The 50,860-nt window shown below is 43.4% G+C and carries 55 protein-coding genes, 6 pseudogenes and 2 riboswitches; of the genes and pseudogenes, 18 read left to right on the top strand and 43 right to left on the bottom strand.

What is annotated here, in order from left to right; all coding sequences use genetic code 11:
* Positions 1-145, top strand: a pseudogene (locus tag LH47_RS15060) (UPF0236 family protein); the annotation flags it as partial.
* A 226-nt stretch (positions 146-371) separates the two neighbouring features.
* Complete coding sequence (locus LH47_RS04830) at positions 372-1,523, top strand: aminotransferase A (protein ID WP_043965172.1); 1,152 nt, start codon at positions 372-374, stop codon at positions 1,521-1,523.
* Between the two features lie 9 nt (positions 1,524-1,532).
* On the opposite strand, the gene LH47_RS04825 is transcribed toward LH47_RS04830, so the two are convergent.
* The 9 genes from LH47_RS04825 to glcT all read right to left on the bottom strand — a co-directional run bounded on the left by LH47_RS04825 (position 1,533) and on the right by glcT (position 13,137).
* Positions 1,533-2,399, bottom strand: a complete 867-nt coding sequence (locus LH47_RS04825) for an NAD(P)-dependent oxidoreductase (protein ID WP_043965170.1) — start codon at positions 2,397-2,399, stop codon at positions 1,533-1,535.
* Between the two features lie 15 nt (positions 2,400-2,414).
* Positions 2,415-3,182 (bottom strand): SDR family oxidoreductase, encoded by a 768-nt coding sequence (locus tag LH47_RS04820; RefSeq protein WP_043965168.1) that lies wholly within the window; start codon positions 3,180-3,182, stop codon positions 2,415-2,417.
* A 25-nt stretch (positions 3,183-3,207) separates the two neighbouring features.
* Positions 3,208-4,476, bottom strand: a complete 1,269-nt coding sequence (locus LH47_RS04815; RefSeq protein WP_043965165.1) for a GGDEF domain-containing response regulator — start codon at positions 4,474-4,476, stop codon at positions 3,208-3,210.
* Positions 4,473-5,717 carry a GAF domain-containing sensor histidine kinase gene (locus tag LH47_RS04810; protein ID WP_043965162.1) on the bottom strand — a complete coding sequence of 415 codons (1,245 nt, stop codon included), beginning with the start codon at positions 5,715-5,717 and terminating at the stop codon, positions 4,473-4,475. Before LH47_RS04810 ends, LH47_RS04815 begins: the two co-directional genes overlap by 4 nt.
* Before the next feature lie 127 nt (positions 5,718-5,844).
* A complete protein-coding gene (locus LH47_RS04805; RefSeq protein ID WP_043965160.1) occupies positions 5,845-7,824 on the bottom strand; it encodes a methyl-accepting chemotaxis protein in 1,980 nt (659 codons plus the stop codon).
* A 139-nt stretch (positions 7,825-7,963) separates the two neighbouring features.
* A complete protein-coding gene (gene ptsP / locus LH47_RS04800) occupies positions 7,964-9,679 on the bottom strand; it encodes a phosphoenolpyruvate--protein phosphotransferase (RefSeq protein WP_043965157.1) in 1,716 nt (571 codons plus the stop codon).
* Positions 9,679-9,951, bottom strand: a complete 273-nt coding sequence (locus tag LH47_RS04795; protein ID WP_326938910.1) for a phosphocarrier protein HPr — start codon at positions 9,949-9,951, stop codon at positions 9,679-9,681. Before LH47_RS04795 ends, ptsP begins: the two co-directional genes overlap by 1 nt.
* A gap of 83 nt (positions 9,952-10,034) precedes the next feature.
* Positions 10,035-12,047 (bottom strand): glucose-specific PTS transporter subunit IIBC, encoded by a 2,013-nt coding sequence (gene ptsG / locus LH47_RS04790; RefSeq protein ID WP_043965154.1) that lies wholly within the window; start codon positions 12,045-12,047, stop codon positions 10,035-10,037.
* A 244-nt stretch (positions 12,048-12,291) separates the two neighbouring features.
* Positions 12,292-13,137, bottom strand: a complete 846-nt coding sequence (glcT, locus tag LH47_RS04785) for a glucose PTS transporter transcription antiterminator GlcT (protein ID WP_043965152.1) — start codon at positions 13,135-13,137, stop codon at positions 12,292-12,294.
* Positions 13,138-13,330: 193 nt separating this feature from the next.
* Here glcT and LH47_RS04780 point away from each other — a divergent pair, with 193 nt between their 5' ends.
* On the top strand, positions 13,331-14,134 hold the full coding sequence (locus LH47_RS04780) for a Cof-type HAD-IIB family hydrolase (RefSeq protein ID WP_043965150.1): 804 nt from the start codon (positions 13,331-13,333) through the stop codon (positions 14,132-14,134).
* 18 nt (positions 14,135-14,152) lie between these two features.
* On the opposite strand, the gene LH47_RS04775 is transcribed toward LH47_RS04780, so the two are convergent.
* A complete protein-coding gene (locus LH47_RS04775) occupies positions 14,153-15,160 on the bottom strand; it encodes a C40 family peptidase (protein WP_043965148.1) in 1,008 nt (335 codons plus the stop codon).
* Between the two features lie 174 nt (positions 15,161-15,334).
* Here LH47_RS04775 and LH47_RS04770 point away from each other — a divergent pair, with 174 nt between their 5' ends.
* Positions 15,335-16,099 (top strand): alpha/beta fold hydrolase, encoded by a 765-nt coding sequence (locus tag LH47_RS04770; RefSeq protein WP_043965146.1) that lies wholly within the window; start codon positions 15,335-15,337, stop codon positions 16,097-16,099.
* A 13-nt stretch (positions 16,100-16,112) separates the two neighbouring features.
* Here LH47_RS04770 and mnhG read toward each other — a convergent pair whose 3' ends face one another.
* From mnhG to LH47_RS04715, 13 genes and pseudogenes are all read right to left on the bottom strand, one after another.
* Positions 16,113-16,472 (bottom strand): monovalent cation/H(+) antiporter subunit G, encoded by a 360-nt coding sequence (gene mnhG / locus LH47_RS04765; protein WP_043965145.1) that lies wholly within the window; start codon positions 16,470-16,472, stop codon positions 16,113-16,115.
* Positions 16,444-16,719 (bottom strand): Na(+)/H(+) antiporter subunit F1, encoded by a 276-nt coding sequence (locus LH47_RS04760; protein ID WP_043965143.1) that lies wholly within the window; start codon positions 16,717-16,719, stop codon positions 16,444-16,446. The genes mnhG and LH47_RS04760 overlap by 29 nt, the downstream gene beginning before the upstream one ends.
* Positions 16,716-17,192: a Na+/H+ antiporter subunit E gene (locus LH47_RS04755; RefSeq protein WP_043965141.1), complete on the bottom strand. Its 477-nt coding sequence runs from the start codon at positions 17,190-17,192 to the stop codon at positions 16,716-16,718. Before LH47_RS04755 ends, LH47_RS04760 begins: the two co-directional genes overlap by 4 nt.
* Positions 17,193-17,198: 6 nt before the next feature.
* Positions 17,199-18,671 carry a Na+/H+ antiporter subunit D gene (locus LH47_RS04750; protein ID WP_043965139.1) on the bottom strand — a complete coding sequence of 491 codons (1,473 nt, stop codon included), beginning with the start codon at positions 18,669-18,671 and terminating at the stop codon, positions 17,199-17,201.
* A complete protein-coding gene (locus LH47_RS04745) occupies positions 18,664-18,996 on the bottom strand; it encodes a Na(+)/H(+) antiporter subunit C (RefSeq protein ID WP_043965138.1) in 333 nt (110 codons plus the stop codon). The genes LH47_RS04750 and LH47_RS04745 overlap by 8 nt, the downstream gene beginning before the upstream one ends.
* Positions 18,996-19,418, bottom strand: coding sequence for a Na(+)/H(+) antiporter subunit B (locus LH47_RS04740; RefSeq protein ID WP_043965136.1), 423 nt, complete (start codon positions 19,416-19,418; stop codon positions 18,996-18,998). The genes LH47_RS04745 and LH47_RS04740 overlap by 1 nt, the downstream gene beginning before the upstream one ends.
* Positions 19,415-21,799 (bottom strand): Na+/H+ antiporter subunit A, encoded by a 2,385-nt coding sequence (locus LH47_RS04735; RefSeq protein ID WP_200890848.1) that lies wholly within the window; start codon positions 21,797-21,799, stop codon positions 19,415-19,417. The genes LH47_RS04740 and LH47_RS04735 overlap by 4 nt, the downstream gene beginning before the upstream one ends.
* 268 nt (positions 21,800-22,067) lie before the next feature.
* Positions 22,068-22,589: pseudogene (locus LH47_RS17210) on the bottom strand (methyl-accepting chemotaxis protein); the annotation flags it as partial.
* A 237-nt stretch (positions 22,590-22,826) separates the two neighbouring features.
* Positions 22,827-23,306 (bottom strand): annotated as a pseudogene (locus LH47_RS17205) (protoglobin domain-containing protein); the annotation flags it as partial.
* A gap of 135 nt (positions 23,307-23,441) precedes the next feature.
* Positions 23,442-23,585, bottom strand: coding sequence for a YvrJ family protein (locus tag LH47_RS15055; RefSeq protein WP_009361115.1), 144 nt, complete (start codon positions 23,583-23,585; stop codon positions 23,442-23,444).
* A gap of 69 nt (positions 23,586-23,654) precedes the next feature.
* Positions 23,655-23,870: a DUF2922 domain-containing protein gene (locus tag LH47_RS04725; RefSeq protein WP_043965131.1), complete on the bottom strand. Its 216-nt coding sequence runs from the start codon at positions 23,868-23,870 to the stop codon at positions 23,655-23,657.
* 12 nt (positions 23,871-23,882) lie between these two features.
* Positions 23,883-24,086 carry a DUF1659 domain-containing protein gene (locus LH47_RS04720; RefSeq protein ID WP_004891408.1) on the bottom strand — a complete coding sequence of 68 codons (204 nt, stop codon included), beginning with the start codon at positions 24,084-24,086 and terminating at the stop codon, positions 23,883-23,885.
* Positions 24,087-24,142: 56 nt separating this feature from the next.
* Positions 24,143-24,451, bottom strand: a complete 309-nt coding sequence (locus LH47_RS04715; RefSeq protein ID WP_043965128.1) for a winged helix-turn-helix transcriptional regulator — start codon at positions 24,449-24,451, stop codon at positions 24,143-24,145.
* A 116-nt stretch (positions 24,452-24,567) separates the two neighbouring features.
* Here LH47_RS04715 and LH47_RS04710 point away from each other — a divergent pair, with 116 nt between their 5' ends.
* Complete coding sequence (locus LH47_RS04710) at positions 24,568-25,170, top strand: nitroreductase family protein (protein WP_021095647.1); 603 nt, start codon at positions 24,568-24,570, stop codon at positions 25,168-25,170.
* Between the two features lie 15 nt (positions 25,171-25,185).
* Here the strand turns inward: LH47_RS04710 and LH47_RS04705 are convergent, their stop codons facing one another.
* Both LH47_RS04705 and LH47_RS04700 read right to left on the bottom strand, forming a co-directional pair.
* Positions 25,186-26,442 (bottom strand): ATP-binding protein, encoded by a 1,257-nt coding sequence (locus LH47_RS04705; protein WP_043965126.1) that lies wholly within the window; start codon positions 26,440-26,442, stop codon positions 25,186-25,188.
* A gap of 18 nt (positions 26,443-26,460) precedes the next feature.
* Positions 26,461-26,712, bottom strand: a complete 252-nt coding sequence (locus LH47_RS04700; RefSeq protein ID WP_235341052.1) for a YueH family protein — start codon at positions 26,710-26,712, stop codon at positions 26,461-26,463.
* A gap of 244 nt (positions 26,713-26,956) precedes the next feature.
* On the opposite strand from LH47_RS04700, the gene LH47_RS04695 reads away from it, so the two are divergent.
* Positions 26,957-27,481 (top strand): sigma-70 family RNA polymerase sigma factor, encoded by a 525-nt coding sequence (locus LH47_RS04695; protein ID WP_043965122.1) that lies wholly within the window; start codon positions 26,957-26,959, stop codon positions 27,479-27,481.
* Here the strand turns inward: LH47_RS04695 and LH47_RS04690 are convergent.
* A complete protein-coding gene (locus tag LH47_RS04690; RefSeq protein ID WP_235341054.1) occupies positions 27,408-27,602 on the bottom strand; it encodes a hypothetical protein in 195 nt (64 codons plus the stop codon). The genes LH47_RS04695 and LH47_RS04690 overlap by 74 nt on opposite strands.
* A 147-nt stretch (positions 27,603-27,749) precedes the next feature.
* Between LH47_RS04690 and LH47_RS04685 the strand changes: the two genes are divergently transcribed.
* Complete coding sequence (locus tag LH47_RS04685; RefSeq protein ID WP_043965118.1) at positions 27,750-28,037, top strand: hypothetical protein; 288 nt, start codon at positions 27,750-27,752, stop codon at positions 28,035-28,037.
* Positions 28,038-28,125: 88 nt separating this feature from the next.
* A complete protein-coding gene (locus LH47_RS15050) occupies positions 28,126-28,302 on the top strand; it encodes a YkvS family protein (RefSeq protein ID WP_009362719.1) in 177 nt (58 codons plus the stop codon).
* A gap of 15 nt (positions 28,303-28,317) precedes the next feature.
* On the opposite strand, the gene LH47_RS04680 is transcribed toward LH47_RS15050, so the two are convergent.
* The 7 genes and pseudogenes from LH47_RS04680 to queC form a co-directional block, all read right to left on the bottom strand.
* Entirely contained in the window at positions 28,318-29,037 is a 720-nt protein-coding gene (locus tag LH47_RS04680) for an oxidoreductase (protein WP_043965116.1), read from the bottom strand.
* 86 nt (positions 29,038-29,123) lie between these two features.
* Positions 29,124-29,453 (bottom strand): annotated as a pseudogene (gene queF / locus LH47_RS04675) (preQ(1) synthase); the annotation flags it as partial.
* 131 nt (positions 29,454-29,584) lie between these two features.
* Entirely contained in the window at positions 29,585-30,487 is a 903-nt protein-coding gene (locus tag LH47_RS04670) for a hypothetical protein (RefSeq protein WP_043965114.1), read from the bottom strand.
* Positions 30,488-30,624: 137 nt separating this feature from the next.
* Positions 30,625-30,786, bottom strand: a pseudogene (locus LH47_RS15045) (preQ(1) synthase); the annotation flags it as partial.
* Between the two features lie 18 nt (positions 30,787-30,804).
* Entirely contained in the window at positions 30,805-31,527 is a 723-nt protein-coding gene (gene queE, locus LH47_RS04665; protein WP_043965112.1) for a 7-carboxy-7-deazaguanine synthase QueE, read from the bottom strand.
* The gene (queD, locus tag LH47_RS04660) at positions 31,527-31,964 is read right to left on the bottom strand and encodes a 6-carboxytetrahydropterin synthase QueD (protein WP_009362722.1); all 438 of its coding nucleotides are present in this window, start codon (positions 31,962-31,964) and stop codon (positions 31,527-31,529) included. The genes queE and queD overlap by 1 nt, the downstream gene beginning before the upstream one ends.
* Entirely contained in the window at positions 31,961-32,626 is a 666-nt protein-coding gene (gene queC / locus LH47_RS04655; RefSeq protein ID WP_021095658.1) for a 7-cyano-7-deazaguanine synthase QueC, read from the bottom strand. Before queC ends, queD begins: the two co-directional genes overlap by 4 nt.
* Positions 32,627-32,702: 76 nt before the next feature.
* Positions 32,703-32,747: riboswitch (PreQ1 riboswitch) on the bottom strand.
* Positions 32,748-32,885: 138 nt separating this feature from the next.
* Here queC and phoU point away from each other — a divergent pair.
* On the top strand, positions 32,886-33,545 hold the full coding sequence (gene phoU, locus LH47_RS04650; RefSeq protein ID WP_043965109.1) for a phosphate signaling complex protein PhoU: 660 nt from the start codon (positions 32,886-32,888) through the stop codon (positions 33,543-33,545).
* A 93-nt stretch (positions 33,546-33,638) separates the two neighbouring features.
* A complete protein-coding gene (locus LH47_RS04645; protein WP_043965107.1) occupies positions 33,639-34,217 on the top strand; it encodes a hypothetical protein in 579 nt (192 codons plus the stop codon).
* Between the two features lie 46 nt (positions 34,218-34,263).
* Here LH47_RS04645 and LH47_RS16645 read toward each other — a convergent pair whose 3' ends face one another.
* Positions 34,264-34,377 (bottom strand): DUF6254 family protein, encoded by a 114-nt coding sequence (locus LH47_RS16645; RefSeq protein ID WP_003396753.1) that lies wholly within the window; start codon positions 34,375-34,377, stop codon positions 34,264-34,266.
* A gap of 106 nt (positions 34,378-34,483) precedes the next feature.
* On the opposite strand from LH47_RS16645, the gene LH47_RS04640 reads away from it, so the two are divergent.
* Positions 34,484-36,097, top strand: a complete 1,614-nt coding sequence (locus tag LH47_RS04640; protein ID WP_043965104.1) for a methyl-accepting chemotaxis protein — start codon at positions 34,484-34,486, stop codon at positions 36,095-36,097.
* A 14-nt stretch (positions 36,098-36,111) separates the two neighbouring features.
* Here LH47_RS04640 and LH47_RS04635 read toward each other — a convergent pair whose 3' ends face one another.
* The 3 genes from LH47_RS04635 to LH47_RS04625 all read right to left on the bottom strand — a co-directional run bounded on the left by LH47_RS04635 (position 36,112) and on the right by LH47_RS04625 (position 38,046).
* Complete coding sequence (locus LH47_RS04635; RefSeq protein WP_043965102.1) at positions 36,112-36,564, bottom strand: hypothetical protein; 453 nt, start codon at positions 36,562-36,564, stop codon at positions 36,112-36,114.
* A 45-nt stretch (positions 36,565-36,609) separates the two neighbouring features.
* On the bottom strand, positions 36,610-37,605 hold the full coding sequence (locus LH47_RS04630) for a YkvI family membrane protein (RefSeq protein ID WP_043965100.1): 996 nt from the start codon (positions 37,603-37,605) through the stop codon (positions 36,610-36,612).
* Positions 37,606-37,671: 66 nt separating this feature from the next.
* Positions 37,672-38,046, bottom strand: coding sequence for a FixH family protein (locus LH47_RS04625; protein ID WP_043965097.1), 375 nt, complete (start codon positions 38,044-38,046; stop codon positions 37,672-37,674).
* Between the two features lie 82 nt (positions 38,047-38,128).
* Here LH47_RS04625 and LH47_RS04620 point away from each other — a divergent pair, with 82 nt between their 5' ends.
* From LH47_RS04620 to LH47_RS04600, 5 genes are all read left to right on the top strand, one after another.
* Positions 38,129-39,109, top strand: a complete 981-nt coding sequence (locus LH47_RS04620) for a YncE family protein (protein ID WP_235341050.1) — start codon at positions 38,129-38,131, stop codon at positions 39,107-39,109.
* A gap of 2 nt (positions 39,110-39,111) precedes the next feature.
* Positions 39,112-39,783 (top strand): response regulator transcription factor, encoded by a 672-nt coding sequence (locus tag LH47_RS04615; protein WP_084221245.1) that lies wholly within the window; start codon positions 39,112-39,114, stop codon positions 39,781-39,783.
* A complete protein-coding gene (locus LH47_RS04610) occupies positions 39,770-41,176 on the top strand; it encodes a sensor histidine kinase (RefSeq protein WP_043965093.1) in 1,407 nt (468 codons plus the stop codon). The genes LH47_RS04615 and LH47_RS04610 overlap by 14 nt, the downstream gene beginning before the upstream one ends.
* Positions 41,177-41,212: 36 nt before the next feature.
* A complete protein-coding gene (locus LH47_RS17150) occupies positions 41,213-42,067 on the top strand; it encodes a methyl-accepting chemotaxis protein (RefSeq protein ID WP_043965091.1) in 855 nt (284 codons plus the stop codon).
* A 141-nt stretch (positions 42,068-42,208) separates the two neighbouring features.
* The gene (locus LH47_RS04600; RefSeq protein WP_043965089.1) at positions 42,209-44,287 is read left to right on the top strand and encodes an ATP-dependent Clp protease ATP-binding subunit; all 2,079 of its coding nucleotides are present in this window, start codon (positions 42,209-42,211) and stop codon (positions 44,285-44,287) included.
* A gap of 287 nt (positions 44,288-44,574) precedes the next feature.
* Here the strand turns inward: LH47_RS04600 and LH47_RS04595 are convergent, their stop codons facing one another.
* The 3 genes from LH47_RS04595 to LH47_RS04585 are packed head-to-tail and all read right to left on the bottom strand — an operon-like array spanning position 44,575 to position 46,974.
* Positions 44,575-45,222: a TetR/AcrR family transcriptional regulator gene (locus tag LH47_RS04595; protein WP_043965087.1), complete on the bottom strand. Its 648-nt coding sequence runs from the start codon at positions 45,220-45,222 to the stop codon at positions 44,575-44,577.
* Positions 45,223-45,229: 7 nt separating this feature from the next.
* Complete coding sequence (locus LH47_RS04590; RefSeq protein ID WP_043965085.1) at positions 45,230-46,261, bottom strand: ABC transporter permease; 1,032 nt, start codon at positions 46,259-46,261, stop codon at positions 45,230-45,232.
* The gene (locus LH47_RS04585; protein WP_152619595.1) at positions 46,258-46,974 is read right to left on the bottom strand and encodes an ABC transporter ATP-binding protein; all 717 of its coding nucleotides are present in this window, start codon (positions 46,972-46,974) and stop codon (positions 46,258-46,260) included. The genes LH47_RS04590 and LH47_RS04585 overlap by 4 nt, the downstream gene beginning before the upstream one ends.
* A gap of 162 nt (positions 46,975-47,136) precedes the next feature.
* Positions 47,137-47,315: riboswitch (Lysine riboswitch) on the top strand.
* Positions 47,316-47,447: 132 nt separating this feature from the next.
* Between LH47_RS04585 and LH47_RS04580 the strand changes: the two genes are divergently transcribed.
* A complete protein-coding gene (locus LH47_RS04580; protein WP_043965081.1) occupies positions 47,448-48,869 on the top strand; it encodes an amino acid permease in 1,422 nt (473 codons plus the stop codon).
* 52 nt (positions 48,870-48,921) lie between these two features.
* On the opposite strand, the gene LH47_RS04575 is transcribed toward LH47_RS04580, so the two are convergent.
* Entirely contained in the window at positions 48,922-49,512 is a 591-nt protein-coding gene (locus LH47_RS04575; protein ID WP_043965080.1) for a membrane lipoprotein lipid attachment site-containing protein, read from the bottom strand.
* Between the two features lie 18 nt (positions 49,513-49,530).
* The gene (locus tag LH47_RS14920; protein WP_052585011.1) at positions 49,531-50,076 is read right to left on the bottom strand and encodes a matrixin family metalloprotease; all 546 of its coding nucleotides are present in this window, start codon (positions 50,074-50,076) and stop codon (positions 49,531-49,533) included.
* Positions 50,077-50,354: 278 nt separating this feature from the next.
* On the opposite strand from LH47_RS14920, the gene LH47_RS16630 reads away from it, so the two are divergent.
* Entirely contained in the window at positions 50,355-50,696 is a 342-nt protein-coding gene (locus tag LH47_RS16630; RefSeq protein ID WP_235341048.1) for a hypothetical protein, read from the top strand.
* A 20-nt stretch (positions 50,697-50,716) separates the two neighbouring features.
* Here the strand turns inward: LH47_RS16630 and LH47_RS15040 are convergent.
* Positions 50,717-50,860 (bottom strand): annotated as a pseudogene (locus LH47_RS15040) (UPF0236 family protein); the annotation flags it as partial.

Raw genomic sequence — 50,860 nt, 5'->3', positions numbered from 1 at the left:
GTCCAAGCGGGTTGAACAGGCCAAACGGAAGGCAGGACGGTTGTGGGCAGATGTGGTGCGTCAGAATCTACCGTGTCTGCAGCGGTCATCCGGGACGCCGATCCATCAAGCGTTGTCGGCGCTTCGGGATTTTGGTTGGGTGTAAAAAAATGGAATACAATATCATCACTTCAAGATGAGGGATGAGAGTCCAAAAGCGCTTACGATATCAATTCCTGAAAATGGTTCGCTAACTAGTGATTGACAACACCCGTAGTGAACCGAAAAAATGTTCTCCACAAAGTCTTGACTGACTCTTGACGCAAAAACACATTGCGAAACGTTCACCTTTTATTGTTTAATAGAAAGAAAATGAAGAAAGGTGAAAAACGATGATGCTTCCGATCAATGAACGTGTGCAACATATTCAACTATCTGGCATTCGCCAATTTTTTAATCTCGTTGCACAAGAAAAAGATATTATTTCGTTAACGATTGGACAGCCTGATTTTCCGACGCCGGAACATATTAAAGAAGCAACGAAGCGAGCGCTTGATGAGCAATTTACTTCTTATACGCATAATGCGGGATACTTGCCTTTACGGGAAGCGGCTTGCCGTTTTGTTGAAACGAAATATGGGCTACGCTATACAACCGATGAAGTCATCGTCACCGTCGGAGCAAGTCAAGCGCTTGATATTGCATTTCGCACCATTTTGACAGAAGGTTCGGAAGTCATTCTCCCTGCCCCGATTTATCCGGGATATGAGCCGATTATTCGTTTGTGCGGAGCCACACCTGTATATGTCGATACGCGCCAAACAAATTTTAAACTGTTAGCTGAACAAATCGAGCCGTTTATGACTGAGCGAACGCGCTGTATCGTGCTTCCATATCCGTCCAATCCGACAGGAATGACGTTAACGAGCGACGAATTGCAACAAATCGCTGAACTTGTGAAAAATAAGCCGATTTGGGTCATTTCGGATGAAATTTATAGCGAACTTGTGTTTACAGGCACGCATGAGTCGATTGCAAAATGGCTTCCTGATCAAACGATCGTCATTAACGGCGTCAGCAAATCGCATGCGATGACCGGATTTCGCATCGGTCTTTTATTTGCGCGGCAATGGGTCATTGAACATATATTAAAAGTGCATCAATATAACGTTTCATGCGCGACGTCCATTTCGCAAAAAGCAGCGCTTCAAGCGTTAACGGTCGGAATAAACGATGCACACGATATGAAAAAGCAATATGCTGAACGAATGGAATATGTGTACGACCGCCTTCGCACCATGGGCTTTCACGTACAAAAGCCGAACGGAGCGTTTTACATTTTTCCATCGATCGCAACGTTTCATCACTCCTCATTTGAGTTCGCCATAAAGCTTGCGAAAGAAGCAAAAGTAGCGGTCGTGCCGGGAAGTGCGTTTTCTACATACGGCGAAGGATATATTCGCTTGTCATACGCTTGTTCGATGGATGCGTTACAAAAAGGTCTCGATCGCATCGAGTCATATGTAAAAAAAGGTGCTCGCTAAAGCACCTTTTTACCATTCTTTATACCATTTATATAACACCTGTGTCCCGCTCTGTTCTTCTCCCCGTTCAGCAAGCGATTCATACAACTGTTTCGCAAGCTTTAGCCCCGGAAGCGACAAGCCGAGCGTTTCCGCTTCTGCGAGCGCAATGCCCATGTCTTTAATAAAATGTTTTACATAAAAGCCGGGAGCAAAATCGCCCGCAAGCATTCTTGGCGCTAAGTTGGAAAGCGACCAGCTGGATGCCGCCCCTTGTGAAATGCTTCTCAACACTCGTTCGGGATCTAATCCTGCTTTTTCCGCATAAACGAGCGCTTCGCATACGCCGATCATATTTGTCGCAATCGCAATTTGATTGCACATTTTCGTATGTTGCCCCGCCCCTGCTTCTCCTTGCCAAACGATATTTTTTCCTAAATGGGAGAGAAGCGGCATGCATGCCGAAAACGCTTCTTTATCGCCACCAACCATAATGGACAACGTGCCGTCGCGCGCGCCAATATCGCCTCCCGATACAGGCGCATCAAGAGCAAATATCCCTTTTTCTTTCGCCGCTTCGTGAATGCGTACAGCAAGCGATGGCTTAGACGTCGTAAAATCAATGACATACGTCCCGCGTTTTGCATTTGCAAGAATGCCGTCATCACCAAAGTATATGTGCTCGACATCTTGCGGCTCACCGACCATCGTCATGACGACGTCTGCCGCTTTAGCGACATCTTTCACCGTCTCTTTCCATACCGCTCCTTCTGCTAATATATCTTCTGCTTTTTGTTTTGTCCGCGTATATACGACGAGCGAATAACCTGCCCGAAGCAAATGTCGCGCCATGCTTTTTCCCATCACACCAAGCCCAATAAAACCGATCGTTTGCATATGTTTCACCTCATTTTAAATCGCTTTCACCATGCCGCCGTCCACTAAAAGCGACTGTCCTGTCATATACGTATTTTCATCGGACAATAAAAAGGCGACGACGTTCGCAAATTCTTCTGGCGTGCCGTAACGCCCGAGCGGAATCGTCGCTTTCATGCGCGCTTCTATTTCTTCTTTGCGAATGCCGAGCTTTTTCGCATGTTGTTCGTCTAAATAGGCGACACGCTCTGTCGCAATGCGTCCCGGTGCAACCGTATTAATTAAAATGCCATACGGGGCAAGCTCTTGTGCGAGCGTTTTCGTCAAGCCGACAACGCCGAGGCGAAACGTATTGGAAAGAAGCAGCCCCGGAATTGGCTCTTTAATGGACGATGAGGCGATATTGACAATTTTCCCCTTCGTCTTTTTCAAGTGCGGTAACGCCGCGCGAATAAGGCGCACGTAGCTTAGCACATTTAACTCAAACGCCCGTTGCCAATCATCGTCTGTTAACGTCGTAAACGTCCCTGTCGGCGGACCTCCGGAATTATTAACTAACAAATGGATGTCGCCAAACGTTTCTGCCGTTTTTTCTACTAACCGCTCGATCATTTCCGGATTCGTCACGTCTGTCACCGTATATGCCACCTTTCCTTTTCCGAGCGCATTTAACTGTTCGGCCACTTCGTGCAATTTCCGCTCATCGCGGCTCGCAAGCATAACATGGACGCCTTGCGAAACGAGTTTTGCCGCAATCGCTTTACCGAGCCCTTGGCTCGACGCAGCAACAATCGCTGTTTTCATTTCATCCGCCTCCTCTCACGGTATACTATTCGTTAACGACGACGCGATTCCTTCCTTCACGCTTTGCTTCATATAACGCTTCATCCGCCCGCTTTACCATTTGTTCTTTCGTCATTCCTTGTTCATATTCGCACACGCCAAAGCTGCATGTAATATGCCCGACTTTCGGAAAATGAACAGTTTCCACTAAATGACGCAACGATTCTGCTAAACGATAAGCGCCCGTTCGCGATGTCGCGGGAGCTAAAATAATAAATTCTTCCCCACCCCAACGCGCGAAAATGTCACAATCGCGCAAACGGTTCGAAATGGCTTCACACATGCGCACTAACACCGCATCACCAACGTCATGTCCGTACGTATCGTTCACTTTTTTAAAATGATCAATGTCAAATAAAATGATAGAAAATGTATGTTTGTATCGCTTCGCGCGCTGAATTTCGCGCGTAAAAAACTCATCAAACTTTAGCCGGTTAAACGTTTTCGTAAGCGGGTCTTTCGTCGCTAAAAACTCGTTTCGCTTACTTTCTTCTTCAAGTGCGGTAATGTCGGTAAAGACGACTAAATACGACTCTTGTTCATCTGGAAACGACGTCGCTTTCACTAAAAATACATGTTCTTCGCCGCGATTGCACATTAGTTTCACTTTTAAAAACGGTATGGTGCGGTCAATGAGCGGACGAATCCAACGCCTTTCCCCTTTCATATAAAAATAGCCGGGCTCATGAAGAAAATAATCGCATACGTGCGTCCGGCCGGCACGAAGCTGTTCCATTTGTTCTTTTCCGAAAAAACGTTGGAAAGATAAATTGCAATCTAACAATCGTTCTTCGTTTAAAATGCATATTAAATTTTCTTGAAAGTCGATAATGGTGCGCGTATATTGTTTTTGTTTTTCAAGCTCAAGTTCGAGCTGACGTTGATAAATGGAATGTTGCAGCGATTGCAAAAATTTTTCGTGGTCAATCGGCTTTAAAATAAAATGATTTACTCCATATTCAATGGCGCGAATGAAAAAATCGTTATCGTCATAGGCAGTCGTAATAATAATTTGCACATGCTCATCAATCGCTCGAATGTGGCGGATGAGTTCTAATCCATTCAAAAACGGCATTTTAATATCTGTGATGACGATATCAGGCCGAAACGCCATAAATAGTTCGAGCGCTTCTTGACCGTTTTTTGCTACTTTGACGTCGCGAATGCGCCGCTTTAATAAACGTGTCAACATATCACGTGCGCCCGGCTCATCTTCGACGTATAATACTTTTACATTTGTTTGTACCGCAATCATAATCCCCTTCCCCCTTTACTGCGCGGCATGCGAATCGTAAACGTCGCTCCTTTTTGCGATGATGAAACGAATAAATCCCCGTTCATTTTGGTGACAATCATTTTTGACATATATAGTCCGAGCCCTGTTCCGTCTTTTTTCGTCGTCACGTACGGTTCGAACATGCGCGCACGTATCGTTTCATCAATGCCTCCTGCATTATCTTTCACTTGAATGTAAATAAACGAGTCGTCTGCATATGTACGCACGCAAATGATTCGTCGTGCAATATCGCGCGCAACAAATTGTTCACATGCATTTGTCAACAAGTTAATCAACACTTGGCTCATTTCGTTCGGGAATCCGTACATATGCGCGCGCGTGCGATTTTCGACGTGTAAGTGAACTCCATAATGGTCTAAACTCGCTGAAATAATTTTTAGCGCTTGGCGAATGGCTTGAATGGGCCGAAAATGTGTCGCTTCTTTATGCGGTTTAAAAAAATTGCGAAAATCGTTAATTGTTCGCGACATATGTTGAATTTGGGTGAAACATTTTTGAATGGACGTGCGCAAATACGATTCATTCAGTTCCCCGTACGCATATGCTTCTTGCATATCTTGCAAAAGTAAGCCGAGCACATTTAACGGTTGGCGCCATTGATGCGCGATGTTTCTTAACATTTCCCCCATCGTCGCATAGCGCGATTGTTCGATGAGCATAAAATCTTTTTCGCGGTTTTTTCGCACTTCTTCTTCCACTTTTCGCTTCAGCATCGCGTTCATTTGTTCCATTTCTTGTTTCATCCGCTGCAATTCATGCAACGTTTGTTCTCGTTTCATCGACTCGCCAATCGTGCGGGCAATCGCCAAAAAAATGGCGCGTTCATGAGCGGGAAACGTTCTTTTTTGTTCACAATCGACGACGGTTAAAAATCCCCACCGTTCATCGTGAATAAAAATGGGAGCAATCATAAACGATTGAATGTCCCATTCTTCAAAAATGGTGCGCACATCACCTTCTAATTCATCTGTATGCCCAACGAACACATTTCCGTCATACAAATGCGCAAAACAACGGGCGTGTTCTGTGGCAAGCACGATATCATCATGCTTCAGAGGACGTGAAGAGGGTGTTTGTATATGATGAATGCGTTGTAACGTATACGTTTGGGCGGTTGTATGTAAGCGAAAAATGGCAACGCGCGTCACATGAAGCGCAATGCGCAAACTTTCTAACGCCGCCATAAGCGACTGATCCATTTCCCTCTCCTCCAAAAAAACAAATATAGGCCTTTTCTCCTAAATTTATCGTAATTCTCATGTAAAAAAAAATCAAGGAAAAAAATTGTTACAAACATAATAAAAAAGCTAGGCATCACACCTAGCTTTATACGTGGAAACGGTGAATGAGCTGTTGCAATGAGCGGCTCATATCGTTTAGCCGTTCTGCCGCTTCTGTCACCGTGCTTAACGCTTTTAATTGTTCTTCTGAGGAAGCGGATACTTCTTCAGCCGATGCAGCCGATTGTTCGGAAATGGCCGCTAAGTTTTGCAGCGCCGCAACGATTTGTTCTTTATTTTCGTTGACGTCGTGAATTTGCGTAAAAATATGTTCAATCGCTGACGTTAATTGTTCCATCATCGTTGCGATATGCATAAACGATTCGGCTGTTTCGTTGACCGCCTGTTGTTGCTGATCGTTCATTTGTTTTGTATGGTCAACCGCTTCGGTCGCCAGTGCGGCTTGTTGTTGGATGGACGTAATCGTTTGGCGAATTTGTTCGGTCGCTTGCGCCGATTGTTCTGCTAGTTTCCGCACTTCTTCGGCAACGACTGCAAACCCTTTTCCGTGCTCCCCTGCTCTTGCTGCTTCAATCGAAGCGTTTAACGCTAGCAAGTTCGTTTGCGCAGAAATATCAGTAATCGTTTGAATAATCGCACCAATTTGTTTCATTTTCGCACCTAAATCTGCAATGACCGTTTCTACTGAACGTAATTCGTTTTGCGACTCCGTCGATTTTGCTTGCAGCACATTTAGTTTTTCAATGCCCATATAGCTTGCTTCTTTTGTTTCATCAGAAAGTTGCTTCACTCGTTCAGCCGATTGCGTCACCGTACCCATTTTTTCCGATAAGTCGTTCATGCGGTCGTTCATCGCATCTAAATTGCTCGCTTGCTCGGATACGCCTTTGGCGATATCTGTTACCGCCGTTGTCACTTGCTCGCTCGTTGCCATCGTTTCTTCGGAGACAGCGCTTAAATGGTCTGCTGCGCTACCGAGTTCTGCAACGGAACGATCGACTTCGCCAATAAGTGAACGCATATGCGACACCATGTCGTTAAAGTGGCTTGTCAGCCGGGCAATTTCATCGTTCCCTTTCGGCTCGACATGCACCGTTAAATCGCCTGTCGCTACTTGTTGCACGCGCTCATTGAGCTGAATAATCGGTTTCACAATCGAACGCGATACGGCGTAAATAAGAAGCGAGGCAACGATTGTTGCGATTGCGACAACGATCCACGACGTTTTCCCGATAGTCGTTAACGTCGCTAATAAATCTTTTTCTTTATATACTGCCCCGACTTTCCAATTTAACTTTGGAATCGTCGCAAAATATAGCAATCGTTTTTCGCCATTCTCGTCGTATTCATAAGCTCCTTGTTCTTTTGCGAACATCGTTTTGACGACCGGATGGTCAGACATATCTTTTCCTTTATATTGTGGATGGACGATCGCAAATTTGTTTTGATCGAACAATATCGGATATCCGTTGTATCCGGCTTTCAACTGCTCGACTGTTTCGGCTAGCGTATTTAACGACACGTCTAAACCGATGACGCCAACGACTTGGCCGTTTTCAACAATCGCTTTAGCGATCGTGACGATATAATCATTCGTTACTGCATCGACGTACGACTCCGTCCAGATGACTTTATCTGGTGAAGCGACAGCCTCTTTATACCATGGGCGCGCCGTCGGGTCAAAATCTGGCGGCAAATCGACAGATGGCGTCGTGTACATGTTGCCGTTTGCCGTACCGATATAGGCGAGCTGCACTTTTTGATGAATGTTTAAAAATGTCGAAAATTGTTGATCAATCTCTTGCCAAAGTGGCGCATCTTCTGTTTTTGTAAACGTTTGAAAGACCTTCGTTTCGCTAAATTGCTTTAGCGCATCTTCCTGGCTGTCAAAGCTATGCTCGATATCGTCAACGAGCCCTGTCACAAGCTCCTCAGCGCGCGCTTTTGCATCATCTTTCATAACAGACGCCATTTGCACGTAGTTGACCGTTTGCGAAGCAACGAGTGCAATGACTAATAATAAGGCCATTAAACCGGTTAGTTTCATCGTTAATGAACGAAACAAAGTAGTCCCCCCTAGTAATGTCGAACGTTGTCGAAAAATTAATAAAGTTGTAGTTTTATTATAAAAGGTTTACGCCACGCTGTCTATGACCGTTCTATACCGATTTTTTCCATAAAAAAAGAACCGAAGTAATCGGTTCTTATACGTGAAACGTTTCTTTTACGAAACGAACGACTTCTTCTGCTGTCGAAAACGATAAAATATGATTTTTCACTTGTTCAGCTTCTTGTTTCGACAGTTTCTTTAATTGTGAGCGAACGCGTAAAATCGATGTGGCACTCATGCTAAATTCATCTAAACCAAATGCTAGTAAAATTGGCACAGCAAGTTGTTCCCCTGCCATTTCTCCACACATGCCAACCCATTTTCCTTCTTTATGCGCCGCTTCAATGACGTTATAAATGAGGCGCAAAATCGCTGGGTTGTACGGTTGGTATAAATATGAGACACGCTCGTTCATTCGGTCGGACGCCATCGTATATTGAATTAAGTCGTTTGTACCGATGCTGAAGAAATCGACTTCTTTTGCGAATTGATCCGCCAATACGGCAGCAGCTGGGATTTCGACCATCATGCCGACTTCAATCTCATCAGACACCGGAACGCCTTCTGCAACGAGCTTTTCTTTTTCTTCTAAAAGAATCGCTTTCGCTTGACGGAATTCGTCTAACGTCGCAATCATCGGGAACATCACTTTTAAGTTGCCGTATACGCTTGCGCGCAACAACGCGCGAAGTTGCGTACGGAACATCTCCTGCATATCTAAGCAAAGGCGAATGGCGCGGAAACCTAAAAACGGGTTCATTTCTTTTGGAAGGTCTAAATATGGCAATTCTTTGTCGCCGCCAATATCGAGCGTACGAACGACAACAGGTTTTCCTTCCATTTTTTCTAACACCGTTTTATATGCTTCAAACTGCTCTTCTTCTGTCGGCAACTCGCTTCGTCCCATGTATAAAAATTCGGTGCGGTATAAACCGATGCCTTCTGCTCCATTCGCAAGCACACCTTCGACGTCATTTGGCGTGCCGATGTTCGCCGCAAGCTCGACATGGTGACCGTCTTTCGTCATCGTTTGCTCGTGAACGAGCTTCGCCCATTCTGCTTTTTGTGCAGCAAATGCGGCACGTTTTTGTTCATATTGGGCAATGATTTCTTCTGTCGGATTCACGATCACTTCCCCGTCAAGTCCGTCAATAATGACGATGTCGCCGTTTTGAATCGTCGCTGTCGCTTCTTTCGTTCCGACGACGGCTGGAATTTCCATCGAACGTGCCATAATCGCTGAGTGGGATGTGCGACCGCCGATGTCAGTTGTAAAACCTTTCACATATTTTCGGTTTAATTGTGCTGTATCGGACGGCGTTAAGTCTTCGCCCACAATGATGACTTCTTCTGTAATCATGCTTGGGTTAGAGATCGTTACTCCTAACAAATGAGCAAGGACGCGTTTTGTGACATCGCGAATGTCCGCAGCCCGCTCTTTCATATATTCGTTATCCATCGCTTCAAACATCGCAATAAACATCGATGCGACATCATGAAGAGCAAATTCTGCATTGACGCGTTCTTGTTCAATTTTTTGTTCAACAGCTTGGACGAGTTCTGGGTCGCTTAGTACGAGTAAGTGGGCGGAGAAAATAGCCGCTTTATCTTCGCCAAGCTCTTTTAATGCGTGCGCTTGAATGGCTTTTAGCTCTTCTTTCGCTTTGGCGAGCGCTTGTTGGAAACGGCTTACTTGTTCAGCTGGGTTTTCAATCGTTTGTTTTTCAACCGTTAAATCGGGATGTTCTAAACGGTACGCTTTCGCAATGGCAATGCCATTCGATGCAGCAATCCCTTGCAGTTTTTTCATTATTGAGCTAATCCTTCTTTTGCTAGCGTTTCTGTTAATGCGTTCATCGCATCTGCTGCATCGCTACCTTCAGCTGAAATTGTAATTTGCGCACCTTGTGGAATACCTAATGACATGACACCCATAATCGATTTTAAGTTTACTTTTTTGCCGTTGTACTCTAATTGAATGTCGCTATCGAATTTGCTCGCTGTTTGCACTAACATTGTTGCTGGACGGGCATGAATGCCAGATTCTGCTGTTACTTGAAACGTTTTTTGCATATTGCTCATCTCCTCACTTTATATTTTGAAAACATAGAGGGCGAAAACCCTCTATGTTTTTTTACCGAAAAATGACGCATTTTGCAAGTAAATTATTTTTGAACGACGACAACGTCTTCGCCTTTTGTTACCGTTCCTTGTTTCGCGATTTGTACCGTTTCTCCTGCTTGCAAGTTTGTAAAAATAATTGGCGTGACGACAGAAGGAGCATGTTGTTTCACGTATGCAAGGTCAACTTTTAAAATTGGTTGTCCTTTTTTCACTGCTGCACCTTCTGATACGAGCGCTTCAAATCCTTGACCGTTTAATTTCACCGTATCAATCCCGAAGTGGATGAGCACTTCACGACCTGTGTTTGATTGAATGCCGATCGCATGTTTTGTCGGGAACACGTTCACGATCGTTCCGTCTACTGGCGATACGACTGTCCCGTCTGTCGGCTCAACCGCAAAACCGTCGCCCATCATTTTTGTTGAAAACACTTGATCTGGCACTTCAGAAAGTGGAACGACTTTTCCTGTTAACGGCGATGCGACTTGTTCAGTTTCTCCCGTCGCTTGCACCGCTGGTTTCGCCTTTTCTACTGCTTTTGTCGGCACGCGCCCTTCCATAATGTCTTTAATTTGTGTTTTTAAAATATCTGATTTCGGTCCGAAAATCGCTTGAATGTTGTTGCCGACTTCTAATACGCCTGCTGCCCCGAGCGATTTTAAACGATCTTTATCGACATGTTGAATGTCGTTGACAGATACACGCAAACGTGTGATGCACGCATCTAAATGGGCGATATTTTCCTTTCCGCCAAGCGCCGCTAAAATTTCGTGCGGAAGTTCGCCTGCGTCTGCTGAAGCTGTCGTTTCTGTCGTTTCTTTTTCACGACCTGGTGTTGCTAAATCCCATTTGCGAATCGCAAAACGGAAGCCGAAGTAGTAAATGACCGCAAACACAAGACCGACCGGAATGACGAGCCACCATGCTGTACGCCCCGGCAACACACCGAATAGTAAGTAGTCGATCACACCACCAGAGAACGTCATACCGATTTTGACGTTTAATATGTGCATAAGCATAAATGATAAACCAGCGAAAATCGTATGAATCGCAAACAATGCCGGCGCAACGAACAAGAATGAAAATTCAATTGGTTCTGTAATTCCTGTTAAAAACGATGTTAACGCGGCAGATGCCATAATCCCTGCAACAACTTTTTTGTTTTCTGGACGCGCTTCATGATAAATCGCAAGCGCCGCTGCTGGTAAACCGAACATCATGAACGGGAATTTTCCTGTCATAAACGTACCCGCTGTTAGTTCGGCACCGTCTTTAATTTGTTCGAAGAAAATGCGTTGGTCACCGCGTACGAGTTCGCCTGCTTTGTTTACGTATTGACCGAACTCAAACCAGAACGGTGAGTAGAAAATGTGGTGTAAACCGAACGGAATTAATGCACGCTCGATAACACCGAAAATAAATGCAGCTAACGTACGGTTTGCGTCAATCATATTGTGCGAAAATGCGTTTAAGCCGTGTTGAACAGGCGGCCATAGCCACGTCATCGCAATACCGAGAATTAACGCGGATGCAGCGGTTACAATTGGAACGAAACGCTTTCCTGCAAAGAAACCTAAATAAGATGGCAATTCAATGTTAAAGTATTTGTTGTACATATACGCGGCTAAAATACCGACGATAATCCCGCCGAATACCCCTGTTTGCAACGTCGGAATACCTAAGACGTTTGCAAACGATGGATCTGTGCCAATTTGATCGGATGTGACACCTAAAATGACGCTCATTGTTACATTCATGACTAAGTAGCCAATGATTGCTGCTAAACCAGCAACCCCTTCACCGCCAGCTAATCCGACGGCAACCCCAACCGCGAATAAAAGCGGCAAGTTCGCAAACACAATCCCACCGGATTGCTCCATCACTTTTGCAACCATTTCAACCCAGCCTGTTTCTAACGCTGGAATTTTTTCGATTAATGCTGGGTTTTGCAATGCGTTACCAAACGCAAGCAAAATACCTGCTGCCGGTAAAATCGCAACGGGAAGCATAAGCGCTTTACCGACTTTTTGTAACGTACCAAACGCTTTTTTCATATAAAACCCTCCTTCATCGTGTTAAGGTTTGCAACAAACGGCATATTCATGCATGAAAAGTAGATGAAGTGAAACGTTAGACGTCTAACAAATGTAAGCATTTGCAAATAAGGGAAAACAAAAAGGCATGAGCAAAGAATGACAGAAAAAGGGTATTATGTAACGAACGTTTCGTTACACCACTTTTCTTGCCTTCTTTACTCATGCCTGATCGAATCAGTAACACGTAAAGATAAGTGCCCATTTATTCACTTTTTCCAGTTAACCGCTGCAAATGCAACGTTAAATATACTGCTTCTGCTTCATCTACCGGAAGTTGCAACGTTTGCTGCATAATTTTTATGAGCTTCCACGACAAATTATAACATAGTGGGTACGTCTCTTTCAATATGTTTGATAATTTTTTTGGCTCTTCAATTTTTTCTCCTTTTTTTACTCGCTCAATCGCATAGCGCAAATGACGAACAAACCGTAAATAATGAATGCTTTCACGATCAATGCGAATGTCGAGCTGTTCTTCGACGACGGAAACGAGCCGAGAAATCAATTGCGAATGTTGATTCACCTCCGACAGTTGATGATTTGTTAACGCACTATGAATGTGTAACGCGATAAAACCAATTTCTCCTTCGGGGAGTTGAATGTGCAATCGGTCATTTAACATATTCACTACTTCGGTAGCGACGTCATATTCAAGCGGATATAAACTTTTCGTTTCAACTAAAAATGGATTTTTAATATCCATTCCTTGTTCTAATCGCTTGATTGCGAACAAAATATGGTCCGTTAAGGCGACGTGAATATGTTCATTTAACGGACTGTTCGTTCGTTTTCGGATATGATAAATGATGTCGTTCATTAAGCCGATAAATTCCTCATCGACATGTGGCAACAACTTTTTATATTGTTCTTGTTCACGCTCATTTTTTAAAATAAACCATTTTTCAACGCCGTTTTGTTCGATGACATCCCCCTTCTTTTTGCCAAAGCCGATGCCTTTGCCGATGAGTACGACTTCATCGTACATTCGATGCGAGGCAATGAGCACGTTGTTGTTTAATATTTTTTCAATGCGAAACGATTGTTCCACGTCTAGTTCGCTCCTTTAAAAACGTTTACATTACTTTCAATGTTACGAAACGAACGAAGCAACGTCAATGGAAATGCGATGTTTTTTGTCAAGACAGCTGTGAACGTTTTTTTACAATCAAGCATTTCAATTGCACAAATGCGTTTGTTCGATTAAACTTTTGTTCATGACGAAATGGAAAGGAGTTGCCATCATGATTCAACTCATCGTCACCGATTTAGACGGTACGTTGCTCGGTTACGACCGGCGCGTCAAAGAAGAAGATCGTGAGGCGGTCGTTCGCGCCATAACAAGCGGCATCCAGTTTGCCGTCGCTTCTGGGCGAATGGATAATGAAATTTTAGAAGTGTTAAAAGAAATCGGTCATGACGCGCATCGCATTAGCCAAAACGGCGCATTTGTGTACACAAGCGATCATCGTCTTCTTCATCAGCGCGCGTTCGATTCAGCTCTTGCGCGTTCCATTTATGAACGAGCGCGCACCCTTGAAGCGATTGTGCTCGTATGTAACGAACAAACGAGCTTTGTCGAAACGAAAACGGAACAAATCGAACAAATGAGAGCGCGGTTATTTTTCGACATTGTTGAAAAGCGAGAGATGCTTCATGCGATCGGACGTGACATCCATCCGTCAAAAATCACGGTCATTGGGGAAGAGCATGTCGTCAACCGTTTTGAACGCTTCGTCAATGAAACGTGGGGATCGTATGTCGATACGTTCATTTCTGAACCGCGTTGTTTAGACATTATGCCGAAACGAATTAGTAAAGGTGAAGCGCTTCAACTGTTAATGAACCATTTACACATTCAACCGGAACAAGTCGCTTGCTTTGGCGACTCGTTTAATGATATTCCGATGTTTCGCCTCACCCCGCATAGTTTCGTCATGTCGCACGCGCATGAGCAAGTGAAAAAAGAAGCAGGCTACGTCGTTTCCTCCGTGCATGAGGCGATCGAAACGGTGCTTCGCATAAACAAAAAGATGCCTCAAACGTAAGAGGCATCTTCCTTTCAATTAAAAAAGACGAACGGCTTTTACTGCGCGCGGTGCCCAATACGGTTTCATGTTCGCAAACGCGACTCCTGTACTTGTTGCAGCATGCAACAACGTTTCGCTATCGACGACAATGGATACATGGTTAATGATTCCATCTCCATCTGTATCGAAAAACATTAAGTCGCCTTTTCGAACGCTTGCAAGCGGCACTTCAGTTCCGACCATCGCTTGTTCGCGCGATGTGCGCGGCAATGTGACGCCGTTTTCGCTATATACGCGATACGTAAACGACGAGCAGTCGAACACGTCTGTGCGCGTCGTCGGGGCACCGAACAAATATGCCGCACCGATATATTTTTTCCCTGTTTCAATCACTGCATTCGCCCGTTCTTCCCAAGAAAGCGGCACGTAAATCGTTTGCCCGACACGAATGAAATCGACGCTCGTTATACTTGGGTTTAACGCAAGTAAATGGTTTACTGTTGTATTAAACGTTTTCGCAATCGCAGATAACGTATCGCCCGGTTGAACGATATATCGTTTTGTTGCGCTATTTGGCGTTGTAAATGTCGTCGTTGGTGCTGGCGTTGGTGACGTGAATTGATTTGTCGTTGTATTTGTCGCGCTTGTCGCCGGCACTTGTAATACTTGTCCAACATAAATACGATTCACGTCTGTGATCGTCGGATTAAGTTCAAGAAGACGCGCGATGGTTGTATTCCATTTTCTAGCAATCGTAGATAACGTATCGCCGCTTTGAATCGTATATGTCGTAGTTGTTGTATTTGTTGGCGCAGTTGTTTGAACAGTTGCTTGTGCATCAGGCACTTGTAATACTTGTCCAATAAAAATCGCATCTGTCGTTAGTTGATTTAACGTTTTTAATTCAGTCACTGACGTACGGAACGTTTGGGCAATTTTCCATAACGAATCGCCTGATTTGACTGTATATTGCGCGGCATCTACCGCTTTTTCCCCTAAAAATAACGTCGATAATACCGCTCCAGCTACAATCGTTTTTTTCATCGTCCCAAACTCCTTTTTTCTTTTTTGAAGCGCTTCTCTGCTCATATGATAACATGAAACTACAATTCTATTAACCGTATACTTTTAAACTTTTCTTCCATTAAATTGAAACCAGCATAAAATATCGCTCTTTTTTCGCATACTATTCGTATGAAAACGAAAGGAAGATGCGAAATGGCTTATACATTTGTCGAACATTCCGTTCCTTTGTACTATGAGGCGATAGGAAGCGGGACACCGATTGTATTCGTTCATCCACCCGGCATGGGAAGCGTGACGTTTCATCGCCAACAAAGCGAACTTTCTTCTTCGTTTCAAGTCGTCACATACGATTTAAGAGGAAATGGAAAAAGCGGAAAAGGAAATAAGCCGATAACTATGGATATGTTAGCGAGCGATTTACATGAGCTGTTTAATCATTTACAAATCAAAGAAGCGATCGTTTGTGGCTATTCAAACGGAGGGTCGATTGCACAACATTTTGCATTGCAATATCCACATCAAGTCAAAGCGCTTATATTAATTGGTGGTTTTTCGGAAGTATGTACCCCGCTGTTGTACGGCGAATTTTTCATGGGCATTTATGCGGTCAAATGGCACGGGCTATCTTTTTTAGCAAACGTGCTCGGTCGTTCCCACGGCATAACGAAAGAAGAACAACAAATGATCGCGAACTATGTTCGTTTAAGCGACCGAAAGCGTTTGTATGAAATGTACGTCGCAGGTCTTCATTACCGTTCCACCGACCGATTGCACGAGCTTCGTTGTCCTCTTTTACTTATATACGGCGCTCGCGATTATTACGTCCATGCGTATGGTCGTATATTTCAACAGCACGCACCCGACGTCCGCATCGTCTATGTCGATGGGGCACGCCATCAAATTCCAACAAAACATGATGCCGAACTTCATCTAATCATTCGCTCATATTTTTCATAAAAAAAGCTGACGGTTATTTTCCGCCAGCTTTTTCTTTTAAATCATCGCGAACCGTTCCTTCCCATCGCTCGACGTTTGCATAATACGCTGCGCGGCTAATGAGATGCGCCGCCACAGGAGATGTCATAAAAATAAAAACGATGCCGAGCAATAAACGAGAGTTAAAGTGGTTGTTTTCAATCAAAAAATGTAAAAACGCGCCGAGTAAAATGCACATGATGCCAAGCGTCGTACTTTTACTAATCGCATGGCTGCGCGTATATACATCCGGCAAACGAATCGCGCCGATAGCAGATAAAAGGGTCAATACCGCCCCGAGTAAAATGAGCGTTGCGACAATCACATTAGCGATCGTTCCCACGTTCGATGACAACCCCTTTCTCTAAAAACTTCGCAAACGCCACCGTCCCGACAAACGCTAAAATGCCGATGAGCAAAATGACATCTAAAAACGCGCTCGTATTTAACAACATGGAAACGATCGCAACCATACCCGCGAGCGTAATGCCCACAGCATCAAGGGCAATGATGCGATCGGCGACGCTTGGCCCTTTCACAACGCGATATAAAAAACCGATCATCGCTAATGACAAGATGACAAGAGCGATATTGGCAATCATTTGCTCACCTCCATAATCGTTTTTTCAAACGATTGTTTAATGCTTTCAATGGCTTCATGCACATCTGGGCTGTTTAACGCATGAATATACAACGTGCTTCCATCATCGGATACGTCTAAAACGAGCGTACCCGGTGTGAGCGTAATCAGCATTGCTAAAATCGTAATTTCCCACTCTTTTTTTAACTCCGTCGGCAATGCAAAAATGGCAGGCTGAATCGTTAGCGGACGTTTCATAACGACTTTTGCCACTGCGATGTTCGATAAAATGAGCTCTTTGAAAAAGATAAACAGCAACTTCACAATAACAAACACCGGAAAAAGATAAAAGCGCGAATGGAAAAAGCGTCGCAACATAAAAATAATAAACAGCCCGATCATATAGCCGACGATAAACGATGCCCCGTCAAATGAAACCGTTAAAAACATCCATACGAACGCTAAACAAACGTTTAATAAAATTTGAAATGCCATCGCTTTCTACTCCTTTAACACCGCTTGAATGTACAAATTCGGCTCCGTCAATACACGAACAGCATCGACAACAAACGGGCGGACAAATTCTACGCCAACGCCGTATGCAACGGATAAAACAAGCAACACGAGCACAGGAACGATTCGTCCATCAAGCCGCTTTTGTTCAAATCCTTTTTTCTCTCCCCAAAAGCCGTTCATAAATATTTTCATGACGGAATATAACACAAGCAAACTCGACAATAAAATGACGATCGCTTCAAATATGAGATGTGCATCAAAGCTTGCTTTTACAATGAGCAACTTGCCGATAAATCCGCTAAATGGCGGAATGCCCGCAAGCGATAACGCGGCGATAAAAAACGACCAACCAAGAAGCGGGTATGGCGCAATTAACCCGGAAAACGAACGAATATCGTTCGAACGCGTAATTGAAAAGACGATGCCAACGAACAAAAAGAGCGTCGTCTTCATCACCATATCCTGCAACAAGTAAAAAATCGTTCCTTCTACACTTTCTGGAGTCATGATGGAAATGCCAAAGATCATGACACCAACAGCTGCAATAATGTTATAAATGACGATGTAACGCATATCGTGATACGCCACCGCTCCGATGACGCCAATCGCGATCGTACCGAGCGCAAGCCAAGCGAGCAACGTATGCGTGTAGGCAGCATCATGCGTAAATAAAAGCGTAAACGTGCGCAATATCGCATATACCCCTACTTTTGTCAATAGTCCTCCAAATAACGCGAACACAGGTGTCGGCGGCGCATAATATGCACCCGGAAGCCAAAAGTATAACGGGAAAATCGCCCCTTTTAATCCGAATACAACGATAAACAACACCGCAATAACCGTTAAAATGGGGGACGAGCCAAGATCATGAATGCGCTGAGCTAAATGCGCCATATTTAACGTTCCTGTCACCGCATATAAATACGCCACCGCAACGACGAATAAGGCGGATGAAATGACGTTGACAAGCGTATATTTAATCGTTTCACGCAATTGCCTTTTCGTCCCGCCAAGCACAAGCAAAACGTATGAAGACATAAGCATCACTTCAAAAAAGACGAACAAGTTAAATAAATCTCCTGTCGTAAACGATCCGTTCACACCGACGAGCAAAAATTGAAAAAACGAATAGTAATAAAACGTTTCTCGCTCTTTTCCAATGGCGTAAAACGAATAAACTAAGCAAGCAAGCGCGATGATGCTTGCCGTAAGCACAAGAAGCGCGGATAACGAATCGGATACGAGCGTAATGCCAAATGGCGCTGGCCAATCTCCGACGTTTAACGTTTGAATGCCGTCTGTATGGACGCGATAAAGCAACACGCTACTTGCAACGACTAAACTACTTGTCGCTACCGCTGAAACGACGCGTTGCCAAAGCACGTGCTTCGGAAAAAAAATAAGAATGATTGCCGTCACAAGCGGAATAACAATTGGCAAAAGCAGAAGGTTACTCATCTCCCTTCATCCCTTCCATATGGTCTGTTCCAATTTCTTGGTATGAACGATACGCTAACACTAAGAAAAATGCTGTTACCCCAAAACTGATGACAATTGCTGTTAAAATGAGCGCTTGCGGCAGTGGGTCGACGTACCGCGCCGCTTTTTCCCCTAAAAGAGGTGGGGCGCCTACTTTTAACCCGCCCATTGTCAACAATAACAAATGAGCGCCATGGCTAAGCAAGCCTGTACCGATAATGATGCGAAGCAAACTTTTGCTCAGTATTAAATATGTCGCGGCGGTAAATAAACAACCGATGACGACAATCATAAGCAGTTCCATTAGTCGCTCTCCCCTATCGTTTCAATAATAATCATCGTCACGCCAACGACGACAAAATAAACACCTAAATCAAATAACACCGCGGTATGAAGCGACGTATGGTCAAGCAACGGCAAATGAACGTATTGATACGCATGCGTTAAAAACGGACGGTCGAGAAATAGGCTGCTCATTCCGGTTCCGACCGCAAACAGCAATCCAATCGCCACAAGCCATTTATAATTGATCGGAACCATGCTGCGAACCGTTTCAATATCGAACGCTAAAAGCAATAAAACGAGCGCACCAGCTGTCATCAATCCGCCAATAAAACCGCCGCCCGGATAATAATGTCCTGCAAAAAACAGCTGAACGGAAAACAGTACGATGATTGGCGTGACGACCGCTGTTGTCGTTCGTAAAATGACATCGTTTCGCTTCATCGTTCCTCCTCCTTCGCAAGCCGCAATTTCACCATCGCATAAATGCCTAATGCGGCAATCGCTAACACGCATATTTCAAACAACGTATCAAAGCCGCGAAAATCGACTAAAATGACGTTGACCATATTTTTTCCAGCCGCTTTTTCATACGTATTGTCTACGTAATATTGCGAAATGGAATCGAAATGTTTTCCTGCATACGCAAAAAAGGCAATGACGCTCATCGTGACGCCAACCGCAACAGAAATGAGCGCGTTTCCTACGTTAAAACCGACGCTTTCTTGCTTTTGACTAAATTTCGGCAAATGATAAAAACAAAGCAAAAAGAGCGCCACAGAAATCGTTTCAATGACAAGTTGCGTTAGCGCTAAATCCGGAGCGCGAAATAGCACGAAAAACAACGCCATCGAATAACCGACAGCCCCTAATGAAACGATAGCTGTTAAACGTGATTTCGCCATCACCGTCGTGATCGTCGCTGCGATCATAGCTAAAGCTAGCACCACTTCATATATGCGAATGTGCGCTAGGCGGCTTAAATCGACGTTCCATTGCTCGCTTAAACCGATCGTAAACAAAAGCAAGACGATAAGCGATGCAAAAATGTACATCAAGTACGTGTGCATCGAACCTGTCATGATGCGTGAAGTAAACGCCTGTGCCCCTCTTTCCATCCAAACGAACGACTGATCGTAAAAAAAGTTTAACGACATCCGTTCAGAAAGGTGAGCATACACCTTTTTCCATTTCGGAAACGTGCGGTATAACAACGAACCGAACAATAACACGCCAAGCGTCATAAACAATTCTGGCGTAAACCCATGCCAATGAGAAATATGCACATCAACCGCTTCATTTGGCGTAAACAGTCCGTATAACACCGCATATACGGCTGGTGCTAGTATAGATTCCGACAATACGTTTGGCACAATTCCGATGAAGATGACGAGCAACGCGAGCACAATTGGTGCTATGAGCATACCAATTGGAGCTTCATGCGCTTCTTTTTTCAATAAATGCGGCTTGTATGTGCCAAAAAACGTGCGGCTCACAAAAAGAGCGCTATATAAAAACGTAAATATGCTTGCAACCCACGCAACAACCGGTAAAATAGCCGCCCATCCTGCCACTTCTCTCGCGCGCAACATCGCAGTAAAAAACATTTCTTTACTTAAAAAGCCGTTAAACGGCGGCAGTCCTGCCATCGAAAGCGAACCGACGAGCGCGATCGTAAACGTCATCGGCATGATCGTCATTAACCCTCCGAGACGGCGAATGTCGCGCGTTCCTGTTTCATGGTCAACGATGCCGACAACCATAAACAAACTCCCTTTAAACGTCGCATGGTTAAACAGATGAAAAATGGCAGCTAACACCGCAACCATAAATATGTTTTCTTCCATCCAATCGTAATGAAACGCTAGTCCACCGACTCCTAACAGCGACGTAATTAAACCGAGCTGACTGACGGTTGAAAACGCTAAAATCGCCTTTAAATCCGTCTGTTTTGACGCTAAAAACGATGCCCAACATAACGTCACAAGCCCGACGAGCGCCACAGTCCAAACCCAAAAAGACGAAACCGCAAAAATCGGCGTCAAGCGTGCAATTAAATAAATTCCTGCTTTCACCATCGTGGCAGAGTGTAAATACGCACTAACAGGCGTCGGTGCTTCCATCGCATCAGGTAACCAAATATAGAACGGAAATTGGGCTGATTTCGTAAAAGCACCAAACAAAATAAGGAAAAGAGCGGGGATAAACAGCGGATGTTCCGTTAATGGTGTATTGACAAGTTCACGAATGTGATACGTTCCACCTGCGATCGCAAGCGCAACGAAGCCGCCAAGCATAAGCAGCCCGCCAAACATCGTAATAAGCATTGATTTTTGTGCCCCATAGCGCGAACGATCACGCGTATACCAATAAGCAATTAATAAAAATGATGAAATAGACGTTAATTCCCAAAAGACGTATAGCGCAATGAGATGGTCTGATAAAACAACACCGAGCATAGCGCCCATAAATAAAAGTAAATATACGTAAAAATGACCGAGCTGTTCTTTTCCTTTTTGCAAATAATAAATGGAATATAGCACAACGAGTGTACCGATCCCTGTAATTAATAACGCAAACAGTAAACTTAATCCATCGACATATACATCCAATGAAATGTGTAGCGACGGAATCCAAGGCATTGTCGCACGAATCGCTTCATCGTTGCGCACGTCATCCATATAAGATAGAAAATGAACAAATAACGCAAGCGGAAGCGGCAAGACGAACCACCCAACGTGCAGCGAGCGGACGAATTTGTACAACAACGGAACGAATAACGCCAACAAAAACGGCGCAAACATCGCGATATGTAATGTCGGCAAAGCAGTCAACCTCCTTCTAACATAACAATCCTCTTTTTTATACGAACCATATGTATAAAAAGTTTCACTTTTTTTCAAAATACATAGTAAAAACAAAAAAGGAGCGAAAGCGATGGTTGCTTTTTTTATGTTTGCCATGTTTTTCACTGACTATGAAACCGAAGGAAAAAAAATAGAGCCTTTCGTTTACGCGACCGTAAACGAAAGGCATCGTGAGCCGTTTCAGCCGAGGCAATATATTCGAAAAGTAAAGAAAAAAGAGGACGGATTACAATTCGCTCGCTAGCCCTTCTAATTCATCCGCAGATGCGGATACGTGTTCCATCGCCTTGTGAATTTCACTTACTGCTTGTACGCACGCTTTCATTTCGTCATCGATTCGTACGTTATATTGGCAAATGCGTTCAAGTGCGGATGCAAATTCATCAAAAAACGAATAAATCGTTTCCATTCCATTTGTACTCTCGGTCACAGAAAGCGATGCTTGTTCAAGTGATTGTGACATCGCAACAATATGATCATGAATGCCGCTTAATACGAGCGATACATCAGCGACCGATTGTTTCGTTTGCGTCGCCAGTTTGCGCACTTCATCAGCAACGACAGCAAAACCTTTTCCGTGCTCTCCCGCCCGCGCTGCTTCAATCGAGGCGTTCAGTGAAAGCATATTCGTCTGATCTGCAATGGATGTCACAAGCGAAGCGATATGTTCAATTTCTTTCATCGCTTGTTGAAGTTTGCCCATATTCGCTTCAATTTGTTTCATTTTTTCATTCATTTGTCGCATGTTTTCTACTTGCGCTTGCAATTGTTGTTTTCCTTTTGCTGATTTTTCAGCGCTTGCCACAGCCACATGAGAAGCTTCTTTTGCCGCCTGCAAAATGCCAGCGGTTTGTGCGTTTAACGAAGAAACGGAAGTGCTTACTTCATCAGATACGTGACTTAACTGTTGAAGCGATTCTTTCACTTGTTCTTTCATTTGTTGTTTGAGCGTCTCCATTTGTAAACGAAGCGCTTCATTTTCCCGTTCATACTGTTCTAACACGAGCTGCTGTTCGACGTTTAACATTTTCGAGACGGATTTCATGACGACAATGACATACGACGGCTGGCGCAGTTGGTCGAGCATGACCGCTAATATTTCCTCAAGCAAATGTTGAAACGAAGCGATGTACCATTTCGGCTCTAAACCGATGCGGACGTGTGCTTGGGCAACGCGACGCCTTTTTTCAATAAACGCTTCATCAATTTGTCCGTTAAACATTTCTTTTACATGGATCGTTAATGTTTGTTTTAAGCGCTCAATCGTGCTATGTTGTTGAATGATTGAAAGCAAATGGCTTTCTTTTTGAAGCGCACCATAAAAGGCGTCAACGATGCGGGCAATATGCGCTTCGATATAAGGCTTGACGTACTGCAAAATGGCAATATCTTTTGTCGTCATCCCGATGAGCGCCAGCTGCCGTTCGACCGTTTTGTCGTTTAAATGAAGCGGCTCTTCTTTCATTTGTAAAATCGCTTCAAGTTGTAAATCGCGCTCATCTCGTTTTCGTTTAAACAAAATAAAACCCCCCTTAACTCACATAAACAACATGTTTACATATGTATGTTAACAAACGGAAGAAAAAAAGAAAACACCCATTTAGTTGGGTGCTTTCCATTGTTCACCTAGCGTACGAATCGAATCGATGACCGCATCTAATTTGCCTTCAATCCGATGCAGTAAATAAAACGTCACCGCAATCGGAAAACCGACATCGGAAAGAAGCGACAAATAGGCTTCCATCTTTCTCAACTCCTTCGATTTTCGCTTATATATAACAAGGTGTCCCGACGCACAGGACACCTTGAGCGTTTATGCAAACGTCCATTCTGTCACCGTTGTATCGATGAGGCGCGCTCCTTTTTTCGCGATGAGATCGCCTCCACTCGATGGAAAGACGTTTGCGGCAATGATGACATCCATCGCTTGGCTAATTTGCGCTTCTGTCACATCTTCACGCGGTGCATCGACGCTGAAACGAACCGTCTTTCCTTCCTCATTCATAAACTGCAATTCAAGCGTTTTCATTTGTCATCCCTCCTATTCGCCTAATACGTGCACATCGTTGCGATATACGTGAACGAGCGGCGCGCTTTGCAAAGATGCAAGCGCTTGGGCAACAGAGACGAGCGAGCTTTCCGTTGCGTTCGGTTTGATCGTATACGTTTTATTTTTGTATAGCGGTTTGCCCGTTTCTGTCACGCCAACTTCAAACGTTAAACGAAGTTGTGAACGTTGAAGCATGTCTTCCCCCTCCTTTCACTTATACTATCGCAACGACGATGGCGAAAGGTTAGGGGCTACACCCATTTTTCTGCCCACACTTGCACCGCTTCCATCACGATATGTAAATCTTTCCCTTTGTCCGTTAATTCATATTCAATGCGCACAGGCTTTTCAGGGTAAACACGGCGAACGACGATTTGTTCTTCTTCTAATTCTTTTAATCGTTCTGTTAACATTTTTTGGCTAATTTCCGGGATGCTTTCCGCTAAATCTTTAAAACGAAGCGGGCCGCGAAATAAAACGTGAATAATTAACCCATTCCATCTTTTTCCCAGCAGTTGAAACGCTGCTTCAAATTTCGGACAAACATGTGCATGTTCCATGAATGATCACCCTATGCATGAAATTTGACAAACGTATTGTAACTAAATTAATATATTTATCGTAACTAACAAAAAGTAAGTAATTTTATTTTTGTACATTTAAGGAGGAAATATATATGATTTCAATCATTGAACAACGACAATCTGTTCGGAAATACGATCCGAACGCTTCGATTTCGAAAGAACAACTAACAAAAATTTTACAATTAACGACGAAGGCGCCTTCTGCTTGGAATTTGCAACATTGGCATTTCGTCGTCATCTCTGGAAAAGAAGCGCAACAAAAGCTCCTCCCGATCGCTTACAACCAACAACAAATCGTTGATGCATCGGCAGTTGTTGCCGTGCTTGGCGATTTACAAGCAAATAAAAAAATAGATGCCGTATATGATCCGCTTGTCGCACAAGGAAAAATGACAAAAGAAGTGAAAGAAACGCTCGCAAAACAAATTGAAGGAGCGTATACAAACGCACAATATGCGCGCGATGCTGCGTTAACGAACGCTTCGTTAGCTGCGATGCAACTCATGCTTGTCGCAAAAGCTGAAGGGTTTGATACGTGCGCGATCGGCGGCTTTGACCCACAAGCATTCATGAAAGAGTTTCACATTTCTGACCGATACATTCCGGTGATGCTCATTACAATCGGTAAAGCGAGCGCACCTGCCCATCCTTCCCTTCGTCTACCAGTAGATGAAGTGACGACATGGGTAGAGTAATAAAAACGACCCGTTTTAAGACGGGTCATTTTTATATGTTGGTAAGATGATTTCAACCCGTGTTCCTTTGCCAACTTTGCTTTCAATTTGCATCGTGCCTTTATGTTCATGAACGATTTTCATGCTTGTCGTTAACCCAAGCCCCATTCCTTTTTCTTTTAACGTATAAAACGGTTCGCCAATTCGTTTTAGACGCTCTCGCTCAATCCCTTTTCCTGTATCTTCGATGATGACGTGGACACGGTCATCTTTTTCTTTCGTAGAAATGGTGATTGTTCCCCCCTTTAGCATCGCTTCTAATGCGTTTTTGATGACGTTGACAAACACTTGAATAAGCTCGTTTTTGTCGCCATATACGATTGCGGATGTGCGCGGTTCATATTTCATTTGTACATTTTGTAAAATCGCTTCATACGTAAACAGCCCGATCACGTAGTCAACAACGTCATGTAAAGCGAACGGTTTATACGATTTCATTTGCGGTTTCGCAAGCACGAGAAGTTGGCTGACGATTTGATTGACGCGCTCAATTTCATCCAACATAATTTGCACGAAACGTTCATCTACTTCTTTCGTTTCTTTCATCATTTGCAAAAAGCCTTTAATGGACGTTAACGGATTGCGAATTTCATGGGCGATGCCTGCTGCTAACTCACCGATGACCGATAGTTTTTCTTTTTTCAACAATAGCTGCTCGGCAACTTTTTGTTGTGTAATGTCGCGACCGATGACGACAAGCCCTTTTCGTTTCCCGTTTTCGTAAAATAGCGGCACTTTAATGACGTCAAACGTTTTCACTTCACCGTTTGGCGTCGGAAACGATTCTTCTGCACGCGTCACCGTTTTCGCCCGCCACGCTTCTTCGTCCGAATCGATGCAATAAAGTAAAGCCTCGCGAAAATGTGGGGCATATTCCGCCAGTTCAGCATCTGTTTTTCCTTTATAATCGACATGTTCAAGTCCGTATAGCTTTAAGCCAAATTCGTTTACCCGGAGCCAACGGCCTTGTCCATCTTTAAATGATACGAAATCAGGCATCGCGTGAATGAGCGTCAACAGCTCTTGTTCGCTTTCGCTCATTTGTTTTAATTCGCGATGTTTTTTAAAAGCGATATACATAAATACGGCAGACAAAATGACAAACATAAACCCTTTGAACGTTTGAACATATGGCACGATTTGTTGCGGAAGCGGCAACTTTTCTACATAAAAATCAGTCAATACGATCCAAATGGTGCTGACAATCACATAAATGACAATAGCGTATTTCATCTAGCAACGAAACCTTTCTTACATTTCTCTCATCCATTGGGCAAGCTTCATCGCAAGCGGCGGAACATGCTCTTCTTCTAACACGTTCGCGAGCGATTGTTGTAAACGCGATTCGATATGGGCGAAATCATCGTAGCTGACATAAGTGGACCATTCCAAATACGGAATCGCAACAACGATATATTGTTCTTTTTTATTTTCATAAATGTATACATTTTGTTGGGACGAATGTTGGTCAATACATGCCTTTCTTATTTTCATCTTGCTCATGCCTTTCCATTTTTTATTATCATAACACAAAATTTTTCCATTGTTCAAAACATTTTTTCGCAAAATCCTTATTTCCTGCCTGTTTTCCGCCTGATTTTTTGTGTTTCCTTAAGGGAAATGGTGTATATGCGAGACGTAAATAGGCGATTTTTCTCCGTTTTGTCTTTCGCGTGATGCAAGCGTTTTTGTTAGGCTAAATGTACCGCGGAATAACTGAAGGCGCGCCTTCAAGGAAGGGATATATATGTCATTTGAAAAAATCATTGCCGAATATCGCCCGCTCATTTCTTATATCATTCGCAAGTTGCATATTCGCCGTCATGTCGATGAATATATGCAAATCGGCTTCATTGCGCTTTGGGAAGCGTATGAGCGATACGACGAAACGAAAGGTTCATTTTGCACGTTCGCGTTTAAAATGATTCGCTGGCGCATCGTATCACAGTTGCGCAAAGAAACAAAAATCGTACACGTTCCGTTGCCAGATGAATATATGTTAAAAGAAGATGTCGATTTTTTTGCCGGCATCATCTGGGAAGATGCGATGCGCAATCTCACACCACGGGAGCGCATATGGCTTGTTCGTCATGTGATCGAAGGAAAAACATTAAAACAAATCGCTCATGAAGAAGGCGTAAGCGTGAATGCCGTAAAACAATGGCGCATGTCCGCTGTCAAAAAGCTAAAACGTTACGTTAACTGCGCGGCTCATCCATATAGTAGTACACGACATCGCCGCCGCGCTGAGCGACGCCGCGAAAATGTTTAAAATCTTCTTGTTGGACGAGCACATGGCGAAACGTTAAAAAATGTTCCTTTTTTACAAGCACATGCGGAATGTCGCGTGTGCGCAATTGTTGAAGAAGTTGCTTCGCTTCTTGTTCAGTCACGTTCATCCCTCCCTCTTTGTTTTAACGCGCTTAACGATACATGTCAATACGATGTGTGAATGCCTAATTTTGTTATATTGACACACGTCTATAAAAAATGCACATACAATGTTGGTGGATTCTAAATGAAAGAAAGGATGATAAACGATGAATAACTGGAATATGTATGAAGATTTCCGTTTAGATCAACAAATGATGCCGCAACAAACGCAGCCGATGTCAATGCCGCAAATGCCACAGATGATGCCACAACAAATGCCGCAAATGATGCCGATGCCGCAAATGATGCCGGGGGATTGTGGCTGTGGGATGCCGATGGGACCGATGTGGTCGGGGATGCCGCAAATGATGCCGATGCCACAAATGCCACAACAAATGCCACAGATGATGCCTAGTCCAATGTGGCCATACATGCCGTATGGGCCACAGCGTTAAAAATAGTTGAAAATGCCCTTTACGAACAAGGAAAAATCATGCAAAATAGAAAAAAGGGTTAAAAATTCAAAAGTAAAGGGGATTTTCAATGAAAAAAGCGCAAATTGGCGACATCATTGAATTTAAAAATGGGTTGCGGGGAATCGTTGAAAAAGTAAACGAAAATTCAGTTATTGTCGACTTAACGTACATGGATAACTACAAAGAACTCGACTTACAAGAACGAACAGTCGTCAACCATAAAAATTATAAAATTGTAGAGTAACGAAAAGAGGGCTGCTTATTGTTGATGAGACAGCCCTCTTTGTTGTTCACATTGACCTTTCATTTCGCTACATTCGTAAATGTATACCCCTTGTTTTTCCGAAAGCGCAGCATAATACATCGCTTCCGCCACTTGTTTTGCAGCGATCGGCTTATATTTTTCCCATTTGCCGACGAACGCAAACGAAAAACCGTGAGAAAGCCACTCCGCTGTTTTTTCACCGAGGCGAAATTCTTGTCGCTCTCCTGTTAATAAAGATGGGCGAAAAATGTGCAACGAGCGAATCGTAAGCCGCTGCAACGCTTCTTCCGTTTCTCCTTTGACGCGATTGTAAAAAAACATCGAGTGCGGATCTGCCCCGATCGCAGAAACGAATAAAAACGTTTTAACGTGGCATTTTTCCGCCAGTTTTGCCGCCCGCAACGTATATTCGTAATCCACTTTAATAAATTGTTGTTTTGTTTTTGCTTTTTTCATCGTCGTCCCTAAACAACTAAATACATCGTCGACATGAAAATATTCTTCATATTGTTCGATGTTGTCAAAATCAACGACAACTTGTTTTAATTTCTCATGCTTACAAGCCATTTGTTTTCGAACGAACACCGTCACTTGTTCATAATGCTCTGAACGAAGCAACCGCTGGAGAAGCTCGCCTCCGACTAATCCGCTTGCTCCGATCACAAGAGCCGTTCTCTGTCTCAAATGAAGACCCCCCAAACAAAAAAGGTTCATAACAATTTGTCATTATATACCCGTTTACGAAAAAAAACTAGTTCTCTTTTATGAATTTTTTAAGGCTGACTTATCAGCCAGCCTTCTTAGCGATTATCGACTTTTTCCGGATATAAATCGTGGTTTAATAAGCGATATTCCGCCATTTGTTCGTATTTCGTTCCCGGGCGACCCCAGTTGCAATACGGGTCAATCGAAATGCCGCCGCGCGGTGTAAATTTCCCCCACACTTCAATGTAGCGCGGCTCCATGACGCGAATTAAATCGTTCATAATAATATTGACGCAATCTTCATGAAAATCACCATGATTGCGGAAACTAAATAAATATAACTTCAGCGACTTGCTTTCAACACATTTTTTATCAGGAATATAACTAATGTAAATTGTTGCAAAATCTGGTTGTCCGGTTTTTGGCAACTGCTTTTTGTAGAGCAGGTGGACTATATCTTATTCTTATTCGACTGCGATATCGAATAAGAACCCTTGCGCTTCCACCACGATATTTTCATCGTGATGTACTCTACTCTCTTCCTTTATCACTACTTTTACTCGCTTCGTGATAAAGTGATTTCGATAGTCTCTGCACCTTCCTTAAAGAAAAAGGCTGTATACATCGCACTTTCTTCTTTAAGGCTTGGCTCAGGGTTGGAGAAATAGGGTTCTAATAAATGGATAAGACGATTCTCTTCTTGCATTCTCATATAATAATTCTCTTGTCGATGGATATTGCGATGACATGCAGAACACAAACATTTGTAAATTTTACTAAAGTTTTCTTTATGAAATTTATGCATTTCTGAAATGACAGACAGTGTGTCTAAACAATTACGTTTATCTAAATAAAAGCAAATAGCATCAAAAATTTTTGTAAAAGATAGGAGATGATGTCCATTACAAGTAATGGATCTGATTCCACAGCACTCACAAGTATAGTCTTTTTCAATAACGATATATCTATTCCAAGTGTCAAGAACATACTCTTTCACACTAAGACGATCAATGTGTTTATAGACCTGAGAACTGTAAAATCCACCTTTCCAATTCGAATTATTTTTTCCCCTTTGTTTTTTGGATAGATTTTCTTTAAATTCCTCTGATCTTTTCACATTTTTATTTGAAGCAGAAATTTTATTTTTTATTTCTTGAGCCTTCTCTTTACCATAAATATCCTCATAACTTTTCCCTTTATACATAATCTCTGCTTTTCTTTTATTAGAAATCGAATATCTTTCCTTTTTCCTCTTCACTATGTTTTCAAAAACATCTAATCCGTACTCCGCAATAATCCTTTCTCTTTCCGAGTGCCTAGGTAACCCGTGAATCTGCCTCCACCTTTCAAGACTAGACCAATCCATACCTAATTCAATGGACAACTCATGAATACTTTTCCCAATGTAAATAAACTGCTCAGTAAACCATCCCTTATCTCTCCAAGGTGTACCGTACAATACAAACACCCTTTCACGAACACATATTCCTATGCTTGTATTGTACATAAAAATTCAGATAATTTCCACCCTTTTTCTCTTCCCCTGAATTCACAAGGTTTAGCCGACAGTGTCACCACTGAAGTGTGCCCTCATTGACACAAGCTCGTAAACTCCGGACAGTTAAATTTTACAAAGTAGTCGCGGTCAGGATGTTTGTTATCAAACACTTCAAGAATGTCTGGGCTGTATTCAAATACATATTTCGTCCCTTGGTTTCCAAGAAGCGTAACTCCTTGTAGTTCTTCATCTTTTCTCATTTCTTTCTCCTCCTCTAGTTATACGCCGCGACGATTGCCCCATAATAACGTGTGTAGTTGCGGCAAGACGCGAACGTCGTTCATCTCGTTTGATTGCACAACTTGTTCGACGAGCCATTCAAGTTTTTGTAATAACTTTAAGCGAAGCGTGATGTCGTCTCCTTCATGTATATCATCGTTGCCAACTTGAACGTAAAACGGAACGGTCGGGTAGCGTTGATGTACATGTTTGGCATAAGCAAAATCTTCATCGTTAAATACGACGACTTTTATACTCACTTGTCCGCGATGCATCGCTAATCGGTTCATGATCGTATCAAGCATCACAAAGTTTGTTTCCATGTTTGAGCTCGGTGGCTTTGGTGAAATCGTCAAATCGTCGATATCGTAAAACCAGTCTTGCCATACGCTTCCTTGTGTCTCTAAGCCGATGCGCATCCGATGTTGTTTCAGTAAAGAAATGAGTGCACGCAAACTTTTAAGCAACGCAGGATTGCCGCCTGAAATTGTCACATGGTTAAAACGATCCCCACCAAGCTGTTTTAGTTGTTGCCAAATATGTTCGGCCGTCATTTGTTTAATTTCATCTTTCGCTGAACCGTCCCACGTAAACGACGAATCGCACCAGCGGCAACGATAGTCGCATCCTGCCGTGCGGACAAACATCGTTTTTTGCCCGATGACCATGCCTTCGCCCTGAATCGTCGGGCCGAAAATTTCTATGACGGGAATGCGCTCCATTATTGTTTCCCTGCTTTCGGACGATATACGACGTAGCTTGTCGGGGATTCCCGCACAAACACTTGAACGCATGTCGGTTTATTCGGCAACGTGTCTAAATGTTCTTGAACAATTTCTGCAATTTTTCGCGCTACCACTTCTGTCGTTGGAAAATGTTCAGCAGCTGTATCGCTAAATACATCTTTATGGTCGTTCATCACCGTATGATCAAAACGGTTGTGCACAAGTTTTTTCAACTGTTGAAAGTTAATTAAAAAGCCCGAATCATCCAGCTCGTCACCTGCAACAGTAATGTTTATAAAATACGTATGTCCGTGCATGTTCGCACATTGCCCGGCTGCTTCATGCGGAATAAAGTGCGCTGCCGCAATTTGCATATCTTTATTCAATTCATAGCGAAACGGGTGTATGACTTGTGGATAAATTTGTTGGATCATTGCACATGCGCCCCTTTCTTTTCACTCATATATTGATCAAGACCTCGTTTACGCAACACACACGCTGGACATTCGCCACAACCGTCAGCGATGATGCCGTTGTAGCACGTGAGCGTTTTCGTGCGCACGAACTCAAGCGCATGCAGCTCATCAGCAAGCTTCCACGTTTCTGCTTTATTTAACCACATGAGCGGCGTATGGATGACAAAGTCGTAATCCATCGCTAAATTAAGCGTCACGTTTAACGACTTAATAAATACGTCCCGACAATCCGGATAACCGCTAAAGTCCGTTTCACATACGCCCGTCACGAGATGACGTGCCCCTTTTTGTTTCGCAAGCACGGCCGCAAACGATAAAAACAATAAATTGCGCCCATCGACAAACGTGGACGGCAATTGTCCTTCTTTTTGTTCGATCGCTATGTCGCTTCTTGTCAGCGCATTTGGTGCGAGCTGATTTAATAGCGACATATCGAGCACCGTATGTGGCACGTCAAGCTCTTTGGCGATCGATGCGGCAACGTCAATTTCAAGCCGATGGCGTTGGTTGTAATCGAACGTCACCGCTTCGACTTCCGCAAAATGTTTTTTCGCCCAAAATAAACATGTTGTACTATCTTGCCCGCCGCTAAAAACGACGACTGCTTTTTCTTTTTTCATTTTTCGCTCCCCTTTCTTACGTAATGAGAAGAAAGAGCGTTCTAAAACAAAAACGCTATACCCCCTAAGGACATAGCGATCCCTAGTTTTTTTATAGAGGGTGTTCTAGAACCTCTCCTACGCAAAAAGCGTAGAATTCTTCTTCAATTGTACGCCTAACAATATACCATAAAACATATATTCATTCTATAAAAAATTATGCTTTATTTGTGAACTGTTTTCAGGATATAATAACAACAAAAAAGTTAGGTGATTCAGCATGACAAAACGTTCAACTTTTGATGCAGCGCTTCAACAACTGCGCGAAAAATTAATGACGATGGTATCTGCTTCCCAACAAGCACTACATGAATCGATTGAAGCGTTACAAACGCAAAATATCACAAAAGCAGATGAAATTATCGAAAACGATAAAAAAATTAACGAACTGGAGCGGGAAATTAACGAACTGGCGATTATGACGATTTTAAAACAACAACCGGTCGCATCTGATTTACGTCGGTTAATCGTTGCGCTGAAAATTTCGTCTGATGTCGAGCGCATTGGTGACATTGCGGTCAATATCGCCAAATCGGTTAAATTTATCGGCACAGAACCGCATGTAAAACCAATCGTCCACATTCCTGAAATGGCGGCGATCGTCAATGAAATGTTAGATCATGCGCTTCATGCTTTCCATAATGACGACGTTGAAGAAGCGAAGCGCATTGCGCTTGAAGACGATCGAGTAGATGAGTTGCAAGGAAAAATTATTCAAGAATTAATTGATTTAATGAGTGAAAAGCCAGAGTTTACAAACCAAATTACACAGTTGTCGTTCATCACGCGCAACTTAGAGCGAGCTGGCGACCATGTGACAAATATCGCTGAAAATATTTTATATAGCGTCAAAGGAATTCGCATCGATTTAAACTATTAAACATTCGGATGCCTCATATTAGTTTGGGGCATCTTTTTTTATCGCTTTCTTTTTTATGCGATGATATAATTTTGTCGGGGGAGGTGAGTAAACATGGATGATATGCTCAAACGCATTTTCGATGAGCTTGCATTGTTGCGCGAACGCATGGCGACAAAAGACGATATCGCTGCCATGGACAAGCGCATCGAGCACATCGAACAAACGATGGCCACAAAAGATGACATCGCAAGCATTGAGCAACGCATGGCGACAAAAGACGATATCGCTGCCATGGACAAGCGCATCGAGCACATCGAACAAACGATGGCCACAAAAGACGATATCGCTGCCATGGACAAGCGCATCGAGCACATCGAGCAAACGATGGCCACAAAAGATGATATCGCAAGCATTGAGCAACGCATGGCCACGAAAGATGACATCATTAGCATTGAACAACGTATGGCTACAAAAGATGACGTCGCAGACATTCCTCTCATTAAACAAGCCGTGCTAGAAACATTAGAAGCAGTAAATGAAATATCAACGATCAAGCAAAACCTCGCTGAAATGTCCCAAAAACTAGATGATGTCATCGCGACCCAAGCGCGACATGAACTTGCCATTCAGTCGCTTGCGCTTCGGTCACTTGTACATGAAAACGAAATTCGTGCGTTAAAAGCAAGATAACGAAGCAAAAGGCTGTCACAAACTTCTTTTGGACAGCCTTTTCCATTTATTTTTCTTCTTTTGCTAGTTGTTCAAACGACTTCACTTTCCCGTGCGGTTCATTTTGCGCTTGTTTACGAACGGTCCATTGCCGCTCCTTCTGTCTTTTCGATTGGGTCATTCGTCTCACCTCCCTTTTTATCATTTGTTCATTTTTCTTTTTTATGACTTTTTTATCATCTGAAAATTTTATATATTTGAAATAAGGGGAAAAAGGGGGGAGAAAATTGCTGCAATCGAAACAAGCGAAAAAAGCTTTGCAAAAAGTACAACGGGTAGCGAAAGAAGTAAAACGAACGATGCGATTAGACGAACCGCTCGCTCAACAGCTCGATTCGTTGCGCGACGTATTAGATCGCCATCTTGAGCGCGATGAATATTTCGTCATCGTCGATGAAGACGGAAAAGGTGTTGTGCATACGAACCGTTTGCGCGAAGGGATGGTGTTTGACGACGAAGTAGGAAAAAAATCTGCGAAAACAACTGCTCCACTGTTGCAACTGTATAAACGAAATACAGGTGAAGTGCTCATCGATGCCGCATGTCCGCTTTTCGAACAAAATGGAAAGCGCTTTAATTTGCGCATGGGGCGTCTCATCCATCGACCGTATATGGAAACGTGGTTTAGCACGATCGTCTTATTGCCAACCATCGCTCTTTTTATTGTTGCGTTTCTCATGCATCTACCGGTCAAACAAATTGCGTTGCTGACGAGCGTCACCGGTTTCATCAGCTTTCTCGTTTCTTTTTCGTTTTATCGCACGATTATGAACCGCCTGCACGCGTGGTATGGCGTCACCCGTTCTGTCTCATCTGGACAGCTTCATGCTGAAGTGAAAACGGTCGGAAAGCGCAACGCTTTTCATCAAATTGGCTATGAAATTAACAAAGTGATTCTCGGTTTGCGCATTATTTTACAACAAATCGCAAAAGCAACCTACTCCGTTGAACATGTGAGCCGCGAACAAAAAGAAGAAGCGAAGCGAATCGCTGAGGCGTTTGATGAAGTATCCGCAACAATGGAAACGTTCCGTGAAGGGGCGCAAAAACAAACGGCATTTGTCGATGAAGCGAACCAACGCATTCAAACGATGCTTGATTACATGCGTACCGTCAAAACAGACATTGAACAAGTCGTCGAACGGGCGCAAACGACATTTCACTCCGCCCAAACAGGATACACTCATATGCAAGCCATTGAACAACAAATGAACGACACAAAACAACAAATGAACGACACCTCCAAACAAATTCAAACGGTCGCGAAAGAAGCGGATGCGCTCATCCAAAAAGTGTCCGCCATTACGGCGATTGCGGAACAAACGAACATGTTGGCGTTAAACGCTTCCATTGAAGCGGCACGAGCAGGAGAAGCTGGCAAAGGATTTGCCGTCGTCGCCTCAGAAGTACGGAAACTTGCAGAACATACGAACGCTTTCGCACATGAAATTTTATCATCGCTTGCGAATACACATTATCAATTATCAAACGTGGCGAACACCGTAACGAAACAAGCGAATGCAATCGACGAAACAACGATAGCGCTAACAAAAATGACCGAAAGTTTCGCTCACTTTCAAACGATGTCACATGAGTTGCACGATTTAATTCAACGAAACCGCACGCTTATGCAGCAAGCTGCAAAAGAAGGAAACGAACTGCACGAAGCGATTACAAATATTTATACGATCGCTGACGACTTTACAAAAGTCGTTCACGAAACAGCAAGCGGACTGGAACAACAAGCGATGAGCGTCCATCAACTCGCAAAAGAAGCGGCGGTGCTGGCGGAGGAAGTCGAGCGGCTAAAGGGAATTATCAATCGTTTCCATATGCAATAAAAGGAAAAGCGAGCCTAATACACATTGGCTCGCTCCCTTTTTGTGTGATAGGCATATGCCCCGATACCAATCATTAAAACAAAAAGGACTAAAAACATCTCCCCTGCCTCTAAGCTAACCATCACGCTACACCCGAAACAAAAGAGAGTCGGCTGTTTTAGCCATTCTTCCTTGCTGAGCGCCCACCATTCCAATAAACCAATCGTAAACGCCAATACGTACATCGTTCCGCCATGAAGCAAAAATAATGAAAAAACCCCCATCCATAACGCAATGGCAGCCGGCAATAAAAGGAACGCTTCATGCTCCCGCGCACGACGCTTAAACACATATATATGAACAATAAGTCCAAAAGAAAAAACAACTGCCGACCATACATCAGCGCGATACCATTGAACGATATGGAACGTTTCAAGCGTAAAGAAAAGAAAGATGCCGACGACGAAAGCAATCGCCGCTTTTTTCACGCTCTCCCACCTCCTCTACATTCAATGTACTACACTTCTTTTTTTCTAGCTAGGCATTTTTCGATAGAAAAGCAAGAAAATAAAAATGATGCTCATATACCCAAATAAAGGATACAATACAGTCAGTAGCGCGTGATACCCAATTAAGCTAAACGCATACATCGCCAGCAAAAGCACGATCAGAATATATATAGGCTGGCGAAAAAAAAACGCCAATTTTCGATGCAATCCGAACACCCCTGCAATAAACGAAGTGAAAATTTCCCCATAAATGATGGCGACATATAACCAGTAAAACGAAGCAAGCGAACGTTTCACCACTTCCGCCATCGGAATGCTGTAAGATGACAATTGCGGCAACAATGAAAGAGCAACATGACTGCTAAATAAAATAAACATAAGCAACAGGCCGCCAAGCCAACCACCGAGACGAATCGTCTTTTCATCTTTTACTTCCGCTGCAAGCGGAACGAGAACGACTTGCGCCATCGCTAAATTAAACGCCACATACGCAAACGGAGAAAGAAAAGCAGCAAGCGGCGGCTTCGTCCATACGACGTCGCTTCCGTTCATCATCGCAATACATAAGCTAAATATCACCATCATCGGCACGACAATCATATTGACGCTTAAAATGCCGTTTAAACCAAATAACATCGTCACAAAAGCAAGGATGATCGTGAGCACAAGGCCGACGTATGCCGGCATATGAAGCTGTTCTTCAAACACCGCCCCCGCCCCTGACAACATGACCGATGTCACGCTAAATAAAACGATAAACATAAATATATTTACAAAAAAACCTAATTTCCCAAACAAATAACTATTCAACTGTTCATATGAACGGGCATGAAGCCGAGCCGCCATCATCATTAAACGCGTCCCGAAAAAAATAAATAGCCCCCCGCTTGCCGCAATCGTCACAAACCCAATTGCACCGTATTGCGTAAAAAATTGTACAATTTCTTTTCCGGTCGCAAATCCAGCCCCAACGACCGTTCCGACATACACAAACGCAATTTGAATCGCCCTCATCCACATACGCTCTCCCCCACTCGTCCATTTTTTCTATATATATGAAAAAAAACGGCGAACATTTTCCGCCGTTTATTCTACAACTACATCGATTTTTGGCATATTATGCATATTTTTCGCCGTCACATGCGCCACAACGGAATAAGTTCCTTTTGTTGCAAACGTATAGTTCGCGACATATTTTCCGTCGCCGGCATGTTTTCCTTCAATCATTTGTCTGTCTTCTGTTCCATGTTTCCATACTTCAAATTTCACTTCTGATGCATCCGTTACTTTTTCATCGCCATATGTCACTAAACATGCGAGCTCGACTTCTTGATTAGCCGGAAGCTTTTCTTCTACCGCCATTTTGACGTCTAAATACGCCAACTCTTCTTCTTCCGCCTTGCTCGCACAACCAGCGACAACAAGCAAAATGAACGAAAACAACAAAAACCATTTTTTCATTTGAATCCCCTTCCGTGTTACAATAGTTTCACAAAATATTCACAACTATTTGCTACAATAATATTAAAACGTGATGGAGGATTTGTGCGATGCGTGTTCGTTTCTTTTTTTGCTGATGATCGTGATGTTTTTAACGAGCTGCACTCCTCAAACATACACCCCGATCAAACGGGACGAGGCGGTCATCGGCGTTGTGAATATAAAAGAACAAAGCTTGTCATTTATTGATTATAACACGAAACAGTTAATCACAACATGGCAAGTGAAAAAACCGATCACAAAAGCTACCCTTCTTTCTGACGGGGATACGATCGTTTTATTCGGACAAGACATGGATGAAATGATCGCCTATACGTTATCGACCGGAAGAGAAGCGAGACGATGGAACGTAGAAAAAGGGATCACGGATGTGCTCGTCACCGAACGTGACTTGCTCGTCGTCAACGAAAAAAAAGGAACGGTGTCGCTGATGACGTTTGATGGAAAAGTGAAAGAAGTGATCGCAACTCCACCGTCCCCTTTTTCAATCGTAGAAGACGATAAACATAATCAATGGATTGTTATTCATTTTAAAAATGGCGCGATTTCGTTTATTGACAAGACGACAAAACGAGTGACACGAACGGTCGATACGCTCGATTCCGCCGTCAGCGGCTTCGTCGTTCCCGAAACGGATGAGCTATGGGTTGGCGGGCATGGCAGCGGAGCAACGATTCAACAAGAAGCGTACGTCCATTCGCTTGTCGATGGGCGTCTCATCACACGTGTGAAAGCAGAAACGATGCCGATTCAATTCACCCAAACGAACGAAGCGATATACGTTCTTTGTCACGGATCGAACATGTTATATGCATTTGATCGAGACACAAAACGCTTGATTCGCGATCTGAATATTGGCGCCAATCCGTTTGCGATGACAAAGGCGAAAAACGATCTCGTCATCGCAAGCTACGACAGCAACGAACTACTTTTTGTTGATGAAAAAACATTCGAACAAACAAATACTGTTTCTGTTGGATACGGACCGTTTTACATCTTTTTCCGTGATGCAAAGGGGGAATAAACGTGGCAACGATTTTAATTATTGACGATGAAAAAGAGATGCGTGAATTGCTGCGCCTATATTTAGAGCCAGAAGGATTTACGTGCATCGAAGCAGACGACGGCGAAGAAGGGCTTGCACAATTTGGACGAAGACATGTCGATTTAATTTTACTTGATATTATGATGCCGAAGCTCGACGGCTACCGTTTTTGCATGCACGTGCGCGAGCGTTCGCAAGTGCCGATCATTTTTTTAACGGCTCGAAGCGATGAATGGGATCGTGTATATGGGCTTAAAATTGGGGCTGACGACTACATCGTAAAACCGTTTAGCCCGAATGAAGTCGTAGCGCGCGTTCATGCTGTACTCCGACGAACGAAAGGGGCTGACGCCGCTCCACAATACGAAGCAGGTCCGATCGTTGTCGATGAAAAAGCGCGAAAAGTCACGGTCAACGGAAAAACCGTTCTTTTAACGTTAAAAGAATTTGAATTGCTCGTCTTATTTTTAAAACATCGCGGCCAAGTATTTACGCGTGAACAGCTGCTAGATCGCGTCTGGGGCATTCATTACGTCGGCAGCACGCGCACAGTCGATACGCATATTAAAACGTTGCGCATTAAATTAGGCGAAGCAGGGCAACTCATCCAAACGGTATGGGGAGTGGGATATAAATTTGATGAAACAGTTTAATTCTCTTTCCTTACAACAAAAGCTATGGTTAACGATTAGCGCCTTTTTAGTGCTTGCTGTAGGGCTTTTATACGCGGTTGTCGTTTACGTATATGAGAACATTTATATAACGAACGTCGAACAACGGTTGCTGCGAGAGGGAATGAACATCGCCACAAAGTACAAAGGCGGGGAAATTACCGACTCGTTCCGCACGACCGTTTCCCTCATAAACGACATATCAGATGCGGATATCGTTCTCGTGAACAATCCGCGTGAATTAAGCGCCTGCTTGCCGTTTGAAGTCGATCATCATTCCATTATTAGCGAAACAGAACGGCAACAACTGCTTGCCGGGAAAACGGTAACGAAAAAAGGATATGAACAAACGTTTGACCGCCACATCGTCGGCATCATCATTCCTTTGTTGGACGAACATCGCCTCATGGGCATTTTATATTTGTACGTTCCGCTCGCATCCATTGAAGATGTGCTCGAGCGCATGCAAACGTTCGTTGCGCTAGGCGGCAGTCTTTTTTTATTCATTACGGTATTTGTCGGACGAAAAATTGCGATGCATTTCACAAAACCGCTGCAACATATGCAACAAGCGGCCTATCGCGTCTCACAGGGCGATTTTTCTGTCCAAGTGGATGTCGAAACGGAAGATGAAATCGGACAATTAGCGAAGGCGTTCAATCAAATGGCGCATGCGCTCGCCAAAGAAGATGAACGGAAAAAAGAATTTTTAGCGAACGTTTCCCACGAATTGCGTACGCCTTTAAGCTATGTGAAAGGATATAGCGAAGCGTTATTAGACGGTGTGGTGAAAGACGAAGAACAACAAAAAAAATATATGAGGCTCATTCACCGCGAAGCGAGCCGCATGCAACGTCTCGTGCGCGATTTGCTTGATTTAGCGCAATTAGAAGGCACATATCCGCTCGTGCGCACCCCGTTTTCGATCGCACAGCTTATAGAGGAAACGATAGAAAAATACGAGCCGCTCTTGCAGGAAAAACGCATTCACCTTTCCCTCGATGTCGACCATGACTTAGTCGTTGATGGCGACCCAGATCGCATCGAACAAGTGTTGCAAAACTTGCTTGATAATGCGTTGCGCTACACTCCTTCTGGCGGCAACATGTCGTTGCGCACTGTAAATAAACATCCGATGTGCGAGCTCGTCATTTCCGATTCAGGACAAGGGATGTCGAAACAAGACATTGAACGGCTCGGCGAACGATTTTTCCGAACCGACCGCTCCCGCTCGCGCGAACATGGCGGCATAGGTCTTGGCATTGTGATCGTCAAGCAAATTGTAAAACTACACGGTGGATCGATTCGCTTTGAAAGCGAACAAGGAAAAGGAACGACTGTGTACATTCAATTGCCGTTATACGACGAATCATAGTACAATAAATCTATGATAGTGGGAGGAGGAAAACAAATGAAAGTAAGTTCCATTCCGCTCGATTTAGAGCGCCTATTTGAATCGATGTCCCGCTCGTTTGCGATGATTGTCTTTCGCCCAGATACGACGATATTATGGGCAAACGATGCATTTCTTCAAGCGATGGGCTACACGGAGCAACAATTGCTCGGTTTACCCCACCGTCAATTTTGTCTTCCAGAATACGCAAACAGCTACGAGTATACACAATTTTGGGATCGCCTAAAAAACAAACAGCCGTTTTACGGAACGGTGCAACGCGTCACACGCGACGGCAAACATATATGGCTGGAGGCGCTATATGCCCCTGTGTTAGACGACAATGACAACGTGCAAGCCGTCTTTAAAGTGGCAGTTGATGTCACCGACCGTCAACAAACGTTAAATGAAGAATTTGCGAGTTTACTAGAAGAAATGAACGCAAGCACGAGCGATATTCAACAAACGGCGCGCTTAATCAACAATCACGTCAAACAGTTGGGCGAAAAAGCGGAAAAAGTAAGCAAAAGCACAGAGGAAATTCAAGGTGTCATTTCGTTCGTGAAAGACATTGCGATGCAATCAAATTTGCTCGGATTAAACGCTGCGATTGAGGCGGCTCGCGCTGGCGAACACGGTCGCGGCTTTGCGATCGTCGCAGAAGAAGTGCGCAAAATGGCGGAAAAAAGCAAACATTCCGCGGAAGACATTTCAGAACAGTTGAATCATATTACAAACTCGGTGTTAGAGATGGTTCATATGCTTCAAGAAGTGGCGGAAAAAATAAACGACAGCGCCGAAGCGATCGACGAACTTCATCAAGTACAGCAACATATGGTGAAAATTACAGATAAATTGACGAAACTAATGTAACTGCCCATTGCGGCAGTTTTTTTCATCTCGAAAAAATTTTTTATTTTTTTAAAAAAGGTCTTGAAAGTCAAAAAAGGTCAAATTATAATAAAGTCAGAAAGGTCAAATATAGTCAAAGTCAAAAAAAGGAGGTTGGTGCCTATGATGTGCCAAGTATGTAAACAAAATAAAGCAAACATCTTTTTACATGTGCAAGTAAACAACGACAAACAACAATTGCACCTTTGCGAGGCGTGCTATGCAAAACAAAAACAACAATTAAAAGTTCCAGCAGGATTCCACTTCGATCGTTTCGATCAATTGTTCTCCGACTTCTTCGCACCGCTGACTAACGAAGCCGTTTCCCATGTCCAACAACAAGAACAACAACCGAAACGAAACGGATTGCTTGACCAATTCGGCCGCAACTTAACGCAATTGGCGAAAGCAGGACTCATTGATCCCGTCATCGGACGCGATAAAGAAATTGAACGCGTCATTGAAATTTTAAATCGTCGCAATAAAAATAATCCGGTGTTAATCGGTGAACCGGGCGTTGGTAAAACGGCGATCGTAGAAGGATTAGCGCTTAAAATCGTCGAAGGATCTGTTCCAACAAAATTATTAAACAAAGAAGTGTACGTGCTTGACGTCGCTTCCTTAGTCGCAAACACAGGCATTCGCGGTCAATTTGAAGAGCGAATGAAACAACTCATTGCCGAATTGCAGCAACGGAAAAATGTCATTTTATTCATCGATGAAATTCATTTACTTGTCGGTGCCGGATCAGCAGAAGGTTCGATGGACGCAAGCAACATATTAAAACCGACGCTTGCCCGCGGAGAATTGCAAATAATCGGCGCAACAACGTTAAAAGAATATCGTCAAATCGAAAAAGATGCTGCGCTTGAACGCCGCTTCCAACCGGTCATCGTTCATGAACCGACAATCGAACAAGCGATCAATATTTTAAAAGGCATTCAACCAAAATATGAACAATTCCATCAAGTAAAATATACAGATGAAGCGATTCACGCATGCGTCACATTGTCGCATCGCTACATTCAAGACCGCTTCCTTCCTGACAAAGCGATTGACTTGTTAGATGAGGCTGGCTCTAAAGTAAGCTTAAAAGCGATGCCGACAAATAAAGAAGCAATCGAACAACGTCTCGAACAATTAAGAAAAGAAAAAGAAAAAGCGGCGCAAGAAGAAAATTACGAACTCGCTGCCAAATTGCGCACTGAAGAATTGCAACTTGAAAAACAATTCCAACAAAACGGACAAGCTGAGCCACCTGTTGTAGACGTCATGCACATTCAACAAATCATTGAAGAAAAAACAGGCATCCCAGTCGGCAAACTACAAGCGGATGAACAAGAAAAAATGAAACATTTAGAAGAAAACTTATCGAAAAAAGTCATCGGTCAAGAAGAAGCAGTGAAAAAAATCGCCAAAGCAATTCGCAGAAGCCGCGCCGGCTTAAAAGCGAAAAACCGTCCGATCGGTTCGTTCTTATTCGTTGGTCCGACTGGCGTCGGTAAAACAGAATTGTCGAAGACGCTTGCTGAACAATTGTTCGGCTCTAAAGATGCAATGATTCGCTTAGACATGAGCGAATATATGGAAAAACATGCGGTCGCCAAACTCATCGGTGCACCTCCTGGCTATGTCGGTCATGAGGAAGCTGGTCAATTAACGGAAAAAGTGCGCCGCAACCCTTACAGCATCATCTTGCTTGATGAAATGGAAAAAGCGCATCCAGACGTGCAACATATGTTTTTGCAAATTTTAGAAGACGGTCGTTTAACAGATAGCCAAGGTCGTACCGTCAGCTTTAAAGATACCGTCATCATTATGACATCAAACGCAGGTACGAATGTCGAAGGCGACTTGCTTCAACGTCTCAGCCTATACTTCAAACCGGAATTTTTAAACCGTCTCGACGCGATCATCGAATTTAAACCGCTTGAAAAAGCGCACATGTTGCAAATTGTTGACCTCATGTTCGCTGAATTGCAACGCACGCTTTCTGAACAACATGTAGCTGTTACAATGAGCGACAAAGCGAAAGAAAAATTAGCTGAACTTGGCTATCATCCGACATTTGGCGCCCGTCCACTCCGCCGCGTCATGCAAGAACATGTCGAAGACCAAATTGCTGACGTGTTGCTCGATGAGGAAAACGTGCGTACGATCCACATTGATGTAGAAGATGGTCTCATCGTTGTGAAACATTAAGAAAAGCGCAAAGCGCCCCAATTTCGCCTAAAGGCAGCCCGCATCCTGCGGGCAACGGCAAAATGTCGCCATCCTTGGCTCCGCGAAGATCGCACAAGCCCCGCGAAGGAGAGCTCGAACCAATCAGTTGACTCGTTCTGCGTGGGCAAACTCACCGGAAGCTTCTCAGCGTGTCGCCGCCACAGCGTCGGGCGGAGCGCATCACACCGATGGCGCTTCGAGCTAGACATCAATTCGAAATTTTATACTTTCTTAATCTTTTAAAAAAAGCCTAATCCGCACATGGATTAGGCTTTTAGTCCATTCATCAAAAACTGAATCGTCCGCTCCATCTCCTGTTCATCATTCCACGGATAATCAGGCATAATCAAAAAGCGAGTCGCCAAAAAACCGGCAATCGTTGTAATCGTCAAACGAATCACCGTCTCCGGAGGGTGTGGTGCCAGCTCCCCTTTTTGTTGAAAATGCTCGACAATTTGTTTAAACTTTTCGTACACATGATTTGTAAAAATCGTTTGAAACTGTGCTTTAATGTCATCGTGAAACGACATTTCTTGCCATAATACACGAATCGCGGGCAAATACGTTTTGACAAATTCATACCGATTTTTAAAAACGGCGCGCACAAACTGCTCATAATGTTCATATTCGTTTTCAAATACGTCTTTCACAAACTTTTTCGCTAAAAACGGCGCAACCGATTGAAATAACGTCGGTTTGACGATTGCCAACAACAAATCTTTCTTCGTTTTGTAATGGCGGAAAATCGTTCCTTCCGCCACCCCTGCCCGCTTCGCAATTTCGCTCGTCGACGTCGCCGCATATCCTTTTTCTGCAAACATGTCAATGGCCGCTTGTAAAATATTCATTTGTTTTTCGCTTAACTGTTGTCCATCGACGTTTAATAAATGAAACAACTGTTGTCGTTCGTCCATCATACCCTCACAACTTTCGATATTTCTTTAATGCGAATACATTTAATATCATAAATAAAAGGGAAAAACTAATCAAAACATATACATCGAATGAAATCGCCTCAAACCCTTTTCCGCGAATCATCATTTCTCTTAATGCATCTGCCCCGTAATATAACGGCATAGCGACTCCGATCGAACGGAGCCACGGTTCCATTGTATCCAAGTTAAATAGCCCAGAGAAAAACACTTGCGGAACGACGACGAGCGGAATAAATTGAATCATTTGCAATTCGTTGTTCGCAAAGGCGGATAATAACGTCCCTAACGTCAGCGCCGTCATCGCTAACAAAAACGTAATGAGCAGCACATACAAAAACGAACCTTCCATCATCATGTCTAATATATAAATCGCAAACGAAGAAATAAGACTTGCTTGAATCGTTGTAAATATGCCAAAGCCGATGACGTAACCGATTACAATTTCCCATCTCTTTAACGGCGTCGCGAGCAACCGCTCAAGCGTTCCGCTCGTCCGCTCGCGCAAAAACGACACCCCTGCAATTAAAAAGACGAAAAAGAAAATGAAAAAGCCAATTAATACCGGACCGAAATTGTCAAATAACGCCATGTCTTCTGAACCGTGCATATATACCGCATCGATTGTAAATGGTTGTTTCGCCGGTGGCATAAGCGTTTGGGATGCTTTTTGCACCGTCATGAGCACCGTTTTGCTGACGGACGGATCGCTTCCTTCGAGCGTGAGACGTAAAGCGGTTTGATTCATTTCAATAAATGCGTCGATTTGTTGCTCATCTAGTTCGTTCATCGCCTTCGCTTTTGTCATCGTCGTCACATGCGCATCCGCTTCTTTTAATGCGTCTTGAAACGGCTGTGGCACGTTTGCATCAATTGCGATATGCGGTTCATATTGTTCTCCGTTAAACACTAAGTCCATTAAAAACAACACAAACATCGGTGCGACAATCATTAACGCAAGCGTTCGTTTATCGCGAAAAAACTGACGAATAATGCGAACGACAATCGCTTGAATTCTCATGCATATGCCCTCCCAAAATGTAAAAATGCTCGTTCTAACGTCGTTGTGCCTGTTTGTTTCTTTAATTCGTCTGGGCTGCCGACGGCAATCAACCGTCCGTCGCGAATCATCGCGAGCCGCATACATTTTTCCGCTTCGTCCATCACATGCGTCGTCACAACGATCGTCGTTCCTTTTTGGCGAATGCGTTCAAGTTCTTCCCAAATCGCTTGGCGAAGAAGCGGATCGATCCCGACGGTCGGCTCGTCTAAAATGAGCACTTCTGGTTCATGTAAAAGCGCTGCCGCTAGCGATAGACGGCGTTTCATTCCGCCAGAATATTGGTGAACCGCTTTTTTCATATCATTTGTTAAGTTCACAAGCTGCAACACTTCTTCGATGCGCTCTTTTTTCTTTTTTCCTTTTAGTCCATAAATCGATGCGAAAAAGTGTAAATTTTCAAGTGCCGTTAACTCGCCATATAGCGCATCGGATTGTGCCATAAACCCGATGCGTGCCATCGTTTGCAAATTTGGCATGCGCGAACCGAGCACATGAATCGTCCCTTCTGTCGCCATATCAATGCCTGCGATCATTTTAACGAGCGTCGTTTTCCCCGCTCCGGATGGGCCGAGTATGCCGAAAATTTCTCCGGCATGTACTTCAAGTGACACGTCATGAATGACTTCTTTTTTATGAAACTGTTTACTTACGTGTTGCAATTGAATCGCCATCATGTTCCCTCGCTTTCATAAAAGTGAGTGAGTACTCACTATCATTATATGCGTTCCACTTCCTTCTTGTACATATGTGCGAAAAAATTTTCATTGACGAAGCGAAAAGATTTTTTGTAAGATAGTAACGTCAATTGCATACGAAATCTTTCTCGTCAACTAAGATGAGATAGAGGTCGCGGCAAATAATAGTAGTTTCATGGAGACGCAGAGACGTCGGGGAAGTGAGATGAAAGGATTTGTCGCCGAAGTTTATGGCGTGCTCTGGCGCTATAGGCTGGGCCTGTTTCCGAATAGGGGCAGGACTGTCATCGCGCATGCGGTGGAGAGCTATCGATCTTAAGTTTGATGCGGATGTGTCATATATTGTGCACCCGTTGAAAACTTAGGGTGCACTTTTTTATTTAAAAAGTGCACGACAACAGCGCTCTACCGTACGCACCGTATATTTTATGAACGAAAGGATGAACAACATGAAACAACAAAAACTCGGCTTTTGGGTATTGACCGCGCTCGTTGTCGGCAATATGGTCGGATCTGGCATTTTTATGCTTCCTCGTTCGCTTGCGGAAGCAGCAAGCCCGGCTGGTGTATTGCTCGGCTGGCTGTTGACAGGTGCTGGGGTGTTAATGATTGCGATTATTTTTGGTAACTTAGCGATTCGAAAACCAGAATTAAATGGCGGACCACAAATTTATGCGAAAGAGCTGTTTCCAAAAGGTTCAAATGCGTCGATCTTATCTGGCTTTATGTCATCTTGGGGATATTGGATCGGCAACGTCGCTGGAAACGTCGCCATCATTACGACGTTTGCGAGTTATTTATCGACGTTTTTCCCGATTTTAACGAGCGGGCATGTCGTCTTTTCCGCTGGTGCATTGACGTTAAAGCTCGGCAATTTGCTGACGTTTCTCGTTTGTACGTCGCTTTTATGGATGATGCATACAATTATTTTACAAGGAGCAGAAAACGCTGGAAAATTAAATTTCGTCGCGACGGCAACGAAAGTGCTCGGCTTTTTCTTATTCATTGTTATCGGGCTGTTCGCCTTTGAAAAAAGCTATATCCAACCGTTTGTTGCTCCGCGTTACGATGAAGCAGGTCATACGCTCGGGCTTCTTTCGCAAATCAACAACGTCGCATTAAGCACACTTTGGGCGTTTATCGGCATTGAATCAGCGATCGTCTTCGCTTCGCGTGCCCGAAAACAAAGCGATGTGAAACGCGCGACAATTGTCGGTTTATTTATCGCCTTAGCGATTTACATCGGCATTAGCGTACTCGTCATGGGATTGTTAAAACAAGAAGCGCTTATGCAGTCAGAAAAACCGCTCGTCGATGCGATCGGAACGGTGTTAGGACCGATCGGATCGCAACTGCTTGCAGGACTCGGTTTAATTAGCTTAATCGGCTCGACGCTCGGCTGGATTTTTTTAAGTGCCGAAGTGCCGTACCAAGCTGCAAAACAAGGATTGTTTATGCGCACCTTTTTACAAGAAAATAAAAACGGAATGCCGCGCTTTTCTTTAATCGTCTCGAATATGATTGCACAACTATTCATTTTTTCAACGATTTCAAACTCTATGGCAGCGGCGTTTGATTTCGTCATTTACATTGCGACATTATCGTATCTCGTTCCGTACGTCATCGCCTCCGTCTTCCAATTGAAGCTCGTTTGGACAGGAGAGACGTATCGCACGATGCAGGAACGAATGGCAGACGGCGTGATCGCCGTGCTTGCGACCGTTTATTCCATTTGGCTTGTGAAAGCAGGAACAGCCGATATGAAAACATTTTTACTCGGCATCGCCTTACTGGCAAGCAGCTTGCTTTTCTATCCGCTTGTTGTTAAGCAACAAAACGGCGAAACGAACAAACAAAAACAGTCGGCATAACAAAACCCCCGTCCATATTTGGCGGGGGCCACATCTTCTCATTTTCTCATCTTTATTCTTTATATTTTTTTCTTGCCTCTTCAAATATTTGATTTAGTTTTTCAATTTGTTTATCATTTGTTTGCTTACTACTGTTCAAATGACCGTCGTATTCGATTTGATTACTATCTAACGGCACTTTCCCATAATAAACACCTTTGATCGTATACTCATCATGTGTCGTGCTTTTTCTTAAAAATAAAAGATAGCTTTTATTATCTTTCATCAACTGGTACCCTGCCGAACCGTACATTGTATTAGCCTTTTTATCAAACGCTCCGTTCTCCATAACTTTTATGATATTACCCTTATTTAACGCGTATCCCTTTTCATTTTTAAACACTTTTTTGATCTCAACATCACTTATCGTGTAAAAACCCGTCACCATATCGCCATCTTTATCGAAATAACTCTCTCCATTTTTTTTCGTACCTATCAAAATAACTTCACTATCATTCTCCATTTCTTCTAAATAATTGTATTCGTCTATAATTTTCGACTCACTATGAACATATTTTGTATTCACATTGCTTAGTTCAGATTGTGTATTGTTACAGGCAGACAAAAATAAAATAGTAAAAAAAAGAAAAATAATCTTTTTCATCAGGCTACTTCCTTTCCACTAATAGATAGCATTTATTCCATTCCAATCATCATTTTGCGGATACTCATCATTTAGGAAACCTTTTGAAAGCATGATAGCACGAACATCGTCTTCATGATCCAATCCGAGAGCATGACCGACCTCGTGTGCTGTTGTTTCCCTCGTTTGAACCCAAGACAACTTTTGAAAACCCGGTAAATACATTCTCAACTGCGACTTATCGTATGTACAGTCCCAACAAGCAGTCACTTGCCCTAGCCAGTTCACATGATAGTTGATGCAATCGGCAACGACAGAACCCATGTCCTTCGTACTAGCCCACCATTTGTAGTTAGCTTGGGAAGCATCGTACGTTCTAGTCGTACCAATAAGAGAAGAACTATCAAACGCTTCTGAACCATAAACTCCCCTCGCTTCATAACCAGCATTAATAACCGGCGAATCAATCCAATATTTTAATGAGTTTGGGTTCCTATATTTTCCGCCAAATAGCTCATAAGCACGAACACTGCTACTAGGAATCAAGTATAACATGATAATAACAAAAAAAGTCAATCTTCTCACATCCGCTTCCTTCTAGAAATCTTTTACTTTTTTAAAGCCTAGTTTATTGTATCATTTTTTTTTTTTTTGCAAATTGTTTTTTTAACCAAAATATATTTCTGTACTTGTCAATAAACATACTCTATTTAATACGGTTATCATTTTCTCCGTCTTTTTCTTATCTTTATGTTATAATATTCCTTGAATTTTGTTTTGTTGAGGGAGCGTATATGGGGAGAGAGAGAACAAGGCGGTGGCTGTACATATTGCTCGTTATTGTCCCATGTTTGATCGGGAGCATGTGGATTGTACGTTGGCAAGACGAACAGCAGCAACAACAATTGCTTGAAGAAACGAAACTGTTTGCGAATATACATAAAAATGACCTTGACCGTTTTCTTGCGGAGACGACGGCTCGGCTAGAAACGTTAGCGATCGTCATGGGCAAACATATCGCGACATTAAAAAAGGAAGAAATAAACGACATATTGCAACAAATGCAAAAACAAGGAGTCAGTCAAGACTTTGTGGAGAACATTTTTTCGGTTCACTACGGGTGTTGTCAATCACTAGTTAGCGAACCATTTTCAGGAATTGATATCGTAAGCGCTTTTGGACTCTCATCCCTCATCTTGAAGTGATGATATTGTATTCCATTTTTTTACACCCAACCAAAATCCCGAAGCGCCGACAACGCTTGATGGATCGGCGTCCCGGATGACCGCTGCAGACACGGTAGATTCTGACGCACCACATCTGCCCACAACCGTCCTGCCTTCCGTTTGGCCTGTTCAACCCGCTTGGA

This window comes from Anoxybacillus thermarum, assembly GCF_000836725.1.
Lineage (GTDB): Bacteria > Bacillota > Bacilli > Bacillales > Anoxybacillaceae > Anoxybacillus > Anoxybacillus thermarum.
This window is presented reverse-complemented; position numbering and strand designations above follow the sequence as displayed.

Bases quoted from the DNA above. Each gene is read 5' to 3' on its own strand.
- LH47_RS04830 (WP_043965172.1), top strand. From the start codon at position 372: ATGATGCTTCCGATCAATGAACGTGTGCAACATATTCAACTATCTGGC.
- LH47_RS04825 (WP_043965170.1), bottom strand. From the start codon at position 2,399: ATGCAAACGATCGGTTTTATTGGGCTTGGTGTGATGGGAAAAAGCATG.
- LH47_RS04820 (WP_043965168.1), bottom strand. From the start codon at position 3,182: ATGAAAACAGCGATTGTTGCTGCGTCGAGCCAAGGGCTCGGTAAAGCG.
- LH47_RS04815 (WP_043965165.1), bottom strand. From the start codon at position 4,476: ATGATTGCGGTACAAACAAATGTAAAAGTATTATACGTCGAAGATGAG.
- LH47_RS04810 (WP_043965162.1), bottom strand. From the start codon at position 5,717: ATGGATCAGTCGCTTATGGCGGCGTTAGAAAGTTTGCGCATTGCGCTT.
- ptsP (WP_043965157.1), bottom strand. From the start codon at position 9,679: ATGAAAAAACTGCAAGGGATTGCTGCATCGAATGGCATTGCCATTGCG.
- LH47_RS04795 (WP_326938910.1), bottom strand. From the start codon at position 9,951: ATGAGCAATATGCAAAAAACGTTTCAAGTAACAGCAGAATCTGGCATT.
- ptsG (WP_043965154.1), bottom strand. From the start codon at position 12,047: ATGAAAAAAGCGTTTGGTACGTTACAAAAAGTCGGTAAAGCGCTTATG.
- LH47_RS04780 (WP_043965150.1), top strand. From the start codon at position 13,331: ATGATTCAACTCATCGTCACCGATTTAGACGGTACGTTGCTCGGTTAC.
- LH47_RS04775 (WP_043965148.1), bottom strand. From the start codon at position 15,160: ATGAAAAAAACGATTGTAGCTGGAGCGGTATTATCGACGTTATTTTTA.
- LH47_RS04770 (WP_043965146.1), top strand. From the start codon at position 15,335: ATGGCTTATACATTTGTCGAACATTCCGTTCCTTTGTACTATGAGGCG.
- LH47_RS04760 (WP_043965143.1), bottom strand. From the start codon at position 16,719: ATGATTGCCAATATCGCTCTTGTCATCTTGTCATTAGCGATGATCGGT.
- LH47_RS04755 (WP_043965141.1), bottom strand. From the start codon at position 17,192: ATGGCATTTCAAATTTTATTAAACGTTTGTTTAGCGTTCGTATGGATG.
- LH47_RS04750 (WP_043965139.1), bottom strand. From the start codon at position 18,671: ATGAGTAACCTTCTGCTTTTGCCAATTGTTATTCCGCTTGTGACGGCA.
- LH47_RS04745 (WP_043965138.1), bottom strand. From the start codon at position 18,996: ATGGAACTGCTTATGATTGTCGTCATCGGTTGTTTATTTACCGCCGCG.
- LH47_RS04740 (WP_043965136.1), bottom strand. From the start codon at position 19,418: ATGAAGCGAAACGATGTCATTTTACGAACGACAACAGCGGTCGTCACG.
- LH47_RS15055 (WP_009361115.1), bottom strand. From the start codon at position 23,585: ATGGAAGCCTATTTGTCGCTTCTTTCCGATGTCGGTTTTCCGATTGCG.
- LH47_RS04725 (WP_043965131.1), bottom strand. From the start codon at position 23,870: ATGAAAACGCTTGAATTGCAGTTTATGAATGAGGAAGGAAAGACGGTT.
- LH47_RS04720 (WP_004891408.1), bottom strand. From the start codon at position 24,086: ATGCTTCAACGTTCACAACTTCGTTTAACGTTTGAAGTTGGCGTGACA.
- LH47_RS04715 (WP_043965128.1), bottom strand. From the start codon at position 24,451: ATGGAACATGCACATGTTTGTCCGAAATTTGAAGCAGCGTTTCAACTG.
- LH47_RS04710 (WP_021095647.1), top strand. From the start codon at position 24,568: ATGATTTCAATCATTGAACAACGACAATCTGTTCGGAAATACGATCCG.
- LH47_RS04705 (WP_043965126.1), bottom strand. From the start codon at position 26,442: ATGAAATACGCTATTGTCATTTATGTGATTGTCAGCACCATTTGGATC.
- LH47_RS04700 (WP_235341052.1), bottom strand. From the start codon at position 26,712: ATGAGCAAGATGAAAATAAGAAAGGCATGTATTGACCAACATTCGTCC.
- LH47_RS04695 (WP_043965122.1), top strand. From the start codon at position 26,957: ATGTCATTTGAAAAAATCATTGCCGAATATCGCCCGCTCATTTCTTAT.
- LH47_RS04685 (WP_043965118.1), top strand. From the start codon at position 27,750: ATGAATAACTGGAATATGTATGAAGATTTCCGTTTAGATCAACAAATG.
- LH47_RS15050 (WP_009362719.1), top strand. From the start codon at position 28,126: ATGAAAAAAGCGCAAATTGGCGACATCATTGAATTTAAAAATGGGTTG.
- LH47_RS04680 (WP_043965116.1), bottom strand. From the start codon at position 29,037: ATGAACCTTTTTTGTTTGGGGGGTCTTCATTTGAGACAGAGAACGGCT.
- queE (WP_043965112.1), bottom strand. From the start codon at position 31,527: ATGGAGCGCATTCCCGTCATAGAAATTTTCGGCCCGACGATTCAGGGC.
- queD (WP_009362722.1), bottom strand. From the start codon at position 31,964: ATGATCCAACAAATTTATCCACAAGTCATACACCCGTTTCGCTATGAA.
- queC (WP_021095658.1), bottom strand. From the start codon at position 32,626: ATGAAAAAAGAAAAAGCAGTCGTCGTTTTTAGCGGCGGGCAAGATAGT.
- phoU (WP_043965109.1), top strand. From the start codon at position 32,886: ATGACAAAACGTTCAACTTTTGATGCAGCGCTTCAACAACTGCGCGAA.
- LH47_RS04645 (WP_043965107.1), top strand. From the start codon at position 33,639: ATGGATGATATGCTCAAACGCATTTTCGATGAGCTTGCATTGTTGCGC.
- LH47_RS16645 (WP_003396753.1), bottom strand. From the start codon at position 34,377: ATGACCCAATCGAAAAGACAGAAGGAGCGGCAATGGACCGTTCGTAAA.
- LH47_RS04630 (WP_043965100.1), bottom strand. From the start codon at position 37,605: ATGTGGATGAGGGCGATTCAAATTGCGTTTGTGTATGTCGGAACGGTC.
- LH47_RS04625 (WP_043965097.1), bottom strand. From the start codon at position 38,046: ATGAAAAAATGGTTTTTGTTGTTTTCGTTCATTTTGCTTGTTGTCGCT.
- LH47_RS04610 (WP_043965093.1), top strand. From the start codon at position 39,770: ATGAAACAGTTTAATTCTCTTTCCTTACAACAAAAGCTATGGTTAACG.
- LH47_RS17150 (WP_043965091.1), top strand. From the start codon at position 41,213: ATGAAAGTAAGTTCCATTCCGCTCGATTTAGAGCGCCTATTTGAATCG.
- LH47_RS04600 (WP_043965089.1), top strand. From the start codon at position 42,209: ATGATGTGCCAAGTATGTAAACAAAATAAAGCAAACATCTTTTTACAT.
- LH47_RS04595 (WP_043965087.1), bottom strand. From the start codon at position 45,222: ATGGACGAACGACAACAGTTGTTTCATTTATTAAACGTCGATGGACAA.
- LH47_RS04590 (WP_043965085.1), bottom strand. From the start codon at position 46,261: ATGAGAATTCAAGCGATTGTCGTTCGCATTATTCGTCAGTTTTTTCGC.
- LH47_RS04585 (WP_152619595.1), bottom strand. From the start codon at position 46,974: ATGGCGATTCAATTGCAACACGTAAGTAAACAGTTTCATAAAAAAGAA.
- LH47_RS04580 (WP_043965081.1), top strand. From the start codon at position 47,448: ATGAAACAACAAAAACTCGGCTTTTGGGTATTGACCGCGCTCGTTGTC.
- LH47_RS04575 (WP_043965080.1), bottom strand. From the start codon at position 49,512: ATGAAAAAGATTATTTTTCTTTTTTTTACTATTTTATTTTTGTCTGCC.
- LH47_RS16630 (WP_235341048.1), top strand. From the start codon at position 50,355: ATGTGGATTGTACGTTGGCAAGACGAACAGCAGCAACAACAATTGCTT.